The organism is Tolumonas osonensis, assembly GCF_014202415.1.
GTDB classification, from domain to species: Bacteria; Pseudomonadota; Gammaproteobacteria; order Enterobacterales; family Aeromonadaceae; genus Tolumonas; species Tolumonas osonensis.
Window position 1 is genome coordinate 1 of the sequence record NZ_JACHGR010000005.1, and the last position, 57,671, is coordinate 57,671.

General features: G+C 49.0%; 53 protein-coding genes and 1 pseudogene (1 of these 54 running past the window's edge). 35 read left to right on the forward strand and 19 right to left on the reverse strand.

Annotated elements, in window-relative coordinates; genetic code table 11:
* The first annotated feature begins 304 nt into the window (after positions 1–304).
* The 6 genes from HNR75_RS07695 to HNR75_RS15605 all read left to right on the forward strand — a co-directional run bounded on the left by HNR75_RS07695 (position 305) and on the right by HNR75_RS15605 (position 4,362).
* Positions 305–649, forward strand: a complete 345-nt coding sequence (locus HNR75_RS07695) for a transposase (RefSeq protein ID WP_188026402.1) — start codon at positions 305–307, stop codon at positions 647–649.
* Positions 601–1,485 carry an IS3 family transposase gene (locus HNR75_RS07700; protein WP_188026403.1) on the forward strand — a complete coding sequence of 295 codons (885 nt, stop codon included), beginning with the start codon at positions 601–603 and terminating at the stop codon, positions 1,483–1,485. Before HNR75_RS07695 ends, HNR75_RS07700 begins: the two co-directional genes overlap by 49 nt.
* A gap of 149 nt (positions 1,486–1,634) precedes the next feature.
* Positions 1,635–2,366 (forward strand): HEPN domain-containing protein, encoded by a 732-nt coding sequence (locus HNR75_RS07705; RefSeq protein ID WP_188026404.1) that lies wholly within the window; start codon positions 1,635–1,637, stop codon positions 2,364–2,366.
* A gap of 106 nt (positions 2,367–2,472) precedes the next feature.
* A complete protein-coding gene (locus HNR75_RS07710) occupies positions 2,473–3,174 on the forward strand; it encodes a hypothetical protein (RefSeq protein ID WP_188026405.1) in 702 nt (233 codons plus the stop codon).
* Between the two features lie 86 nt (positions 3,175–3,260).
* Positions 3,261–3,539: a hypothetical protein gene (locus HNR75_RS07715; RefSeq protein ID WP_188026406.1), complete on the forward strand. Its 279-nt coding sequence runs from the start codon at positions 3,261–3,263 to the stop codon at positions 3,537–3,539.
* A gap of 10 nt (positions 3,540–3,549) precedes the next feature.
* Complete coding sequence (locus HNR75_RS15605) at positions 3,550–4,362, forward strand: restriction endonuclease (RefSeq protein ID WP_188026407.1); 813 nt, start codon at positions 3,550–3,552, stop codon at positions 4,360–4,362.
* A 165-nt stretch (positions 4,363–4,527) separates the two neighbouring features.
* Here the strand turns inward: HNR75_RS15605 and HNR75_RS07725 are convergent.
* A pseudogene (locus HNR75_RS07725) lies at positions 4,528–4,791 on the reverse strand (hypothetical protein); the annotation flags it as partial.
* Between the two features lie 237 nt (positions 4,792–5,028).
* Here HNR75_RS07725 and HNR75_RS07730 point away from each other — a divergent pair.
* Positions 5,029–5,973, forward strand: a complete 945-nt coding sequence (locus HNR75_RS07730; RefSeq protein WP_188026409.1) for a Na/Pi cotransporter family protein — start codon at positions 5,029–5,031, stop codon at positions 5,971–5,973.
* Between the two features lie 105 nt (positions 5,974–6,078).
* Here HNR75_RS07730 and mukB read toward each other — a convergent pair whose 3' ends face one another.
* The 4 genes from mukB to HNR75_RS07750 are packed head-to-tail and all read right to left on the reverse strand — an operon-like array spanning position 6,079 to position 13,355.
* Positions 6,079–10,521 (reverse strand): chromosome partition protein MukB, encoded by a 4,443-nt coding sequence (gene mukB, locus HNR75_RS07735; protein WP_188026410.1) that lies wholly within the window; start codon positions 10,519–10,521, stop codon positions 6,079–6,081.
* On the reverse strand, positions 10,518–11,240 hold the full coding sequence (gene mukE, locus HNR75_RS07740) for a chromosome partition protein MukE (RefSeq protein ID WP_188026411.1): 723 nt from the start codon (positions 11,238–11,240) through the stop codon (positions 10,518–10,520). Before mukE ends, mukB begins: the two co-directional genes overlap by 4 nt.
* The gene (gene mukF / locus HNR75_RS07745) at positions 11,221–12,558 is read right to left on the reverse strand and encodes a chromosome partition protein MukF (protein WP_188026412.1); all 1,338 of its coding nucleotides are present in this window, start codon (positions 12,556–12,558) and stop codon (positions 11,221–11,223) included. Before mukF ends, mukE begins: the two co-directional genes overlap by 20 nt.
* 23 nt (positions 12,559–12,581) lie before the next feature.
* Positions 12,582–13,355 (reverse strand): methyltransferase domain-containing protein, encoded by a 774-nt coding sequence (locus tag HNR75_RS07750; protein ID WP_188026413.1) that lies wholly within the window; start codon positions 13,353–13,355, stop codon positions 12,582–12,584.
* A gap of 94 nt (positions 13,356–13,449) precedes the next feature.
* Here HNR75_RS07750 and elyC point away from each other — a divergent pair, with 94 nt between their 5' ends.
* From elyC to pfkA, 3 genes are all read left to right on the forward strand, one after another.
* On the forward strand, positions 13,450–14,205 hold the full coding sequence (gene elyC, locus HNR75_RS07755) for an envelope biogenesis factor ElyC (protein ID WP_188026414.1): 756 nt from the start codon (positions 13,450–13,452) through the stop codon (positions 14,203–14,205).
* A gap of 187 nt (positions 14,206–14,392) precedes the next feature.
* Entirely contained in the window at positions 14,393–15,148 is a 756-nt protein-coding gene (tpiA, locus tag HNR75_RS07760; RefSeq protein WP_188026415.1) for a triose-phosphate isomerase, read from the forward strand.
* A 165-nt stretch (positions 15,149–15,313) separates the two neighbouring features.
* The gene (gene pfkA, locus HNR75_RS07765) at positions 15,314–16,276 is read left to right on the forward strand and encodes a 6-phosphofructokinase (RefSeq protein WP_188026416.1); all 963 of its coding nucleotides are present in this window, start codon (positions 15,314–15,316) and stop codon (positions 16,274–16,276) included.
* Between the two features lie 47 nt (positions 16,277–16,323).
* On the opposite strand, the gene HNR75_RS07770 is transcribed toward pfkA, so the two are convergent.
* Both HNR75_RS07770 and HNR75_RS07775 read right to left on the reverse strand, forming a co-directional pair.
* A complete protein-coding gene (locus HNR75_RS07770) occupies positions 16,324–17,955 on the reverse strand; it encodes a DUF2813 domain-containing protein (protein WP_188026417.1) in 1,632 nt (543 codons plus the stop codon).
* A 259-nt stretch (positions 17,956–18,214) separates the two neighbouring features.
* Positions 18,215–18,976 (reverse strand): TSUP family transporter, encoded by a 762-nt coding sequence (locus tag HNR75_RS07775; protein ID WP_188026418.1) that lies wholly within the window; start codon positions 18,974–18,976, stop codon positions 18,215–18,217.
* Between the two features lie 137 nt (positions 18,977–19,113).
* On the opposite strand from HNR75_RS07775, the gene HNR75_RS07780 reads away from it, so the two are divergent.
* From HNR75_RS07780 to HNR75_RS07790, 3 genes are read left to right on the forward strand one after another with little or no spacing between them, the layout of a single operon-like run.
* On the forward strand, positions 19,114–19,365 hold the full coding sequence (locus HNR75_RS07780) for a VF530 family protein (protein ID WP_188026419.1): 252 nt from the start codon (positions 19,114–19,116) through the stop codon (positions 19,363–19,365).
* A 5-nt stretch (positions 19,366–19,370) separates the two neighbouring features.
* A complete protein-coding gene (locus HNR75_RS07785) occupies positions 19,371–19,886 on the forward strand; it encodes a YgjP-like metallopeptidase domain-containing protein (protein ID WP_188026420.1) in 516 nt (171 codons plus the stop codon).
* A 55-nt stretch (positions 19,887–19,941) separates the two neighbouring features.
* Entirely contained in the window at positions 19,942–20,298 is a 357-nt protein-coding gene (locus tag HNR75_RS07790) for a DUF2750 domain-containing protein (protein ID WP_188026421.1), read from the forward strand.
* Between the two features lie 47 nt (positions 20,299–20,345).
* Here the strand turns inward: HNR75_RS07790 and HNR75_RS07795 are convergent, their stop codons facing one another.
* Positions 20,346–21,230: a DMT family transporter gene (locus HNR75_RS07795; protein ID WP_343043265.1), complete on the reverse strand. Its 885-nt coding sequence runs from the start codon at positions 21,228–21,230 to the stop codon at positions 20,346–20,348.
* Between the two features lie 156 nt (positions 21,231–21,386).
* Between HNR75_RS07795 and rsxA the strand changes: the two genes are divergently transcribed.
* The 10 genes from rsxA (at position 21,387) to rnt (ending at position 30,259) form a co-directional block, all read left to right on the forward strand.
* Positions 21,387–21,968: an electron transport complex subunit RsxA gene (gene rsxA / locus HNR75_RS07800; RefSeq protein ID WP_188026423.1), complete on the forward strand. Its 582-nt coding sequence runs from the start codon at positions 21,387–21,389 to the stop codon at positions 21,966–21,968.
* A gap of 4 nt (positions 21,969–21,972) precedes the next feature.
* Positions 21,973–22,530, forward strand: coding sequence for an electron transport complex subunit RsxB (rsxB, locus tag HNR75_RS07805; RefSeq protein ID WP_188026424.1), 558 nt, complete (start codon positions 21,973–21,975; stop codon positions 22,528–22,530).
* Positions 22,527–24,653: an electron transport complex subunit RsxC gene (rsxC, locus tag HNR75_RS07810; RefSeq protein WP_188026425.1), complete on the forward strand. Its 2,127-nt coding sequence runs from the start codon at positions 22,527–22,529 to the stop codon at positions 24,651–24,653. Before rsxB ends, rsxC begins: the two co-directional genes overlap by 4 nt.
* Before the next feature lie 5 nt (positions 24,654–24,658).
* Complete coding sequence (gene rsxD / locus HNR75_RS07815; RefSeq protein ID WP_188026426.1) at positions 24,659–25,705, forward strand: electron transport complex subunit RsxD; 1,047 nt, start codon at positions 24,659–24,661, stop codon at positions 25,703–25,705.
* A gap of 2 nt (positions 25,706–25,707) precedes the next feature.
* Positions 25,708–26,334, forward strand: coding sequence for an electron transport complex subunit RsxG (gene rsxG, locus HNR75_RS07820; RefSeq protein ID WP_188026427.1), 627 nt, complete (start codon positions 25,708–25,710; stop codon positions 26,332–26,334).
* The gene (locus tag HNR75_RS07825) at positions 26,334–27,077 is read left to right on the forward strand and encodes an electron transport complex subunit E (RefSeq protein ID WP_188026428.1); all 744 of its coding nucleotides are present in this window, start codon (positions 26,334–26,336) and stop codon (positions 27,075–27,077) included. Before rsxG ends, HNR75_RS07825 begins: the two co-directional genes overlap by 1 nt.
* 4 nt (positions 27,078–27,081) lie before the next feature.
* Positions 27,082–27,723 carry an endonuclease III gene (gene nth, locus HNR75_RS07830; protein ID WP_188026429.1) on the forward strand — a complete coding sequence of 214 codons (642 nt, stop codon included), beginning with the start codon at positions 27,082–27,084 and terminating at the stop codon, positions 27,721–27,723.
* Positions 27,724–27,725: 2 nt separating this feature from the next.
* The gene (gloA, locus tag HNR75_RS07835; protein WP_188026430.1) at positions 27,726–28,133 is read left to right on the forward strand and encodes a lactoylglutathione lyase; all 408 of its coding nucleotides are present in this window, start codon (positions 27,726–27,728) and stop codon (positions 28,131–28,133) included.
* 199 nt (positions 28,134–28,332) lie between these two features.
* On the forward strand, positions 28,333–29,598 hold the full coding sequence (gene uraA / locus HNR75_RS07840) for a uracil permease (protein ID WP_188026431.1): 1,266 nt from the start codon (positions 28,333–28,335) through the stop codon (positions 29,596–29,598).
* 34 nt (positions 29,599–29,632) lie between these two features.
* Positions 29,633–30,259, forward strand: coding sequence for a ribonuclease T (rnt, locus tag HNR75_RS07845; RefSeq protein WP_188026432.1), 627 nt, complete (start codon positions 29,633–29,635; stop codon positions 30,257–30,259).
* Positions 30,260–30,270: 11 nt separating this feature from the next.
* Here the strand turns inward: rnt and dusC are convergent, their stop codons facing one another.
* Together dusC and nhaR are read right to left on the reverse strand one after the other, a co-directional pair.
* Positions 30,271–31,248: a tRNA dihydrouridine(16) synthase DusC gene (gene dusC / locus HNR75_RS07850; protein WP_188026433.1), complete on the reverse strand. Its 978-nt coding sequence runs from the start codon at positions 31,246–31,248 to the stop codon at positions 30,271–30,273.
* 79 nt (positions 31,249–31,327) lie between these two features.
* On the reverse strand, positions 31,328–32,239 hold the full coding sequence (nhaR, locus tag HNR75_RS07855; protein WP_188026434.1) for a transcriptional activator NhaR: 912 nt from the start codon (positions 32,237–32,239) through the stop codon (positions 31,328–31,330).
* A gap of 172 nt (positions 32,240–32,411) precedes the next feature.
* Here nhaR and HNR75_RS07860 point away from each other — a divergent pair, with 172 nt between their 5' ends.
* The 4 genes from HNR75_RS07860 to HNR75_RS07875 are packed head-to-tail and all read left to right on the forward strand — an operon-like array spanning position 32,412 to position 35,360.
* On the forward strand, positions 32,412–33,353 hold the full coding sequence (locus HNR75_RS07860) for a sodium-dependent bicarbonate transport family permease (RefSeq protein ID WP_188026660.1): 942 nt from the start codon (positions 32,412–32,414) through the stop codon (positions 33,351–33,353).
* Positions 33,350–33,649, forward strand: a complete 300-nt coding sequence (locus HNR75_RS07865; protein ID WP_188026435.1) for a P-II family nitrogen regulator — start codon at positions 33,350–33,352, stop codon at positions 33,647–33,649. Before HNR75_RS07860 ends, HNR75_RS07865 begins: the two co-directional genes overlap by 4 nt.
* A gap of 44 nt (positions 33,650–33,693) precedes the next feature.
* Positions 33,694–34,221 (forward strand): 5-(carboxyamino)imidazole ribonucleotide mutase, encoded by a 528-nt coding sequence (purE, locus tag HNR75_RS07870; protein ID WP_188026436.1) that lies wholly within the window; start codon positions 33,694–33,696, stop codon positions 34,219–34,221.
* Positions 34,218–35,360: a 5-(carboxyamino)imidazole ribonucleotide synthase gene (locus HNR75_RS07875; RefSeq protein ID WP_188026437.1), complete on the forward strand. Its 1,143-nt coding sequence runs from the start codon at positions 34,218–34,220 to the stop codon at positions 35,358–35,360. Before purE ends, HNR75_RS07875 begins: the two co-directional genes overlap by 4 nt.
* Positions 35,361–35,417: 57 nt before the next feature.
* Here HNR75_RS07875 and HNR75_RS07880 read toward each other — a convergent pair whose 3' ends face one another.
* Together HNR75_RS07880 and gyrA are read right to left on the reverse strand one after the other, a co-directional pair.
* Positions 35,418–36,095 (reverse strand): lysozyme inhibitor LprI family protein, encoded by a 678-nt coding sequence (locus HNR75_RS07880; RefSeq protein ID WP_188026438.1) that lies wholly within the window; start codon positions 36,093–36,095, stop codon positions 35,418–35,420.
* Between the two features lie 21 nt (positions 36,096–36,116).
* A complete protein-coding gene (gene gyrA / locus HNR75_RS07885) occupies positions 36,117–38,795 on the reverse strand; it encodes a DNA topoisomerase (ATP-hydrolyzing) subunit A (RefSeq protein ID WP_188026439.1) in 2,679 nt (892 codons plus the stop codon).
* A 162-nt stretch (positions 38,796–38,957) separates the two neighbouring features.
* Between gyrA and ubiG the strand changes: the two genes are divergently transcribed.
* The 6 genes from ubiG (at position 38,958) to HNR75_RS07915 (ending at position 44,794) form a co-directional block, all read left to right on the forward strand.
* Positions 38,958–39,656 (forward strand): bifunctional 2-polyprenyl-6-hydroxyphenol methylase/3-demethylubiquinol 3-O-methyltransferase UbiG, encoded by a 699-nt coding sequence (gene ubiG, locus HNR75_RS07890; RefSeq protein ID WP_188026440.1) that lies wholly within the window; start codon positions 38,958–38,960, stop codon positions 39,654–39,656.
* On the forward strand, positions 39,653–40,321 hold the full coding sequence (locus HNR75_RS07895) for an HAD-IA family hydrolase (protein WP_188026441.1): 669 nt from the start codon (positions 39,653–39,655) through the stop codon (positions 40,319–40,321). The genes ubiG and HNR75_RS07895 overlap by 4 nt, the downstream gene beginning before the upstream one ends.
* A gap of 189 nt (positions 40,322–40,510) precedes the next feature.
* Positions 40,511–42,790, forward strand: coding sequence for a class 1a ribonucleoside-diphosphate reductase subunit alpha (nrdA, locus tag HNR75_RS07900; RefSeq protein WP_188026442.1), 2,280 nt, complete (start codon positions 40,511–40,513; stop codon positions 42,788–42,790).
* A gap of 56 nt (positions 42,791–42,846) precedes the next feature.
* Complete coding sequence (nrdB, locus tag HNR75_RS07905; protein ID WP_188026443.1) at positions 42,847–43,980, forward strand: class Ia ribonucleoside-diphosphate reductase subunit beta; 1,134 nt, start codon at positions 42,847–42,849, stop codon at positions 43,978–43,980.
* Complete coding sequence (locus tag HNR75_RS07910) at positions 43,977–44,267, forward strand: 2Fe-2S iron-sulfur cluster-binding protein (protein WP_188026444.1); 291 nt, start codon at positions 43,977–43,979, stop codon at positions 44,265–44,267. The genes nrdB and HNR75_RS07910 overlap by 4 nt, the downstream gene beginning before the upstream one ends.
* Positions 44,268–44,323: 56 nt before the next feature.
* Positions 44,324–44,794 (forward strand): phosphate-starvation-inducible PsiE family protein, encoded by a 471-nt coding sequence (locus HNR75_RS07915; RefSeq protein WP_223157828.1) that lies wholly within the window; start codon positions 44,324–44,326, stop codon positions 44,792–44,794.
* An 82-nt stretch (positions 44,795–44,876) separates the two neighbouring features.
* Here the strand turns inward: HNR75_RS07915 and HNR75_RS07920 are convergent, their stop codons facing one another.
* The 3 genes from HNR75_RS07920 to HNR75_RS07930 form a co-directional block, all read right to left on the reverse strand.
* Positions 44,877–45,410, reverse strand: coding sequence for a hypothetical protein (locus tag HNR75_RS07920; RefSeq protein WP_188026446.1), 534 nt, complete (start codon positions 45,408–45,410; stop codon positions 44,877–44,879).
* A 165-nt stretch (positions 45,411–45,575) separates the two neighbouring features.
* Positions 45,576–48,197 carry a beta-glucosidase family protein gene (locus HNR75_RS07925; RefSeq protein ID WP_188026447.1) on the reverse strand — a complete coding sequence of 874 codons (2,622 nt, stop codon included), beginning with the start codon at positions 48,195–48,197 and terminating at the stop codon, positions 45,576–45,578.
* 173 nt (positions 48,198–48,370) lie between these two features.
* Positions 48,371–49,051, reverse strand: coding sequence for a tRNA-uridine aminocarboxypropyltransferase (locus HNR75_RS07930; protein ID WP_188026448.1), 681 nt, complete (start codon positions 49,049–49,051; stop codon positions 48,371–48,373).
* A gap of 453 nt (positions 49,052–49,504) precedes the next feature.
* Between HNR75_RS07930 and HNR75_RS07935 the strand changes: the two genes are divergently transcribed.
* A complete protein-coding gene (locus HNR75_RS07935) occupies positions 49,505–51,496 on the forward strand; it encodes an AAA family ATPase (protein WP_188026449.1) in 1,992 nt (663 codons plus the stop codon).
* A gap of 69 nt (positions 51,497–51,565) precedes the next feature.
* Complete coding sequence (gene fabA, locus HNR75_RS07940; RefSeq protein ID WP_188026661.1) at positions 51,566–52,111, forward strand: 3-hydroxyacyl-[acyl-carrier-protein] dehydratase FabA; 546 nt, start codon at positions 51,566–51,568, stop codon at positions 52,109–52,111.
* Between the two features lie 63 nt (positions 52,112–52,174).
* On the opposite strand, the gene rmf is transcribed toward fabA, so the two are convergent.
* The 4 genes from rmf to rlmKL form a co-directional block, all read right to left on the reverse strand.
* Positions 52,175–52,351 (reverse strand): ribosome modulation factor, encoded by a 177-nt coding sequence (gene rmf / locus HNR75_RS07945; protein ID WP_024870713.1) that lies wholly within the window; start codon positions 52,349–52,351, stop codon positions 52,175–52,177.
* Between the two features lie 150 nt (positions 52,352–52,501).
* Positions 52,502–54,220 (reverse strand): DUF3466 family protein, encoded by a 1,719-nt coding sequence (locus HNR75_RS07950; protein ID WP_188026450.1) that lies wholly within the window; start codon positions 54,218–54,220, stop codon positions 52,502–52,504.
* 6 nt (positions 54,221–54,226) lie between these two features.
* Positions 54,227–56,146, reverse strand: a complete 1,920-nt coding sequence (gene uup, locus HNR75_RS07955) for an ATP-binding cassette ATPase Uup (RefSeq protein WP_188026451.1) — start codon at positions 56,144–56,146, stop codon at positions 54,227–54,229.
* 3 nt (positions 56,147–56,149) lie between these two features.
* A protein-coding gene (gene rlmKL, locus HNR75_RS07960; protein ID WP_188026452.1) for a bifunctional 23S rRNA (guanine(2069)-N(7))-methyltransferase RlmK/23S rRNA (guanine(2445)-N(2))-methyltransferase RlmL crosses the window boundary here: on the reverse strand, positions 56,150–57,671 show its 3' portion. The gene runs 608 nt beyond the window's last position; only the last 1,522 of its 2,130 coding nucleotides appear in the window; its start codon lies off the right edge, out of view; its stop codon occupies positions 56,150–56,152.

Here is a 57,671-nt window from a genome sequence, read left to right on the forward strand (position 1 = left end):
TTTCTGATTGGTTTTCTGTGTTCATAGTTATAAGCTCACTCTGCCTTGCTATACGGGCTCGAGGCCCCGATGACTGTCCGAGTTATCGCTAAAGAATTATGCAGCGCTCACACTTGTTATCGGTCTCTCAATGAGGAGCCAAACTTGAATCGAGCTACTGCATAAAGGCCCTCAACGGCCATTGAGGGTGGGCCTCTAATTTACCCGTTTTACTGAACACATTAACCATACAAAAATTTAAAGCTGGACGTGGACTTCACCCACTTTTTCGGACACGCATTGATAACTAAAACAGAGGTCATCAATGCCTGCTTATACAAACCCTAAACGTATTTTTAAGTACTCCGACGAGTTCAAAATGAAAGCCGTCCAATGGAGTTTTGATCCCGAGCGCAGCGTCAAAGAAGTCGCTGCTGCGCTGGACATTCATCCTTTTATGTTGTCTCGTTGGCGTAAAGAATTTCGTGAAGGTAAGTATGGTCCCATGAAGTCCACAACCAAATCAGCGAAACCCAACGCTCAGCTCAAAGAGCAAGATGAACTGAAAAAACTCAGAAAGCGCATTGCTGAACTTGAAGAGGAAAATGACATCCTAAAAAAGTGGCAACGCTTTCTGGCCGAGGAACGGCGGAAACCTTCCGGTTCATAAAAAAACAGGCTCATCGTCTTTCTGTGGCCCGTCTCTGCCAACGGCTGGGCGTTTCTCGCAGTGGTTATTATGACTGGCTGAAGCGCCCGCCCAGTGCTCATGAGCAACAGGATGCTGTATTACTGATGCATATTCGTCGCGTGTTCAAAGCATCTTCGGAACGTTACGGCAGTCCTAAAATTTATCAGGTACTTCGCTCAGAAGGCATTGTCATTAGTCGTAAGCGCGTTGCCAGATTAATGCGAGAAAATGGCTTAAAAGCTCGTGTTGAGCGAGTTTATAAGCGATTGAACAAGCTGCGGGCTGAATTAAAAGTGCTGCCGAATCATCGGTTACAGACACCGAAACCAACAGGACCAAATCAACAATGGTCCAGCGATGTCACGTATATCCGTCATGGTCGCAGACATGTGTTTCTCGCAGTAATTGTCGATCTCTGGTCCCGAAAAATTATTGGTTGGGCACTCCATGAAAAGCTCAATGCTGAATTGTCAGTAGCGGCTTTATATAAGGCATTGAAGCAACGGAAACCGAAACCAGGTCTCCTTCTTCATACTGACCGTGGCGTTGAGTTCAGAGCGCAAGCCATGCAAGTCTGGCTGAATAAGTTTGGTATTCGGCACAGTATGAACCGACCAGGTCAATGTACTGATAATGCAGAGGTTGAATCGTTCTTTAAGACTTTAAAATCAGAACTGATTTACGAAAATTATTTTCCAACTGTAGCTGCATTGCGAGAGCAGATCAGTGGATACATTCGGAATTTTTATAATAAGGTGCGGCTGCACAGTAGTTTGAATTACGTATCTCCGATACAGTTTGAACATGCCGCTTAATAAACGCGTGTCCGTTTTATCGGGTGAACATCAATTGCTACGCAACCCCACAAGTAAAAGTTGTGCTGTCTTTATATATAGTCATATTAGTATCTAGCCAAAGGATAGTTGGCTATCGTTGTAAACATAATGCTTTTAAGGGATAAATTATGAGTGATTGGGATTTCCTTTATGATATGAATGCTCGCGGTTTCAGTTCCTCTGAAATTGCTGATGCCGCTGCTTGTGGTTATGCCCCTTGGGAATATATTGACGACGATGATGAATGTGAAGAACAAATCCAATCAACTGTAGAACCCAAAAAGAAAAAAAATAAGCAGAAACAACAAATTAGCTACTCGCAAGCTTTTAATACCTTTGAATATTCCATCAAAGACGCTACAGAACTTCTAGATCATTTTGATTCCATTAACACAAATCCACCTCCAAGTAATGCTGAAGTATTAAAAAGAGCTAGCCTAATAATGGCATTGGCGGCTCTAGAGACATATATAGAAGACAGAATTACAGAGGCAGCAAACAAAATTTCGACTAATAATGATGAAAATAAAAAATTACAGTCATTTTTTACAAGGTCGTTGCAGCATGATCTAAAAACATTCCATACACCTAGCACTGACCGAATAAAGTCCATTTTCGTGAAATACTTTGATATCGATGTAACCGAAGGCTGGGTTTGGAATAACGTAGATCAAAATAAAGCCAAATCTGAACTCAATAAAGTTGCAAAAAAACGTGGTGATATAGCACACCGGTCTCTTAGACCACAGCCAGGACAACCAATGCCTCACGCTGTCACTCGTGAAGAATTGTCAAAACATATTAGATTTATTTGTAATTTAGTTCTTGCTACAGAAAAGTTCCTATTTGAAAAAATTTGATGCTAAAGCTCATAATATCTCGGCAAACAGCACAATAAAAACTTGGTATGGGACCGCTCCGCGGCCCCACAAGTAAAAGTTAAACCGTTTCCTGGATTCAAAATTTATGAATAATCAAATCAAAACTATCTATCAAAAACTTTTTGATTCGTTGATAAGTTCAAAATACAAAGGAAAAGACAAAAAACTATGTTTATTTAACGCTCAAGTTGGTAATCAATATGATAAAAAACTAATGATCGTTGGTAGAGCCGTAAATGGATGGAGTAATGAATTTACAATCAACAATATAAATAACACAGAACTATTAAGTGCATTAGATACACCAAAAACATCTGAATGCCCACTAAAATGGATTATTAACACCTCAAATGAAGATGAAGGTTACAATTCAAATAGGTCTGCATTTTGGCGTATTGCTAAAAAAACAGCCTTTCATCTGAATCCTAAGTTATCAAATGATAGCTGGTCTTCATCGATTGTTTGGTCAAACTTATACAAAATTGCACCAAGTGCAGGTGGTAATCCATCTGATTCCTTATGTGATCTACAATTCCAATTTTGCAATAAGATATTGCAGTTAGAAATTGAGTTATATAAACCAAAATATATTTTATTTCTTACTGGCATTAACTGGTTCAATGGTTACCTTGAAGAAAATAATTCATTTAAAAACAATCTAGAATATAAATACATAGATGCAACAGGCACTTATTTGTCATCAAAAATCATTATTGCCAAACACCCACAAGGCAAACCAGAGGATATTTTTATTTCTGAACTATCAAAAGCGTTTTCAACGGTTTAACAACCAATTTAAACTCGTTCGCTTTGCTCACTGGACGGCACTTCGTGCCGCCGCTTAATTGAAAGTTATGTTTAATGGAGATATATGTGGGTATACGTGAGATATATGCGCTCGGAACTTACGGCAAAGTCAAAGGTAAAAAATTTAAAGCTAGAAAAAATAGCAAAGGTTTCTATATTTTAAACAAAAAAGCTAAAGAAGATGGTGTCAATACTACTAACAGAGCAAAAAATATTGTTTTGGTTGAAACACTCGAAGATGCTCTTATTCTGCTCAAAACAAATGATTATCTAATAAATTTGGTTTGTGACGATAATACAAGAGCATTAAGAGAGTACACCAAAGTCGTAGTGGATTTTTATTGAGGTTGTCCAAGTGACTATCGTTGAAGCAATTACATCTGTTCTAAAGTCCCAAAATAAGCCTCTTACTTACAAACAAATATACAATTTTATTATAGAAAATAATCTATATTCATTTGGTGCGAAATCTCCAGAAAGCATAGTAAATAATAAGCTAAGGAAACATTGTTTCGGCTTAGACTTCCCATCTGCAAGTCCTGAAAAATTTTTCATTATTAGTTCAATCGAAAATGAAACTAGATACTTTTTATATGACAAAAATATAAATGAGCAAATAATTCCGAAAACAAAAGCACCAATTGATGCCGAAAAATTACCAGAAGAAAAATTAGAGGATGCCTACACTCATCATAGAGAAGGCATAAAAATTAGTTTACTTGAGCAAATATTACAATCTCCCCCATCATTCTTTGAAAGATTAGTTGTCGATTTACTTCTTGCCATGGGCTATGGCGGTGATTTTAAAGATGCAGGTATTGTTCAAGGTGGTACTGGTGATGGTGGTATCGATGGTGTAATTAAAGAAGACAAACTAGATCTTGATAAAATTTATATACAAGCAAAACGATATACAGATAAAAAAGTTGGTAGACCAGAGTTACAACAATTTGTTGGGGCTATGGAAAATGTGCAAAAAGGCGTTTTCATAACAACTTCTGGCTTTAGTGCTGGTGCTATTGAATATAGTAAAAAACAACAAAAAAACATCGCATTAATTGATGGCACTGTTTTATGTGATTTGATGGTTACACATGGTGTTGGTGTGTCAAAATTAAAAACTTATACAACATTTCGTGTTGACTCTGATTATTTTAGTGATAATTAACCATACAAGTGACTGTAGATTTTAGTGGACTTCACCCACAATCCAAAGTCATAACAATGGACAAATCTCCGTGTTTGCCCATTATCAAAATATATCAGAAGCTCATGCCCATATTACAACCGTCAGGTCATTGAGCATCAACCACCAACTTCCTCCCCCATTGCCTCAACACAACATTTCAGCATGAAAAAAGGCAGCTTCGGTATTACCACCGAATCCACGCAGACCGACTACATGGACATGTTCCTGCTTGCCATGCACCTTACGGATCAGTTTATACGTTGTGCCTTTTTCCGGACTGATATTTTCCGGTGCCGCAATCAGCAATTGTATATCCTGCCGTTCACACAACTCGAACAGGGCCGCAATCGACCTTGCATCCAGACGAGCTGCTTCGTCCAAGAACAGCAGGCGGCAAGGTTCCCGATCACTGCTGCGCATGTGGTTCCATTGTCCGATCACAAATTCTGCTTACACAGATCTTATCGATATTAAAGAACAATATATACTTGAAAGTGTTGAACATATTGGTGAGAAACATGTTACTGATATTTTTGAGCACATTGAAAAGCTCCCTATACACCCCCCATATGGATCGCATTGTTTATCTTGTGAGATGCTGACTTACCCCACGAACTCAAGTTGGGAGTATCCGGAGAGGATGAAATGGATATACAGGCAACCAGTCTGCAGACTTTATTCGGCGCCCTCTCCGCGATTATCCTGTTTATCTACGGACTCCAAGGATTTAGCCGGGAGTTGCGGGCTGTCGGTGGACTTGCCCTGCAATTCTGGCTTGGGCGAGTGACGGCGAACCGTTGGCTCGGCTTCACCGTCGGTGCGCTAGCTACTGCTGTCGTGCAATCAAGCAGTGCAATCACGTCTTTGACTGCGGCCTTTGTCGATGCGTCAGCCATCTCGTTCCGTGCCAGTCTCGGGGTATTGCTGGGGTCCAATGTCGGCACGACCGCAACAGCCTGGCTAGTATCACTCAAACTTACAGATATCGGTCCATTCTTTATTGTTCTGGGTGCACTTATATCCATACTGCCCAAGCGAGTGAGCGTGATTGGAAAAGCTGTCTTTTATTTCGGACTGATCTTCTTTGCGCTTGATCTCATTTCAGCAGAACTAACGCCGCTTCGCGAACAACCTGAATTCTCCAAATGGCTCTCCCTTGCTCAGGCACCATGGCTGGGCTTGGCCACCGGCTTGGTGTTCACCGCGCTTGTTCAATCGAGTAGCGTAACAACCGGGGTCACTATCCTGTTAGTACAGCAGGGAATGTTACCCGCTGAGTCAGCGATACCCATCGTGGTAGGAGCCAACGTTGGGTCGACTTCGACAGCATTGCTAGCGAGTATCGGGATGAACGCTGTAGCCCGTGCAACTGCAATAGCCAATTTCCTGTTCAATGTCGCCGGCGCGGTTATCTTCTTCCCATTCTTGCAGCAGTTCGCTCACGCAATGGTGCAGCTTGCTGGAGATCCTGGCATGGCTGTCGCCTGGGCGCATCTGCTCTTCAATCTGACAACCGCGCTAGTGTTCCTTACTTCCATGGACTGGGTAGAGCCTCGGCTCCAAACGTTGCTGTTACGAAATCGTTCTTGAAATTGATGATAAATACAGACAAAGGATAAATATCGTATTCTGGTTGGCTCAATCGGCGAGTTAGAATCAAAAACAAAAGGCAGCCTCGGCTGCCTTTAGATTCTGTCATGCGGCTTCGGTATTGCCCCCGAAACCACGCAAACCGACTACATGGACATGCTCCTGCTTGCCATGTACCTTACGGATAAGTTTATACGTCGTGCCTTTCTCCGGACTGATGTTTTCCGGTGCCGCAATCAGCAATTGCATATCCTGTCGTTCACATAATTCGAACAGGGTCGCAATCGACTTGGCATCCAGACGGGCTGCTTCGTCCAGGAACAGCAGGCGACAAGGTTCCAGATCACTGCTGCGCAGACGACGATTTTCATCTTCCCAGCTCTGCAGCACCATCAGCAGAATAGCCTGACCCGTACCGATAGCCTCACCGGTAGACAGTGCCCCACTCTCGGCCCGTAACCAGCCATCCACACCACGTAATACCTCAATTTCAAGTTCAAGGTAGTTGCGGTAATCCAGCAAGGCCTCGCCCAGTACCTGGAAGCTGCGGTCACCCTGATCGATATGCGGATTCAGGCGTTGGAACAGCTTGGCCATCGCTTCAGAGAAGGTCAGCTCGTTGCTGGAGAACAGATCCTGATGCTGCTGCGCATGTTCACCCAATGTTTGCAGTAAACGGGCATACGCCTCACGCACATTCACATTCAGACGCACACCACGGACCTGACCGAAGGTAATATTCTGCAATCCCTGGTTCATAACGCGGATACGGTTCTGTTCCCGGCGAATAATATTCGTGATCTTCGCGGCCACTTCATGCGATGACAGGGACAGATGCGTTTCGCGCTGTTTTAGCTCATCCGCCAGACGTGCCAGCTCAATTTCCATTTCCTCGATCGCATCAATCGGATCATCCGAACGGATGATGTCATGACGGATACGATCCTTCAGATAACGGTAAACCTGAATATAGAACTGTACCTTCTGCTCCGTCTGACGATTCCCTTCTGATAACCGCAGACTGTCGCGCAATGAGTCGTCACCCGCTACCGCCAGACGTAAGGCGCCAAGCGATTTATCGGACATGGAACGCAGATCTTCCGCTTCCAGATAAGCCAGTTCACGGCGGTTGAGTTGCTTCTCGACATTGTTGGTCCGGGCCAGTGACAGAACCCGGCTCCAGGTTTTCTTATGTTCCAGCAGCAGATGCCGTGCGGCGCGATACTCTTTGTTTTCCGAGTTAAAACGCTGATTCAGGCTGTCGATATCACGCCGGCAGATCTGGTATTGCGTCTCAGCCTGCGTACGGCGACTGCGGGTACGCACCAACTGATCTTCAAGATCACGTTTTTTGCTTCTCGCCTGATCTTCCATATCCGTCGCAACCTGCAGACCCATTTGCTGCAATTCACGCTCGAATTCCTGCAGCGTCTGTGTTTTTGCCTGCAAGCTGGAATTCAGTGCTGTCTGCACCTGGATCGCGTCCTGATACCGCTGAGCGATCTGTTTTAATTGCTCGGTCAGCTGACGACGTAACTGCTCGGCATCCGCTAGTTTCTGTTTCAGACGTTCGCTGATCTCGGAAGTCTGACCCAGCAGGCTTTCCGCGTCGTGGTAGGCAAAATAGGCTCGGCGGGCAAAGAGTTCATCCAGCGCAAAGGCCTGACGACGAACCTCGGTCAACTGCTGCTCGGCAGCGAAGCCTGCCTGCTGCAATTCATCATAGGCAGCCGGATCTTCACGTAATACATCCAGCATCGTTTCCAGCTGACGGCATGCTTTATCGTGTTTATCCAGGAACTGCTGTGCCTGCTGGCAGGATTCAAGTTCTGTCTCGGCCTGCACCAGCCGTTCACTCAGTGAGGTATCAAACAGCAGACTGAACTGCGACTGCAGACGAACAACCAGTTGCTGTTGCTGCTGCAAGGCAGTCAGACGCTGGCGATATTGATGTTCATTCTGCTGCTGTTGCTGCAGATTATGTTCTGCCTGCCGAATTTCGGATTGTAAAGCCGCCAGGGCCGCTTCCGGATCATCCTCAAATGCCACATGCAGATGTTCCGTCATGAACTGGCTCAGGTGATGATACAGGCGGTTCTGTTTCTGCTGTTCAAACGCGGCTTTGGCATAAGCCTCAACGATTTCATCACGCTGCGCAGACAGCAGTTCAATACGTTGCTCCCGCGCCGCCCGACCGAATACCGGTACTTCCGGATAACGCGAATAACGGATTTCACGCTGACTGGTCCGCACCAGCACGGCTTTATCAAACTCGCTGGCGTCATGCAGATTTTCATCGAAGGCATCCGGATTACCCTGAATCAAATAGATATCGTCAGGCAAATCCGTCAAGGTGTTCAGCTGCGTGATGGCACCGTCCAGATCCATAACGACAATCGCACTGCGTGCCGGTCCGAACAAGGCGGAATAGTACGGCGCATCGTCGAGAGAGATATCGTCGTAAACATCGGTCAGCAGCACGCCGCCCAATTGCTCACAGATACGAACCAATTGCGGATCTTCGTTACCGGCAAATTGCTGCAGATTGCGGAGCTGCTGCTCTAGCGACTCTTTCTGCTGCTGCAGCCGGTGCTTTTCCTGTTCCAGACGACGTTCTGATTCCAGCGTGCGCTGCAACAACTGACTGATGGCCACAGGCGATTCCAGCGTTTCGCCGGTCATCTCCTGCAATTTATCCAGTTTTTCATGCGCCACCAGCCAGGCGGGTGCTTTCTTGCGCAGTTGCTCGATCTGCTGACGCGTCGCATCCAGCTGGTGATGTACGCGGATGCGATCCTGCTGATCATGCTCCAGCTTCTGCTGCAGCGTATCCTGCTGTTCTGTTAATGCGGCGGCTAACTCACCGAGTTGCGCATTATCCGTCAGGTCATAGTGATTACCCTGACTTTCCAGCTGGCGTAACAGTTGTTCCTGAATGGCAATCAGGGCATTTTGCTGTTCAAGATCGCGGCTGATATCCTGCAGAGCCCGTTCAGCCTGCTGACGACGAGCAATCGCAGTCCGGTAGCTCCGGGCCTGTTCAATCACGCTTTGCGCCTGTTCCCATGCCTGTTCGCGGGAAATCGGGCCGGTGATTTGCTGTAACGCAGCAAATGCTTTTTCATACTGGTCTGCAGCCGCTTTGGCCAGTCGTAACCGTTGTTGCAATGACAACACCTGATCGGTCGCCTGCTGTTCCTGATCACGCAGCGTTTGCTGGAAACCAACCACATTGTCCGGTGTCAGATCCGGTAGGTCACACAGCTTCTGCGCCTGTTCCAGTGCATTCACTGCCTGACGGTACTGAATTGCCCGCGTTTGCTGTACATCCAGCGCCTGCTGATAGTCTGCCAGCTGACTTTTCAGGCTGTCGGCTTCATCTTCACTTTGCGCCTTGCGTAATTCCAGCTCGGTTTTTTCTTCAGCCAGTTCAGCCGTAATCGCAGACTGTTCTTCGGCTTTCAGCGTCAGCTCTTCAACATCTTCCCGGTACTGGACGATCTTGTTGGTCAGGCCGGTGGCTGCCATCACCTTGGCCAGATGTTCTGCGGCTAGTTCCAGATCTTCCGTCAGATGTTTTTCGCGTGCAGTCATCTGTTCAGCTTCTTCCGCCAGATAGATTGCCCGCTGTTTTTCTTCACGGATCAAACGCTGCTTGTCCTGCAACTGCTTACGCCCCTGCAGCGCCAGCTCGGACAAACGCTGTTTCTCGCTCTGATTCCGCACATAGTCCGCAGCCACGTAATTCGTGGTTTCAGTGATCAGATGGCGGAACAAGTCGCGCTGCGTCTGCGTCTCTTTAATCGCATCCAGCGTCCGGCGGTTTTCATGAATCGCCGCTTCCATATCCTGGAAGGCCTTACGCACACCGGAGTTTTCCGGCAACAGATATTCACGCAGGGAACGGCTGATGGAAGAAGAAATACCACCGTACAGTGATGCCTCGATCAGGCGATAGAATCGGGAACGATCACGCTGATCACGCAGCTTCTTCGCGGTAACCCCGTATTCGAACATGACGTTGTGATAATCGGTCACCGAATTGAATTTCACAAAACGGATGGCACCCAGCTCGGCCGCGTATTTGCGCAATTCATTGAACGGACGAACCTTTGCTTTATCCCCGTCCAGCTTTTCCAGAAGAAAATCGGTAGGTTGCAAATTTTCCGGTACATCCAGCATACAGAATGGCGTGATATTGACTTTATTATCACGGTTAGCCACCTGCTCCAGATGCACACCAAACCACAGGCGCTGGCCTTTGGAGTTACGGACATCAATCATCGAATAGCAATGACCACGCTGCAGTTTGCCGTACAGCCCGCGGTCCCGGCTGGCAGAAGAACTGCCCGCCTCTGTGGTATTACGGAAATGCAGCAAAGTCTGGTCGGGAATCAGTGCCGTGATCAGCGCCGCCATACTGGTCGACTTACCCGCACCGTTACCGCCGGATAATGTTGTCACCATCTGATCCAGTTCAAAGGTCCGGGCAAAGAACCCGTTCCAGTTGATCATGGTGAAAGAGAGAAATTTACCACGCGTGATCATATATCCAGCCCCAGTTGCTCTTCGTCTTCTTCTGCTTCATCCAGTGAATCCCATACGGTTTCACGGGTTGGTAATTCGTCATCATGCAAAATCGCTTCGCCTTCACGGATCATGCGCAGTTGCACTGCACGCGCATCTTCATCGGTGCGGACATCCGCGGCGAACCGGAACACAGCTTCATTCACCCGGAATCTGTCCCCGGTTCCCAGCGCCGTTACCATACCGAGACGGCGCAGACGGCGCATGGAGGTACGAATACGTTCCTGCAGTTTTTTCTTGTCTAAATCGGTACCACCACTACGCTGGTTTACCATGCGCAACAACTGACGTTCATCTGCCAGGGAAACAATCTCTTCCTGCAGATCCTGCAATGAAAATATGCCTTCATTCGCCAGACGATCAGGGCTCAGATAGAGATAGCACAGAACCTTACCCACCAGCATATCCAGCTCAGACAGCACGGAGGTGCCGATTTCAGAAGTTGAACGCGGACGCAGATAGAAGAAGCCTTCCGGAGCTTTGATGAGCTCAACCTGATAACGGCTGTAAAAACTTTCCAGCTCGTCATGGTAATCCAGCAGATAGGAATGACTGTCCAGATCATCTGCGCTGATATGCTTACCACTACGTAAAGCCGTATCTAGTTTGGGAAATAATGGATTAGCAATTGCCTGCGCCAGACGCAGAGCAATAGGAAGTTCAGTATTGATCAATGACATGAGCCTGTACCTTGGCGCCTGAATTATTAATAGGTTTCCATTTAGGATGACGAATGCCGCTTAACTCGGTGGCCGAATAGCCAAGACGAACCGCCTGATCCACCAGCATGCGGGCCACATCAAAATGCTGATATTCGGGATATTGCAGCAGATACTCTTTCAGGATGTCGGCCATATCCAGCGGTTTGCCATGTAACTGGAAGTCAGACAGATAAACACCGATATGTTCCGACAGTTTTTCATCCAGCGCCTGAATTTCCTGGAATTCCAGTGTGGCTGGTAACTCGCCGGTGATTTCATCGTTATGCAGTACCAGTGTCTCATCCCGCAATTCCAGCAGACGATTTTCCTGTGCCACCAGCAGTAACCAGTTGTGATTGTCAAAATCACGGATGGATTCACGAAGGCGCTGGCTGAACACGCGGTTCTTATCCATATCAATCGCATTACGGATAAATTTGTGCACATGGCGGTCATACCGGGCCCAGAGCTCGATACATTGCTGGCCCCAGTTCAGAATCGCATCAATACGGCTTTGCAGATCAAAAGTCAGCTGTTCGACATGCGCAGAAGAAACGGCCTGCTCGCGGGCAGTTTCCTGAATATTCAGCAGACCGGATTGCAGTTTATGCCCGGCCGCGTCCAGCGTATCCTGCAATTCACGCAGCGTTTGTCCTGTTTCCCGCAGCAGCTTTTCACAGTTATGAATGGCCTGCGTCCAGTCCTGATTCAGAAGATCAGCGATATCCGCTTTTACCTGATTTTGTTGATCATCCATCGCCCTTTGAATCAGATCGATACGACTCAGGATCTCTTCAACCGAGTATTTAAGACGTGGGTAGACTTCAGCATCCCAGGCTGATTCGTCAGTAGCATGCAGTGCGGCGGAATACGCCTTATCCAGCTCGCCGGCAACCTGCTCCAGTAGCAGGGACAGTTTCACGCTGTTAACCTGCTGCTGATCGAGATAGAACTCGATAATGCCGACCGCAAGCCGGGTCAGACGGTAAACGCTTTCACCAGCGACCGGATCCGTATTAAAACGTGACAACAGTCGTTGACGAACAAGTTCATTGATGGCGTTATTAGCCCGGATTGTCAGGGTTTCATCCATGAGACCATAAAGCTGGCTGACATAACCAAACGCGTCATGCAGTGTCGCTTCGCTTAATTCCTGCGTTTGCTCATCCCGTGCCATTGAGGAAATAGCGATCAAAAACGCCAGTCGTTCATTACCAAGATGAAGTTCCAGCTGTTCCTGTTTCACCCAACCCACCAGTTCCGGCAGGCTGCGCTCAGGCCTTAGTTGTTGGTTCATTATAGTCTCTTATCAATCATAATTTACTGGCACGGTTTACTGGCCAGCAGATGCATGTAACGTCCAAGATGAACGAACGGCTCCTGCTGACAATAACGTAATTCCATTTCCAGTAAATCGGAAAATTTTTTGTGCTGATCTTCTTTATGACGCATGTAATCGTGAATCACCCGCACACCGCTGCGACATAACAGTGGCATCTTCCACTCTTCCAGCCATTGATATACATCGGCTGGCTTCTGCGGATTGGTGGGCGTCAGCTTTTGCTGACGTTTTTTTACCAGACCCGCCCGGATGTAGTCAAAATTACCGACCACCAGACTCTGGAACAGCAACGCATCGCGGTTATAAAACAGCAGCGAAAAGAGTCCGCCCGGTTTCAGGTAGTTCAGTAAACCGGCCAGCGTTTCTTTCGGATTGGCCAGCCATTCGACCACGGCATGGCATAACACCAGATCGAAACTACCATGTACATGAATAGGCAGATCCTGAATAGAACAGTGCACCAGCCGGATACGTTCTGTCAGGCCTTTTTCCGCAACCTGTTCTTTTGCCAATGCCAGCATATCAGCCGAAAGATCACATAGTGTGACATCATGACCCAATGCCGCCAGCTTCTGGGCGAAAAAGCCAAAACCGCCGCCGGCATCCAGAATCCGTAGCGGTCTGTCACCCAAATGAGCCAACCCCTGTTCCAGGTCACGCCAGACCACCGCAGTACGTATTTTCCCTTTACTGGTGGCATAAATATTCTGGGCAAATTTTTCTGACAACCCATCAAAAGAGTGATCTGACATAAGCGTTTGTTCTGCTGCAAGCGATAAAAAAGGCCGTTATTCTGTCACAAGCCGTGAAAACGGGGAATTTGGATCATCAAATCGGAATGAAGATATGGTTTTTGTGCTTAAAAAATGGCTTGGTTTACTGCTGATGCCATTACCTTTCTGCTCATTATTGCTTTTATTGGGCTTAATCCTGTTATGGGCAACCCGCTGGCAAAAAAGCGGAAAACTGTTCATATCGGTTGCCACCGTATTACTTATCACCTTCTCCCTGCGTCCGGTCAGCGTTGAATTAAACCGACCACTGGAGCAGCTTTACCCACCCTTCCCGGAAGAGCAGCCGGTTGATTTCATTATTGTTCTCGGCCATGGCCATGTTTCCGATCCCGCCGTTCCGCTCGCCAGCCAGCTGACCGAAGCCGCTTCAGCGCGGATACAGGAAGCCATCCGGATCAAACGGTTAAATCCGGCTGCACATCTGATCTTCTCCGGCAGCATTGCCGGCGATCCGCTCTCGGGAGCCGAGATGTACGCCCGTATTGCCGAAGCCAGCGGGATTCCCCGTAGTGATATGACTCTGATTGAAAATGCCCGAGACACCGAAGAGGAAATCGCGCGTGACAGCCTGCTGATCAAAGGGCACCCGACCGCGTTGGTGACGTCGGCTTCGCACATGCCCCGGGCCATGACGCTGTTCAAAAATACCGCTGCGAATATTATCCCGGCACCGGCACAGTATGTGGGCCGCAGGGCTCAGGGGGAGATTCCTCTCTACGGGTATTTACCATCCGGCCGTTATTTGATGTACTCTGAAATGGCACTGCATGAATGGATTGGCGCACTGTGGAATCGTATTCGTAACTGATTTGTTAATTTTTGACGATTAATTGAACGGTTTCGTTACTTTCGAGTGAAGTTTCTGCTAATAGCTGGTGAGCAGAATAAAAAATTACGGGCAGTAACAAAATGGCGTCTATTCGTCAGGCGTCACACCTTCTATAATGCGGTGCAAATACTTATAAACATCACAAACCATCCTGAGGATACAGCAAATGAGACAACACCTGATCATGGGTAACTGGAAACTGAACGGTACTAAAGCGTCTGTTGAAGCTCTGGTTGAAGGTCTGAAAGCACCGGTAGCTGCAGCTGCAAACGTTGAAGTTGCTGTTTGTGCGCCTGTTATTTTCCTGGGTCAAGTTGAACAACTGACTGCCGGTTCTGCACTGAAATACGGTTCACAAGACGCAGACGTTCACACTTCCGGCGCATTCACTGGCGAAAACTCTCCGGTTATGCTGAAAGAATTCGGCTGCAAATACGCTCTGGTTGGTCACAGCGAACGTCGTACTCTGCACGCAGAAACTGACGCTGTTGTAGCTGCTAAATTCGTTGCTATCCAGGCTGCTGATCTGGTTCCTGTTCTGTGCATCGGTGAAACTCTGGAACAATTCGAAGCTAACCAGACTAACGCTGTTGTTGAAGCTCAGCTGAAAGCGGTTATCGACGTAGCTGGTATCGAAGCTCTGGCTAAATCTGTTATCGCTTACGAGCCAGTATGGGCTATCGGTACCGGTAAAACTGCAACTCCTGAAATCGCTCAGGCAGTTCACGCTCACATCCGTGCTTACCTGGCTGGTTTCAATGCTGACGTTGCCGCTAAAGTACAGGTTCTGTACGGTGGTTCTATGAACGCTGCAAACGCTGCTGACCTGCTGGCTCAGGCTGACATCGACGGCGGTCTGATCGGTGGTGCATCTCTGAAAGTAGCAGACTTCACTGCTATCATCGAAGCTGCTGCCAAGTAATATGCTTTGTAAGGCATCCCGTAAAGGGGTGCCTTTTCTGTATTACACAGTCTGGGTATGACCAGGGTGAATATCGAGACAGCTGATATAATCATAAAGACAGGCTATGTGTAGTACGTGACTCGAGAATCTGTTTTTTTTGTATTTCATAAATAGAGGCACACTATGATCAAGAAGATTGGTGTTCTGACCAGTGGTGGTGATGCACCAGGTATGAACGCAGCCATCCGTGCTGTAATTCGTGCGGCACTGGCTAAAGGTATCGAAGTTTACGGTATTCACGACGGCTATCTGGGCCTGCATCGTGACCGTATCGAAAAACTGGATCGCCGCAGCGTTTCTGACATCATTAACCGTGGTGGCACCATGCTGGGTTCCGCGCGCTTCCCTGCATTCAAAGAGGAAAGCGTTCGTCGCGAAGCTATCGCCAACCTGAACAAACACGGCATTGAAGCGCTGGTTGTTATCGGTGGTGACGGTTCTTACATGGGTGCTAAAAAACTGACTGAAATGGGTTATCCATGTATCGGTCTGCCAGGCACTATCGACAACGATATCGCTGGTACTGATTTCACTATCGGTTTCGATACCGCTCTGAACGTGGTTATGGAAGCGATTGACCGTCTGCGCGACACCTCTACTTCTCACAAACGTATTTCTGTGGTTGAAGTAATGGGCCGTCACTGTGGTGACCTGGCAATGGCTGCTGCTGTTGCGGGTGGTGCAGAGTTCGTTATCGTTCCGGAAAAAGGCTTCAAAAAAGAAGAACTGCTGGCACAGATCGATGAAGGTATTGCAAGCGGCAAACGCCACGCAATCATCACCATCTGTGAGCATGTTACCGACGTGAACGCTCTGGCTAACCTGATCGAACTGCATACAGGTCTGGAAACCCGCGCAACCATCCTGGGTCACATCCAGCGTGGTGGTTCACCAACAGCGCGTGACCGTATCCTGGCCAGCCGTATGGGTGCCTATGCTGTTGATCTGCTGATCGATGGTCAGGGTGGCCGTTGTGTCGGTCTGCTGAAAAACGAACTGATCCATCATGACATCATCGATTGCATCGAGAACATGAAGCGTCCATTCAACGAAGAACTGTTCAACCTGACCAAGACTCTGTTCTGATCCGGTTGTCTCTTTGTGAAAAAAGCCTTCCCTGATGGAAGGCTTTTTTATGCCTGCCGCCTGGCCAGATCAACCACCCGGTCAAACATCTTCTGTAATAAAACCGGTACGCTATCAACCCCCCGCTGCATTGCTTCCTCAATAACAGCCAGTGCCATGCCCGGTTTGGAACGACGGGATACCGCGCGTTCAATAATTTTATTTGGCGGCAGATTACGCAGATCGCGGAGCACCGCTTCCCGACGGTAAACATCAGCAAAACCATGCATATAAAGGAAATGTTCGATATCCCTGTTGGGTAATAATGTCAGACCACCGCCACTGCTGCCGTTACGCTGATGTTCATCGGTCAGTAATCGTCTGGCACCATGAATATAACGGATACCGGCTTCGTCACCGTCAGCCAGCATATGCCAGTTAATCCCCAGGTCATTCGCCAGCTTGATCAGTGGGGAAAAACCACACTGTGCATATTCAATAATACGGACCCCTTCCCCCGGGAGATGATAACCACATAACTGAGCCAGTTCAGATAACAGCCACAGCTCCGTCTCACCTTCCACTAATAACCAGCAGCGGGCAAATAATGACATCGGCCGGTTGATGCGGACATGAAAGGTTATCTTGCGCAGATCATCGGCCGAAAAACGGTTTTCATCCATCAAATAACTGTGTGTCGTGCCATTAACCCTGACCAGCCGCCGGATTTGCCCCAAGGGTAAAGTGGCCAGCAGATCGCCGGAATTGGTTGTCAGTATTTTTTGCCCCGGCAATTGCTGGATCAGGCCCCAGGCAATCGACATCATGGTGGGATGCAAGCGGCTTTCCGGGTCTTCCAGGATATAAATCGGCCGGGCTTCGTTTTCCAGATCTCGTCCGGAATGCGCTGCCAGCAAAGCGTGACCGATACGGGATAACACCTGCTGCATGGTGTCATTATCCATATTCCGCAATAAGTCATGCCAGTCAGTCAGCCCGTGCAATGCGCCCGGTTGATTAATGATATCGCGCTGACTGCGCTTGCTTCTGCGTGGAACGTTCATGAAATAACGATCAAGCAGATATTCTGCCGCGTACACACCTTCCGTAATATGTTGCTGCCGTTCGGGTGTACAGTCCTGCAGAAGATCGGAAATATCTTCGATGTAATTATCCGATTCAACCGTCGGGCCGGAAAGACCGCTGATTGAACGGGAATCCCGCAAGCGGAGCACCGGATTCATTGAGCTCAGCAAACGGATCAGTTCATCGGTATTCTCATCCGGTATTCTGCTGCCGTGCGCGTCTTCGAAATAGTGCTCGGTAATAACGCCACCCGTTTGCAGGCGGGCTTTAGCGACATAATGGATACGATGAAACATATCCATATGATGACGGGTCCAGATGGCGGACAAACGATTCAGACGCTGGGAATGCTGACTGATCCCCGGCCGGTGTTCCCGGAATGTCAGGCGGATGGCCAGTTCCTGGTCATTGATACCATCACAGGCGGCGCGGTAAAAATCCTCTGCCACAAACTGGTATGGTATCTCATCGTGTCCCATGAGACTCCATAGCGCACGTAGCAGACTGCTTTTACCCCAGGTGTTTTCACCGATCAACGCGGTAGTCTGGCCTAAGCTGACCGATAATTTGGATAGACCACGGAATCCGGTGATATCTATTTTTTCCAGAAACATAAGGCACTACCAGCATTTATTTTTAACTATAACTGACTGATAGCAAAGCTGCCTTCTGTTCTGCAACAACAAGCTTAATTATCTTTCGCTGACCTTGACAGGCGTCATGTTCGGCTGGTCCGCTGGCGATAATTCATACTGCCACAAATTAAACCACATATGGCGTTGTCTGTTCTGTTTACGACGTGATTTCATAGGCACTCTCCTTTATTTGTCCTATTCAGAGTGCCCGGAATAAATGACAACAATATGACTAAATTCAGCTTATATAATGCTGCCACAGTAATCTGGCTGACATAATCAATGACATTGAAACCAGTAATGGCCGGATAATCTTGCTTCCTTTACTGACTACCATCCTGGAACCCAGCCGGGCACCGATAAATTGTCCGACACCCATAATCAAACCTATCTGCCAGAGGATCTTTCCGCCCAGCATGAAAAACAGGAGCGAGGCTACATTCGAGATGAAATTAAGCAGTTTGCTGTACGCCGTGGCTTTGGAAAGATTGAATCCGGCCAAGGCGACAAAGGCGATGGCGAAGAACGAACCGGTACCGGGGCCGAAAAAACCATCATAAAAGCCAACACCCAACCCCACCAGCAATGAAAACAGGAAAAAGCTGATGCGTTGCTGGCGATCTTCGTCACCGATTCGGGGAGAAAAAATGAAATACAGCGCAAAACCAATCAGCATATAAGGGATAGCCTGTTTCAATGCTGACGGGTCGATCTGTTGAACCAGTAATGTTCCGCACGCACTACCGATAAACGTAAAAATGACGCCGTTTCTGATCAGTTTCAGATCGATATAGCCCCGGCGCAGAAAATAAAATGTGGCCGAAAAACTGCCAAAACTGCTCTGTAACTTATTGGTGGCAAGTGCATGGGCCGGAGGGATCCCGACACTCAATAAGGCCGGCACTGTCAGTAGCCCGCCGCCACCGGCAATAGAGTCAATAAAACCGGCCGCAATACTGCAGCCAAAAAGTAAAACCAGTGTGGAAAGCCCGATATCCATAATTCTGATGACCGATGAGGAAAAGCGAGCATCATCACATAATTACCCCCTTATTTCTATGGATACAAATTTGCTATTTCGCGCTTCATCTCCTACTCTGTCGGCTTGTTTTTTATTCGCCGGAAATCTGTATAAATATGACCCAACCTCAATCAAAAGATCCGTTACATGGCATAACACTGGAGCGGATCGTGACAGAACTGGTTGAGCATTACGGCTGGAATGAATTAGGTCAGCGGATTGATATTCGCTGTTTCCAGCATGAGCCCAGCATCAAGTCCAGCCTGAAATTCCTGCGGCGGACCCCCTGGGCCCGCGCCAAGGTTGAATCATTGTATGTGATCACGAAAAATTCACCCTGGGCCAAGAAAACATCGTCAGAAGAGTAATAGGCATGTCTGACTTGATCTATCTCCGAGGGTATCCGGAACAAATTCTGCAACAGGTCAGCCAGCTGATTCACAAACAGCAATTAGGTGACTGGCTGGCCAAGCGCTATCCGGCGCAGCATGAAATCCAGAGCGATCTGGCCTTGTTTGATTATGTGACCGAGTTGAAAAACCGTTACATGCGTAATGTGTCCGCAATCAGTAAAGTCCGCTATGACAGTAAACTGTCTGTGGTGCACCATGCCCTGGGATTAAATGTCCGTAAGGCTCAGTTGCAGGGAAACAAGATCCGGCGCAAACATGACATCATCATTGCCAGTGTGTTCCGGGAAACCGCGCCGGAATTCCTGCGAATGATCGCGGTGCATGAACTGGCGCATCTGAAAGAACCGCAGCATGATAAAGCGTTTTATCAATTGTGCACACATATGGAGCCCGCTTATCATCAGCTGGAGTTTGATTTCCGGTTGTATATGACCCAAAGAGATCTCGTCAGGAAAAGCCAGAATACGGAAGAGTGAATTTTCCGCTACAATACACACCATCGTTATAATCCACTGAACTTGGAACCTAAAAATGACCGATCATACTGAACAGCATATTCCGGAAAAATTTATCACTGAAGTTAAAGACAGCGGTGTATTGTGGGGGCTGCAGTTTGAGGATGAATGGGTAGTTTGTGATTCTCAGGATGACGATGCCATTGACGTCATGCCTTTATGGTCAACTGAACGTGCGGCAAGACTGCTATGCTGCGACGAATGGCAGGATTACGAGCCGGCTGCAATCCCGCTGGATGAATTCTACGACGAATGGGTAAACGATCTTCACGCCGATGGCGTACTGATTGGTGTGGAATGGGATGAAACGCTGACGGGTGCAGAAATGGACGTCATGGATTTTGCCCGCGCACTGTCTCACTTCGAACAATAAGCCTGAAACAGATATGAGGGGGCTGCCCCTCATATCTCCCTCTCATTTCAGTAACTGTCTGAAACCTGTTCCCGCACTGCCGCGCGCTTCTCCGGTAACTGACTCATCACAACGCCGGCAAATACCACGCCGCAAGCCACGCACTGCCAGAAATTTAATCTTTCGTTCAATAGGAAGAAGGCCAGTAATAGTGTAAACACTGGGATCAGATTGATATAAGCGCTGACCAATGATACTTCCACCTGGCTGATCGCCCAGTTATACAACCAGTACGCGCCGATAGTCACGATCGTTCCCAGATAGACCAGAGAGCTTATCTGCAAAACAGAAATATTCGCCGGCAGCACATGCTGCAAGGCTAATGGCCCGAAAAAGAAAATGCCGACAAAAGCCTGAAAAGCGGTTAACACCAGCGCTGAATAACGGGACGACAGTTTGCGGATAGAAATGGAATAAATCGTTCCACACACCATGGCCATAAATTCCAGCGTATTCCCCAGTAGCGGATTGCTGGCCTGCACATCACTCTTCCCGGCCAGACTCAAGGCCGAACAACCCAGAATGGCGATAATGAATCCCAGAATCTGAGGCTTGCCAATACGTTCCTTCAATATCAGATAGGCGGCTACAGAAACCAAAAGCGGTAACGTCGCGGTAATCACGCCAGCCTGTCCCGCAGTCGTATATTGCAGTGCCGTAGTTTCAAAAAGGAAATAGAGGCACGGTTCTGCTATACCCATAATCAGCAACCAGCGCCAGTCTCCGGTCTGATAGCGGAAGTTCAGGAGCTGCCGGCCAAAGAACAAGAAACAGCCACTGGCAATCAGCATACGGATGAAAACAATCTGGGTCGGATGGAAAAAATCCAGCAGATATTTTAATGCGATAAAAGCACTGGACCAGAGCAGCATGGCGAGAGTAAGTGCCAGCATCGGAAGAACGCCCAAGATAACCTCCCAGGAAAAGGGCAGAAAAGAGCAAAGTCTAGCCGTTCGGTATATTAATATCCAGAAACCCTTCGGTTTAACGGTTGTTAAGCTTCGGACATCCGAAGATAATATGCCGGCTTGCAAGCTGAGGTATGTATCATGTTGGAATACCTGTTACTTTTGATTAGTACAGTCCTGGTTAACAATTTTGTTCTGGTTAAATTTTTAGGTTTATGCCCGTTCATGGGGGTATCCAAAAAAATTGAACCCGCTATAGGTATGGGGATCGCAACCACATTCGTGCTGACCCTGACCTCCGCCTTCTGTTATCTGGTCCAGCAGTATTTACTGGTTCCTCTGGCTGCAGAGTCGTTGAGTACACTGGCCTTCATTCTGGTCATTGCTGTCGTTGTGCAATTTACCGAGATGGTGATACATAAAAATGCGCCGGACCTCTACCGCGTTTTAGGTATCTACCTGCCTCTTATTACAACTAACTGCATTGTGCTGGGTCTGGCTTTGCTGAATATCAACCTGCAACATAACTTTATGCAGAGTGTGATCTATGGTTTTGGCGGTGGTCTGGGTTTTATGCTGGTACTGGTTTTATTCGCCAGCTTACGTGAACGGCTCGCCGCCGCAGATGTGCCTGCGCCCTTTCAGGGAATTGCAATCGGGATGGTGACAGCGGGACTGATGTCTCTGGCATTCCTTGGCTTCACTGGCTTAATCAAGCTCTAATATCATGAATCATATCCTATTAATCATTATTACTTTTGCTGTCCTGGCGTTGATCTTTGGATTGCTGCTCGGTTATGCCGCCATTCGCTTTAAGGTTGAATCGGATCCTATCGTTGATCAGCTGGATGCGCTGCTGCCGCAAACACAGTGTGGTCAGTGCGGATACCCCGGATGCCGGCCGTATGCCGAGGCGATCGCCAATGGCGATAGCATCAACAAATGTGTGCCGGGCGGAACACAGACTATCCAGAAAATTGCCGATCTGATGGGTGTTGAGCCGCCGGCCGATGATAATGAACTACTGCTCAACCCGCCGAAACGGGTCGCTTTTATTCATGAAAATCTGTGTATCGGTTGTACCAAATGCATTCAGGCCTGCCCGGTGGACGCCATCGTTGGCGCACCGAAACTGATGCATACGATTTTACGCAGTGAATGCACCGGGTGTGACCTGTGTGTTGATCCCTGCCCGACCAACTGTATTGAAATGATTGAATTACCCGCTACGCCTGATCGCTGGAAGTGGGATGTTGAAACAATTCCAGTGAGAATGGTGCAATGAGTATTGTTGATATCATCAGTAAAATCCGCAAAGGTAAAATCTGGGACTTTCATGGTGGATTGCATCCCGATGAACACAAGCGTGAATCCAGTGAAGCTCCATTAGTCGACGCGGGAATCCCGCCATTCATTGTGCTGCCAATCAAACAGCACAGTGGCCGTGTCGGCCGTCTACTGGTGAAAGTGGGCGATCGCGTCCTGGCCGGACAGCAACTGACCGCCAGTGACCACCCGATGGAAGTGCCGGTTCATGCCAGTACTTCCGGCGTGATCTGTTCGATTGAATTACATACGGTGGCTCACCCTTCCGGTCTCAGCGAACCTTGTATTCATATTAAACCTGACGGTCTGGATACATGGCGTGAACGTGACCCGTGGCCCGACTTCAGACAGCGGGATGCCGTACAGTTGTTTGAACGTATTCGCCAGGCCGGTATTGCCGGGCTGGGCGGTGCGGGCTTTCCGACTTACGCCAAGTTAAGTGTTGCGCGTGAAAAATCAGAAATTGTCATTATCAACGGTGCGGAGTGTGAACCTTATATCACTGCCGATGACCGTCTGATGCGGGAGCATGCCCGTGAAATTCTGGAAGGCGTGGAAATCATCAAGCATATTCTGCGCCCTACCGTCACGATCATCGCCATTGAAGACAATAAACCGGAAGCGATTTCTGCCTTCCTGTTAAATCCGCTGCCGGATGATGTGATCGTCCGTGTCATACCAACGAAATATCCATCCGGAAGCGCCCGCCAGCTGATTGAAATCCTGACGGGTAAACAGGTTCCTGCCGGCGGACGTTCGCTGTCATTAGGCATAGTAATGGTTAACGTCGGTACGACCTATGCCATTCGACAAGCGATTGTCGAAGACGAGCCACTCATTCGTCGCGTGGTGACCCTGACCGGCTCGCAGTTTAAGCACCCCGGTAATGCCTGGGTTCGTCTCGGTTCATCTGTACGCTGGCTACTGGCACAGTTCTCTTTGATCCCGGAACCACGGCAACGCGTGATCATGGGCGGTTCAATGATGGGCTTTACCCTGCCCCATGCTGACGTCCCCGTAGTCAAGATCACCAACTGCCTGCTGGCACCGAGTGTGGCAGAGTTGCCGCCGCGTGATGATGAGATGAACTGTATCCGCTGCAGTAAATGCGCGGAAGTCTGTCCGGTGAAGCTGCTGCCGCAACAACTTTATTGGTACAGCAAAGCCGGCGATCACGAGAATGCCGAAAAATATAACCTGGCGGACTGTATCGAATGCGGCGCCTGTGCCTGGGTTTGTCCGAGCAATATTCCACTGGTGCATTACTACCGTCAGGAAAAAGCCGAAATCCAGCATCTTCGTGAAGAAGCTGCGCAAGCGGACCGGGCTAAATTACGCTTTGAAGCGAAAAAACAACGACTGGAAGAAGAACGCCGTGCGCGTGAATCGGTTGTACCACCAGTAGCGCACCGTGCTGTCGGGCAATCCGCTGATAGCGATCCGGTTGCGGCAGCGATCATGCGTATCAAGGCGCAACAAGCGCAGACCGTGCCAGGTACTACCGATATCCGGGCGGAACGCGAAGCCCGCAAAGCGCAGGCTATCCGTCATCAGGCTGAAAAAGCACAGTCTGCCGAACAGGCAGCCTCTCCTGCCGGAACGACTGATGATGCCAGAAAAGCGGCTGTCGCTGCGGCCCTGGCCAGAGCCAAAGCACGTAAGGCTGAAATTGTTGCATCCGATGTGGCTTCATCTGCACCCGCAACAAGTACAACTGAAGATCCGGATGCAGCAAAAAAAGCAGCGGTTGCCGCCGCCATTGCCAGAGCCAAAGCGAAAAAAGCTCAGACTGAACAACAGCCTGCGAATGAGGCGGATAAACCTCAGCAAGCCGCTTCTGAAAATGATCCGGATGCCGTCAGAAAAGCCGCTGTTGCCGCAGCCATCGCCAGAGCCAAGGCGAAAAAGGCACAGGCTGAACAACAGCCTGCGAATGAAGCAGATAAACCTCAGCAAGCCGCTTCTGAAACTGATCCGGATGCTGCAAAAAAAGCAGCGGTTGCCGCCGCCATCGCCAGAGTGAAGGCGAAAAAAGCACAGGCTGAAGCCGAGGCCGCTCAGAATAAAGAACCACAGGAATAATATTCATGTCTTTTGCGATTGCCGTTTCACCACATGGCCACAGCCAGAAAAACACCAGCAGTGTGATGCGACTGACATTCATCGCATTAATTCCGGGGATTGCTGTACAATGCTATCTGTTTGGCTGGGGCGTATTATTCCAGCTTGGGCTGGCGATATTAACCGCGCTGGTTTCCGAGGCCTTCATTTTACGTCTCCGGAATTATTCGGTATCAACAGCATTACGGGACAGCAGTGCACTGCTTACTGCTTCCTTGATTGCGGTTGCCATTCCGCCGCTGCTTCCCTGGTGGATGGTGGTTCTGGCGACTGCGTTTGCCATCATCATTGCCAAACAGCTGTATGGCGGACTGGGCCAGAACCCTTTTAACCCGGCCATGGTGGGTTATGTTCTGTTGCTGGTTTCTTTCCCGGCCCAGATGACAAACTGGTCCACACCGTTGGCAATCGCAGCAGAGCGACTTTCGCCGATTGAAACAGCCTCTGTCATTTTCCAGGGGCAGACCAGCAAGGGGCTGACCAATTATCAATTAAACAAACAGGTTGACGGAACCACGATGGCCACGCCACTGGATTATCTGAAAACCGAATCTCAACGTGGCCATGCGGTCGATTCACTGGTGGCATCTGACAAATTTACCGCAGTGAGTCACGATGGCTGGCGATGGATTAATCTGAGTTTTCTGGCCGGTGGCATTCTGTTGTTTTTACTGCGTCTGATTCCCTGGCAGACACCGGTGGCTATGCTGGGTACCCTTGCCGGAGCCAGTGCGCTGGCGCATTACCTCGCGCCGGCACAATTTCCCATACCGGCGATAGAGTTGCTGAGTGGCGCAACCATGTTGGGTGCTTTCTTTATTATTACTGATCCGGTAACCAGCAGTACCACGCCTCGCGGACGCCTGATATTTGGTGCTCTGGTAGGCGGCATGGTGTTTATGATCCGGCATTTCGGTGGTTACCCGGATGGTGTGGCGTTTTCAGTATTGCTTTGCAATATTCTGGTACCACTGATCGACAAATATAGTCAGTCTCGCGTTTACGGACACTAATCATGCTTCAATCAATGCGGAAAAATGGTCTTCGTTTAAGTTTCTTTGCGTTAGTGTGTACAGGCGCCATCGTCTTTACTGATTATAAAACGCACAACACCATCGCGGCACAGCAACAACTTCAGCTCCGTCAACTGCTGGTAAGTATGTTGCCGGCCGAAAGTTACGATAATGATTTGAGCAAAGAGTGTCATTCATTAACCTCTGACTATCTGGGTAATCAGAAGGCACATCCGGTCTATATCGCCCTAAAAAATGGCAAGATCACTGGCTATGTTATCGAGTCAGTCGCACCTGATGGTTACAGTGGGTCTATCCGTTTGTTAACGGGTGTCAGTCCAGATGCAGTTATTCAGCGTACAGAAGTACTGGAACATCATGAAACACCAGGCCTCGGCGATAAAATCGAACGCCGTAAAAGTGACTGGATAGATAGCTTTAATCATCAGCAATTAACCGCTGAAAACAGTACGCTCTGGGCAGTAAAGAAAGATGGTGGCCAGTTTGACAGTTTTACCGGCGCAACAATCACACCGCGTGCCATCGTCAGACAGCTTAAGAATGTCTTGCTACTGGTACAGCAACATCCCGAACTGATTGAACAGGCACCGGCCTGTGAGGCGAAATAATGGAATCTTCACCAAAAGGGTGTCATGACCTCTCCCCACAGCAAAAGGTCAGCGGAAATGGTTTAGCTGAAATAACCAAACAGGGTTTATGGAAAAACAACCCGATTCTGGTTCAGATCCTGGGGTTGTGCCCTACTCTGGCAGTAACTAACACGGCAGCAAACGCCATCGGTATGGGTATCGCCACCATGCTGGTGCTGACGCTCTCGAATCTGGGCGTTTCTCTTTTCAGACGCTGGATCCCGAATGAGATCCGTATTCCTGTCTATGTGTTACTGATCGCTGCGCTGGTGACTTGTCTGCAACTGGTGATGAATGCCTATTTTTATGAGTTATATAAATCACTGGGTATTTTTATCGCATTGATCGTGACTAACTGCATCGTCGCCGGCCGCGCCGAGGCTTTTGCCAGCAAGAATAGCCCGCTTAAATCGGTTTTTGACGGTTTTATGATGGGGATGGGCTTTGCAATCACGCTCTTCATGATGGGCGCTATCAGAGAAATTCTTGGCGAAGGAACCCTGTTTGCCGGTGCAGATGTGCTGTTCGGCCCATGGGCTGCCGCATTACGCGTTGATGTTTATCATAGTGACACCACTTTCCTGCTGGCCATTCTGCCCCCTGGCGCTTTTCTGGTGCTTGGTTTCCTGATTGCCGCTAAAAATGCCATCAATACGCGTTTTGCACGGAAAAAAGCGCCGGTCAGAGCACAGGTAGAACGCGTACGGGTAACAACATTCTGATTATATGAATAAAGATAAACGTCGTCAGATCCTGGAGCGCTTACGAGATGCGAACCCGCATCCGACAACGGAGCTGGAATACACCACTCCGTTTGAACTGCTGGTTTCCGTCATTCTGTCGGCACAGGCAACCGATGTCAGTGTGAACAAGGCAACAGCGAAGCTGTATCCCGTTGCCAATACCCCGGAATCCATTCTGAATCTGGGGGTTGGAGGTCTGAAGGAATATATAAAAACGATTGGCCTTTATAACGGCAAGGCAGAAAACATCATCAAGACTTGCGCTATCCTGCTGGAAAAACACCAGGGTAAAGTACCGGAAAACCGGGCTGCACTGGAAGCGTTGCCGGGTGTCGGACGGAAAACAGCCAATGTCGTGTTGAATACTGCTTTTGGCTGGCCAACGATTGCCGTGGATACCCATATCTTTCGGGTCGCCAACCGTACGGGATTTGCCCCCGGTAAAGATGTGAACGAAGTTGAAGACAAATTACTCAGACATGTCCCGGCCGAATTTAAACAGGATGTGCATCACTGGCTGATTCTGCATGGCCGCTATACCTGTATCGCCCGCAAGCCGCGATGTGGCTCTTGTCTGATTGAAGATTTATGCGAGTATAAAGATAAAACTGAACCCGAGGAGTAATTATGCGCATTCTGCATACCATGTTACGTGTTGGCAATTTAGAACGTTCCATTGAATTTTATACCAAAGTATTGGGCATGAAATTACTGCGTCAGAGCGATAACGAAGAGTACAAATACTCTCTGGCTTTCGTTGGCTATGGTGAAGAAACCGACGAAGCCGTCATTGAACTGACATATAACTGGGGCGTTGAAAGCTATGAGCTGGGTACAGCTTATGGTCACATCGCGCTGGAAGCGGAAGACATTTACGCTACTTGCGATGCGCTCCGTGCGGCTGGCGCGAAAATCACCCGTGAGCCAGGTCCGGTCAAAGGCGGCACTACGGTGATCGCGTTTGTTGAAGATCCGGACGGTTACAAGATCGAGCTGATTAACAAGAAAGATGCAGGCAAAGGCCTCGGCGCTTAATTCAATGCTATAAAACGGCCTCTCGATGAGGCCGTTTCTTTAAACACACGGCTCAATTCCGGCGGTGGCCGGCACAGCATTAAAATCCAGAATCACCCGCTATTTATGCTGTTTCCCATATAAATGAGAACCCGTTTTTGCGATAATGCTCCGATTTTTTGGATTTTACTATTGCTTCACTCAAAGAAAGGAGGCGTCTGTGCGCAGACAGATCATTCAGGTTGATGAACGTCCACCGTTACTGCAATCCATTCCGTTAAGCCTGCAACATTTATTTGCCATGTTCGGCGCGTCTGTTCTGGTGCCGATGCTGTTCAAAATCGATCCCGGTACTGTTCTGTTGTTCAATGGTATTGGTACCTTGATCTATCTGGCGTTATGTCAGGGTAAAGTACCGGCATACCTGGGTTCCAGCTTTGCATTCCTGTCCCCCGTATTCGCCGTGATGAGCACACTCAGTTATGAAGCAGCGCTGGGCGGCTTTATTGCGTCAGGTCTGATCTTCATCACCGTTGCCCTGATCATCAAAACCTTTGGTCATCGCTGGATTGATGTGGTGTTCCCTCCGGCTGCAATGGGCGCCATCGTTGCCATCATCGGTCTGGAACTAGCACCGGTTGCCGCCGATATGGCAGGATTAACCGCTAAAACGCTGGATATGAGTACGGTTACCGTCTCCATGTTTACCTTTGCGGTCGTAGTTTTCGGTTCTGTCTTGTTCCGTGGTTTCCTGGGCGTGATCCCGATCCTGATTGCTATTGTTGCAGGTTATCTGCTGGCGCTGTCGATGGGTATGGTGAAATTTGATGCCGTGAATACTGCCGCTGTATTCTCTATGCCGACCTTCTACACACCAGTACTGAACTGGGGCGCGATCATCACTGTGCTGCCTGCCGCATTTGTTGTCATCGCCGAACACATCGGTCACTTTATCGTGACTGAAAAAATCATCGGTAAAGATCTGAAAAAGGACCCGGGCCTGCATCGCTCACTGATGGGTGACGGCGTCTCCACGACTCTGTCCGGTTTCTTTGGCTCGGTACCTACCACGACTTATGGTGAAAACATTGGTGTTATGGCTATCACCCGTGTTTATAGTGTCTGGGTTATTGGCGGCGCCGCACTGATCTCTATCGTGATGGCCTTCATGGGTAAATTTACTGCGATCATCGGTAGTATCCCGGTACCAGTCATGGGTGGTGTATCGTTGTTACTGTTCGGTGTTATCGCTGCGTCAGGTATTCGTATGCTGGTTGAATCCAAAGTGGATTACAGCAAACCAAAAAACCTGATCCTGACTTCTATTGTTCTGATTGTTGGTTTATCCGGCGCTCATGTTGAAGTTGGCACCGTGTCTCTGAAAGGTATGGCACTGGCGACTTTACTTGCGATTGTAGTCAGCCTGCTGTTTGGTCTGTTTGAAAAAATGGGTCTGATGAGCACTCAGGAAATCCGTGAGCCTTAAAAATTTATAATTAATTCTGAGTTGGTATCTGTTTATGTGCTTGAAAGAACGCTTTCGTGGTTATTACCCGGTTGTCATTGATGTTGAAACAGCAGGGTTCAACCCGAAAACGGACGCATTACTGGAAATGGCAGCGACAACGTTAAAGATGGATCAGGATGGCTGGTTATTCATCGACCAGACTATCCATTTCCATGTTGAACCTTTTGAAGGCGCCAATATTGAAAAAGCGGCCATTGAATTCAATGGAATTGATCCGTTTAACCCGCTACGTGGCGCTGTCAGCGAACATGATGCTTTGCACGAAACGTTCAAAATCATCCGTAAAGGAATGAAAAACGAGGGGTGCAACCGGGCAATCGTGGTCGCGCATAATGCGACTTTTGATCATAGCTTCATCATGGCGGCCTCTGAGCGGGCGTTGCTGAAACGTAATCCGTTTCATCCGTTTGCCACGTTCGATACGGCAACCCTGGCTGGTCTGGCTCTGGGCCAGACTGTGCTGGCTAAAGCCTGCCAATCTGCGGCGATCCCTTTTGATAATAATGAAGCGCATTCCGCGTTATACGATACCGAGCGTACCGCGGAATTATTCTGCTATATCGTCAACAAGTGGAAAGCGCTGGGAGGCTGGCCGTTACCGGACTCAGAACAGGATTAATCGAAGCGGGCTCAGGCCCGCTTTGTTTTTGCAGCAGTCAGTTGCTCAATGAATGTCTGGGTATCATGAACCGTTCGGATCGACATAAACAGATCAGCCGCTTCGGAATACTGTTGTTTCAAGAAAACCAGCCACTGTTTGAGCCGGCTGGGCAAATAATCCGCTCTTGGTTGCTGCAACGCCGCTGCCGCATATTGCAGCAATAATTCCAGTACGGCAGACCAGCTCATCTCTGGTTCTGCTTTTGCGATCACGGCACCCAGATTCGGAAGTTGCAAGGCCCCTCGCCCGACCATCAGGTCGCTGCAGCCGGTAGCCTGCCGGCAACGCGCTGCGTCATCCGCATTCCAGATCTCGCCATTCGCGATCAACGGAATATTGATTTTAGGACGTAACGTGTTGATCCATTCCCACTTAATAGCATCGGCCTTATAACCATCTTCCTTGGTGCGGGCATGTATCGCCAGTTCACCGGCACCGCCTTGCAATACGGCATCAATGATTTCATGACATTCGTCAGGCGAACTCCAGCCCAGCCGGACTTTCGCTGATAAAACCTGCTCAGCCGGTAATGCTTCCCGTACCGTTTTCAGGATCTGATAAATCGTTTCCGGTTCTTTTAATAACGCAGCGCCGCCACAAGACTGGTTAACTCTTCTGGCCGGACAACCGAAGTTGATATCAATTCCGGGCGATCCCATTTCCGTTGCCAGCACCGCATTCTCCGCCAGCCATTGCGGATGCTGACCTAATAGTTGCACCCTGACTGGTGTTCCGCTGCGGGTTTGACCATTTTGTAAAAGTTCCGGACAGAGACGCAGCAATGTTTTACGGGTGAGCAGTTGATCGACAACCCGGACAAATTCTGTAACGCACAGATCATAATGATTCACGGCGGTCAGAATTTCCCGTAATAACGGATCCAGAACCCCTTCCATGGGAGCAAGAATGATACGCCCAGGCTCAGGCAGAACAGATGAAAACGACATGGTGCAACCTCTGAAAATGAGGTCGCTATTCTACTCATCCGTCATCAATTCGCCAATTTAATCACCGTGACATGAGCAGTCAGCGATCGGTATTTTTCTCTGTGAATAATATTTTTTTCGCAGCCTGACTGACCGCCAGAACCGCAGGATGAGTAATGCGGCGCTCAACGGATATCGCGTAATACCGGATAAGGGCATCCGGTATGACACCCAGTACATCGGCACCGTATTGTCCTCTGACTTCCTCTACCATGACCGACGGTACCGGAAATATCCCAGCACCGGCTTTTCCGAACGCTTTCATCAACGCGCTGTCATCAAATTTACCAATGATGTGCGGGTGGATCTGGCATTTACTGAACCAGCGATCAAGCAATGCCTGCATTGCAGTTTTATCACCCGGCAATAACATCGGTGCATTATTCAAGGAAGATGGGAATGCCGGACTATACCGTTCGACCAATTCAGGCACCGCACAAAAGGTAACCGAACAACGACCCAGTTCATGGTTATACCCCTTTACGCCCAGCTCAGAGGGTAATGGCTGATCTGCAATCACCAGATCCAGCTTATGAATCGCCAGTTCCGCGAATAACCGATCCAATTTATCTTCATGACAAATAAGACGTACCGGCACGGGAAGCGATATCACCGGGGCCAGCAACTGGTAGGCCAGCGATCTCGGCACCGCGTCGGCAATACCAACCCGGAACGACTGTTCACTGCTATTCACACCATGACGCAGTAATTGTTCCAGCTCATTACCGATCTGAAACAGATCATCCGCATGGGATAACGCCATCTTACCAGCTGTTGTCAACTCAAACCGTTTGCCAACCCGCCGGAACAGATCAACGCCTAAATTCCTTTCAAATTCGGTTAACTGGCCGCTGATTGTTTGCGGCGTCAGGTGCAGTTTTTCCGCAGTGCGGGTAATGCTTCCGGTTTTGGCGACATTCCAGAAATAGTAGAGCTGCTTATAGTTCAGCATTGCCATAACCCTTCATCAGTTTTTCTCGAATATTTCTCAGTAATAATCTGATTTTTTCGATTAACAAACAAGTCTACCATGGCGCCGTCGATACCCTGTCGGCTGTCTTTCCAGAAGAGCAGGTGTATCTGAATAATGTCCGAATTCAGAGTTAAGGAGCATGAAGTCGTCTATGCCGGATATTGTGGTGCTTTTTTTCCTGTTCGGGTTACTGGCTGGTCTGGTGAAATCGGAACTTAAATTACCTTCTGCGCTTTATGATTCTTTGTCTGTATTTTTGCTGATAGCTATCGGGCTTAAAGGCGGCCAGGGGTTGGCGCAACAATCAGTTTTGTCCCTGGCACCACAGCTTTTGGCTGTCATTTCCCTAGGTATTCTGCAGACACTGATTGCCTTTTCCATTCTCAAGTATTTATGCCATTTCGATCGGGCTAATGCCGCTGCAACCGCGGCCCACTACGGTTCCGTTAGTGTTGCCACTTTCGCAGTAGGCTCTAACTGGCTGATAACTAATAACATCTGGTTTGAATCACAGATGGCGATCTTTTTGGCGGTGATGGAAATCCCCGCCATTATGGCAGGCATCATTCTGGTTCGTGGCGTTAAAAAAGGAACTGACTGGCGACAACTCGCGCATGAAACCTTTTTCGGCAAAGGGGTCACCTTACTGCTGGGTGGCATGATCATCGGATGGATTGCCGGGCCGGACGGACTCTCATCCATCAAAGGCTTGTTTTTCGACCTCTTTAAAGGCGCGCTTGCTCTGTTCCTGATGGAAATGGGACTGATTGTTGCAAAACAGGTTGGCGTCCTGCGCCGTAATGGCATCGTCATCATCGCATTTGGCATCACGATGCCACTGATATCCGCGGTACTCGGTACAGCCTGTGGTGTCCTTATCGGCTTATCCGCCGGAGGTATTACCTTGCTGGCTGTCCTGGCTGCGAGCGCATCCTATATCGCGGTTCCGGCAACGATGCGTTTAGCCGTACCTGAAGCGAATCCTGCCCTCTCTTTATCTGCAGTACTTGGTATCACCTTCCCCTTCAACATCATCATTGGTATTCCCTTGTATCACCATGTTGCACAAATGCTGACCGGAGTGAGTTTATGACATTACTGACAGAGAAAAGAACCTTGCTCACCATTATCACTGAAGCGGCGATAGAACAGTCCATCCTTCGGGATGCAGAACAACTGGGTATTACAGGCTATACCGTTTCTGATGCCCGGGGCCGGGGACGACATGGTCTGCGCGATGCCGCCTGGGATGAAACAGCCAACATCAGAATTGACGTGATATGCACCCGAGCGCAGGCAGAACAGGTGCTGACGCATATTAAAAAACGTTATTACCCCGATTACGCCATGATGGCCTTTCTTCAGGAAGCAGAAATTCTGCTTCCCTGAGATTTTTAATATCCCGCAAAAATGACCTTAATACCGGAGTAAACATGGATCAGGAAAACAAAACAACACCGATTATTGGTATTGTGATGGGCTCGAAGTCTGATTGGCCTGTGATGCAGGCAGCCGCCGCCATTCTGGATGAATTTGGCGTTCCTTATGAAGCCAAAGTCGTCTCAGCACACCGGACGCCGGATCTCCTTTTTAGTTATGCCGCAACGGCCCGGCAACGAGGATTATCTGCCATTATTGCCGGTGCTGGTGGTGCGGCGCATTTACCCGGCATGCTGGCAGCAAAGACAACCGTTCCGGTATTAGGGGTTCCTGTTCCGTCCAAATATATGAAAGGGATGGATTCGCTTTTATCCATCGTCCAGATGCCGAAAGGCATTCCGGTTGCGACCTTTGCGATCGGCGAAGCTGGCGCGGCCAATGCGGCACTGTTTGCGATTTCCATGCTTTCAGCCGGTCACCCGGGATATATCGCCTCGGCTGCGGAACAACTGGCAACGTATCGCCAGCAGCAGCAAGAGATGGTTATGGAAATGAGTCTTGAACCGGAGAACGTCGAATGATATTGCCACCTGCAACCATAGGCGTTTTAGGCGGCGGTCAGCTGGGTCGCTACTTTGTTCTGGCCGCACATAAACTGGGTTATCGTGTGCTGGTGCTTGATCCTGACAAGCAAAGCGTTGCCGGGCAAGTTGCCGATGAACACATCATCGCGGCTTACGATGATGTTAATGCGCTGAATTACATCGCGGCAACCTGCGCCGCCGTTACCACCGAGTTTGAAAATATTCCGGCGGATACGCTGGATTATCTGGCGGGTCACATCCCTGTGCGCCCTAATGCAGCGGCCGTACGGATCTGTCAGAACCGGCGTCTTGAAAAACGGTTTCTGCTGACCCATGACATCCCGCACGCCACCAGCCTGAACATTACTTGTGAACAGGATATTCTGTTGTCACCGACCAGCATCTACCCGGGAATCATCAAACTCGCCAGTTCAGGATACGACGGTAAAGGCCAGCAAATTGTAGAAAACAAATCTGAAGCATTAGCCGCGTTCAGCCAGTTCAACTCGCAGCCATGTGTGCTGGAAAAAAAACTGGAGCTGGATTACGAGATCTCTGTCGTTCTGGCCCGGGATGAAGCTGGCAATATTGCATTTTTCCCGGTTGCACAAAATCTGCATAAACACGGCATCCTGGATGTTTCGGTAATGCCAGCACCGGCATTACCGGACGATTTAAAAACAGAAGCAGAGCGCATTACCGGACTGATTGCCGGGAAAATGGATTATATCGGAACAATGGCAGTCGAGTTTTTCATAGCCGGTGGCCAGCTACTGGTAAATGAAATTGCACCCAGACCGCATAACTCGGGGCATGCGACCATTGATGCCTGTTATTCCTCGCAATTTGAACAACAGGTTCGGGCTTTGTGCGGTTTACCATTAGGTGATAGCCGCGCACATTCATCCGGTATCATGGTCAATCTTCTGGGTGATCACTGGTATCCGGATTCAGACGATCAGGTAAAAACACCAGACTGGCCCGCATTGCTGTCCATCCCTTCCCTGAAACTCCATTTATATGGCAAAGAGGAACCCCGTCCGGGCAGAAAAATGGGACATTTCACAATCCTTGCCGGTCAGTCTACCGACTGGGCAGAAATAGTCGCCACTGCGCGTCAAAAGTTATCCGCGTAGAAAAAGAAAAAGGACAAGCCTGAGCTTGTCCTTTCTTTCAATATCAACGAGGGGTGATTAATCAGCTAACTGCTGACACTCCAGCGTCTTGTCATCCCAGTAGATAGTCGCAGCCTGTTTACGTTCCACCAACGTCAGTTCATGAGATGTGTACTTAACCCCACGGCTAAGAGGCCCCATGAATGCTTCCCGGTATTGATCGTTATTTTTCACGATAACGGCAGGCAGTGATGTAGCGTAAAACGTCAGCCAGACATCCTGTTTTTCCGGTCCGCACTGATAATGAATTGGCCCCTCTTTCGGCACCAAATCAAACTGGGACTGCAATTCAGACAACCTTTCCATATAGGAAAGTTCCAGACACATTTTCAGGTCTTTATCTTTCATGCACTCATCATGGCGGGACAGCCAGGACTGCTGATCTTTCTGCAGATCCACATAAGGATATTGAGCTTGCTTAGACGGCAACTCCTGCATCAGCTGACGGATCTGCCCGTCGAGTTTCGTCAGGACCGGCCGTTCACAAAAAGCCAGCAACAACGGCTCTTTGACATCATTACAGTTCGGTTTTTTGTCCAGTGTCTGCTTGGTGATGGCATATTTCGCCATCATCTCCGGCGTCACCAAAGATGGTTTCGCCGAAGCACCTTTTTCACCAGAGTCTGTTGCAGCGACAGAGACAGTCTGAATTCCACTCAACAGCAATGCTGCTAATAAGAATTTGCTTATGTTCATGTACTACATCCTCTCCAGAGATTATTCAGCAGACGGCTCTGCAGAAACGTCGATATCGCCTTCAGCATCAGTGTCATCACCTTCCGGTTCAGCAACGCGCTCCAGGCTTACCAGTTTCTCATCATCGCCAGTACGGATCAGACGCACACCCGCAGTGTTACGGCCAATCAGACCCACTTCAGACACACGGGTACGCACCAGCGTACCGGCGTTGGTGATCAGCATGATTTCATCAGTTTCTTCAACCTGAATCGCACCAACCACTTTACCGTTACGCTCTGAAACCTGAATGGAGATAACACCCAGTGTTGCACGATTCTTCAGCGGGTATTCAGACAGCGCAGTACGTTTGCCATAACCGTTTTCGGTTGCAGTCAGAATTGCGCCTTCACCGCGAGGAACGATCAGTGATACCACCTTGTCGCCTTCCGCCAGTTTGATACCGCGAACACCGGCTGCAGTACGACCCATTGGGCGAATACCTTTACCTGAGCTGCTGGATTCTGCGTTCTCGTTTTCTGACTCTTCCGCTTCATCATCGGCATCGCTGTCAGTATCGCTACCACGGCTGTTGCCTTCAGCGAAACGAACCACTTTACCTGCGTCAGAGAACAGCATGATCTCGTTGGTACCATCGGTAATATCGACACCAATCAATTCATCGCCGTCTTTCAGTGTGATGGCACGAATACCAGAGCTCAGCGGACGTGAGAACGCAGACAGCGCAGTTTTCTTCACTGTACCGTTAGCGGTTGCGAAGAAGACATATTTGTCATCATCGTAAGATTTCACTGGCAGGATCGCCGTGATACGTTCATTTTCATCCAGTGGCAACAGGTTGATGATCGGACGACCACGCGCAGTGCGGCTGGCTTCAGGGATTTGATACACTTTCAGCCAATACACTTTACCCAGTGTCGAGAAGCACAATACGGTATCGTGTGTGTTCGCCACCAGCAACTGCTCTACAAAGTCTTCATCTTTTACTTTCGCCGCCGCTTTACCGCGGCCACCACGACGCTGCGCTTCGTAATCAGACAGCGGCTGATACTTCACATAACCTTCGTGTGACAGGGTCACGACTACGTCAGTTGGCGTGATCAGATCTTCCATGTTGATCTCAACACTGGCAGCCTGAATTTCGGTGCGGCGTTTATCGCCGAACTGCGATTTCACATATTCCAGCTCTTCGCGGATCACTTCCATCAGACGTTCGGTGCTTGCCAGAATCCGCAGCAGCTCTGCGATTTCGTTCAACAGTTCACGGTATTCTTCCAGAATCTTTTCGTGTTCCAGACCGGTCAGTTTGTGCAGACGCAAATCCAGAATAGCCTGAGCCTGTTGCTCGGTCAGGAAGTAATGGCCATCACGGATACCGAATTCCGGCTCCAGCCATTCAGGACGCGCGGCATCATTACCGGCACGCTCCAGCATGTCAGCAACCGCACCCAGTACCCAGCCACGGGATACCAGACCTTGCTTCGCTTCCGCCGGGCTGGCGGAGTTTTTGATCAGCTCGATAACCGGATCAATGTTGGCCAGCGCGATCGCCAGACCTTCCAGGATATGAGCACGTTCACGCGCTTTACGCAGTTCGAATACGGTACGGCGGGTCACTACTTCACGACGGTGATCGATGAAGGCTTCCAGCATCTCTTTCAGCGTCAGGGTTTTCGGCTGACCATTGACCAGCGCCACCATGTTGATGCCGAATACGTTCTGCATCTGGGTGTGCGTGTACAGGTTATTCAGGATAACCTCGGCCACTTCGCCACGACGCAGTTCGATCACAACACGCATACCGTCTTTATCAGACTCATCGCGCAGTGCCGTGATACCTTCCACTTTTTTGTCTTTTACCAGTTCGGCAATTTTTTCCACCAGACGGGCTTTGTTGACTGTGTATGGCAACTCGGTAACGATGATGGATTCTTTGCCTGATTTCTCGTCGGTTTCAATTTCAGTGCGGGCACGCACATAGATCTTGCCGCGGCCAGTACGGTAGGCATCGATGATGCCGGAACGGCCATTGATGATACCGCCGGTCGGGAAATCAGGGCCCGGGATCAGTGGTAACAGTTCATCCACGGTCAGAGTCGGATTTTCCATCAGCGCCAGACAGCCGTCTACCACTTCGGTCAGGTTATGCGGCGGAATATTGGTCGCCATACCTACCGCGATACCGGACGAACCGTTTACCAGCAGGTTAGGAATTCTGGTCGGCAGAACAGCCGGAATTTGTTCGGTACCATCGTAGTTAGGCACCCAGTCTACGGTTTCTTTTTCCAGATCAGCCAGCAGTTCATGCGCCATGCGATCCATACGGATTTCGGTATAACGCATTGCTGCTGCGGAATCGCCGTCAACAGAACCAAAGTTACCCTGGCCATCGACCAGTGTATAACGCATGGAGAAATCCTGCGCCATACGGACAATCGTGTCATAAACCGCAGAGTCACCATGCGGGTGATATTTACCGATAACGTCACCGACGACACGAGCAGATTTCTTGTACGGTTTGTTCCAGTCGTTACTCAGCTCATGCATCGCAAACAAGACACGACGATGTACAGGTTTTAAGCCGTCCCGCACGTCTGGCAGCGCACGCCCAACGATAACACTCATCGCGTAATCGAGATAAGAGTTGCGCAACTCGTCTTCGATGTTTATCGGGATGATCTCTTTGGCTAGATCGCTCATATAATTATGTATTCCTACTTCAAGCTACTTGAAAGCAATGGGCGACGATTCTACCACAAATGATGGATTTCCCCAATCGCTGACAGAGAACCTGTTTAAAGCTAACCCGTTGGATATAATGCACAGAATTCATCCTTTTACTGTCACGAAGGACAGCCCGCAATGAACGTTGATTCGCAGGAAATCGCAAAATTTGAGGCCATGGCCAGCAGCTGGTGGGATCCGCATGGTGAATTTAAACCACTGCATCTGATGAACCCGCTGCGTCTGGAGTGGATATCCGATCATTGTGAGGGATTATTCGGCAAACAGGTGCTGGATGTGGGCTGTGGCGGCGGCATTCTGAGTGAAAGCATGGCCAGACAGGGCGCCAATGTACTGGGTATTGATATGGGGAATGAACCGTTACAGGTAGCCCGCCTGCATGCGCTGGAACAGGGCATCAAGCTTGATTATCAGCGTATTCCGGTGGAAGAGCTGGCCGAACAGCGTCCGGCTTCCTTTGATGTAGTCACCTGTATGGAAATGCTGGAGCATGTGCCGGATCCGGCATCGATTGTCCGCGCCTGCGCCAAATTGGCCAAACCCGGAGGAAAACTGTTTTTCTCCACGATCAATAAAACAAAAGAATCCTGGTTGCTGATGATTCTGGCGGCAGAACAGATCCTGAAAATTGTGCCGAAAGGTACGCATGATCATAAGAAGTTTATCCGCCCAGCCACGTTGATCCGCAGCTGTGATGCCGCCAATTTATTAACCAAGAAGGTCGCGGGTGTGCGTTATAATCCGTTGACTGAGCGTTTTAAACTCTCTGATGACGTTTCGGTCAATTATCAGATTTATTGTGAAAAACCATTATGATCCATTCTCGTTTTTCTGCCGTATTGTTTGACCTTGATGGCACTTTGCTGGATACCGCACCTGATCTGGGAGCGGCAGCAAACCATGTATTGCAACGCATCGGCAAAGCCGCCCTGTCAGATAGAGTAATCAGACAAACCGCTTCTGATGGCGCATTGGCGTTGATTAAGGCTGGTTTGTCTGAAGCGGAACAGACTGAGCATGATCTGACCGAATTACGCCAGCAATTACTGGATTATTATGCTCAACATCTTTATGTCGGTACCCGCCCCTACACAGGCATGACCGAGCTGATTCACTGGTTGAATCAACGTCTGATCCCGTGGGGTGTCGTGACAAACAAACCGGCTTTTCTGACCGAGCCACTGCTGGCGCAGGTCACCGAATTGCCCGGTTGTGCCGCCATAGTGAGCGCGGATACATTACCAGTCAGAAAACCCCATCCGGAGCCATTGTGGCATGCCTGTGCCCAGATGAAGGTGACCGCAAGCGAGTGTCTGTATGTTGGCGACCATATTCGCGACATTGAAGCTGGCCGTAATGCCGGGATGAAAACAGCGATTGCCGGCTGGGGCTATATTGCCGAAACGGAGGTACTGTCAGAATGGCGTGCAGATGTCACCATGGCTGATCCGTACAGTCTGTTGCAGTGGTTATCCTGCTGAAAATCCGGTTTATTTTCTGACAAACAGCGCGTTCCTGGCGCTGTTTATTTCTCTCCTTCCTGTGATTTACTGCTAAATTTTTCATCAGGCGATTTTTGTCAAGCTATCACTTTTAATCTTTATGTTGTATTTTATATACATCATAGACACTACATATTGTGTTTTTCCTAAACAACAACGGGAGTCACCATGACAGCTAGCCTGATGGTCACGAAACGGGATAATCATACCGAAGCACTGGATCTGGATAAAATTCACCGCGTTGTCACCTGGGCCGCCGAAGGCCTGCAAGGTGTATCAGTTTCTCAGGTTGAACTGAGCGCACATATCCAGTTTTATGACGGCATTCGTACCTCTGATATTCATGAAACGCTGATCAAATCAGCAGCCGACCTGATTTCTGAACAGGCACCGGATTATCAGTATCTGGCAGCACGTCTGGCGATGTTCCATCTGCGTAAAAAAGCGTATGGCGGCTTCACACCACCGTCACTGTATGAGCAGGTAAAAACCCAAGTCGAAGCCGGCCGTTATGATCAGCAATTGCTGACCGATTACTCCAAAGAAGAGTTCGATCTGCTGGACAGTTATCTCGTGCATGATCGTGATATGCACTTCGCCTATGCGGCTGTCAAACAGCTGGAAGGCAAATACCTGCTGCAAAACCGCGTGACCGGTGAAATTTATGAGAGCCCGCAGTTCCTGTATATGCTGGTGGCGGCTTGTCTGTTTGCAAATTATCCGCGCACAACACGTCTGGATTACATCCATCGTTTCTATGATGCGGTATCTACCTTCAAGATTTCACTGCCAACGCCGATCATGTCCGGTGTGCGTACCCCTACCCGTCAGTTCAGTTCCTGTGTTCTGATCGAGTGTGGCGACAGTCTGGATTCAATCAACGCAACCGCCTCTTCCATCGTGCGTTATGTGTCTCAGCGTGCCGGCATCGGTATCAACGCCGGCCAGATCCGGGCACTGGGCAGCGAGATCCGTGGTGGCGAAGCGTTCCACACCGGTTGTATCCCGTTCTATAAATATTTCCAGACTGCCGTGAAATGTTGCTCGCAGGGCGGTGTTCGCGGCGGCGCGGCGACTGTGTTCTACCCAATGTGGCATCTGGAAGTGGAATCACTGCTGGTACTGAAAAATAACCGTGGTGTGGAAGAAAACCGTGTCCGCCACATGGATTACGGCGTACAGATCAACAAGCTGATGTATCAGCGCCTGATTCAGGGCGGTAACATCACACTGTTCTCACCTTCGGATGTTCCTGGCTTATACGATGCCTTCTTTGCCGATCAGGCCGAATTTGAGCGTCTGTATCTGCAATACGAGCAGGACCCTGCGATCCGTAAACGTCAGCTGAAAGCGGTCGAACTGTTCTCGCTGCTGATGCAGGAACGCGCCAGCACCGGCCGCATCTATATCCAGAACGTGGATCACTGCAATACGCACAGCCCGTTTGATCCAGCGGTAGCACCGGTTCGCCAGAGCAACCTGTGTCTGGAAATTGCGCTGCCGACCAAAGCACTGGATCATTATCTGGATGAAAACGGCGAGATCGCGCTGTGTACTCTCTCTGCCTTCAACCTGGGTGCGATTGAATCACTGGATGAGCTGGAGCCGCTGGCGGAACTGGCTGTCCGTGCGCTAGATGCGCTGCTGGATTATCAGGATTACCCGATCCCGGCCGCAAAAAATGGTGCAATGTGGCGTCGTCCGCTGGGTATTGGTGTCATCAACTATGCCTATTATCTGGCGAAAAACGGTGTACGTTATTCCGACGGTTCAGCGCTGGGTCTGACCCACCGCACCTTCGAGGCGATCCAGTATTACCTGCTGAAAGCCTCGGTAAAACTGGCTCAGGAATATGGTGCCTGCCCTCGTTTCAATGAAACAACCTACGCTGAAGGTATGCTGCCGATCGATACTTACAAGCGCGATCTGGACGATCTGTGTCAGGAACCACTGCACCTGGATTGGGAAAGTCTGCGCGAAGAAATCAAACGTTATGGCCTGCGTAACTCGACCCTGACTGCACTGATGCCGTCTGAAACATCCAGCCAGATCGCCAATGCGACCAACGGTATTGAGCCGCCGCGGGGCCTGATCAGCGTCAAGGCATCGAAAGACGGTATTCTGCGCCAGGTGGTGCCGGATTACACCGAGCTGAAAGACAAGTATGAATTGTTGTGGAATCAGCCTAATAACGACGGCTATCTGCAACTGGTTGGCATCATGCAGAAATTTGTCGATCAATCGATTTCTGCCAATACCAGCTACGATCCAAGCCGCTTTGAAGGGCATAAGGTGCCGATGAAGCAGTTGCTGAAAGATCTGTTAACTGCTTACAAGTATGGCCTGAAGACATTGTATTACCATAACACCCGTGATGGTGCTGACGATGCACAACTCAGCCAGGCCGCTCAGGCCGATGATTGCGCTGGTGGCGCATGTAAGATTTAAACAGGAACAGCCTCTCTGCGGAGAGGCTTTTATCCTTGCTAGCAGGAACAACCAAGATGGCGTACAGCACTTTCTCTAAACAACCAAACGATGCCCGCAAAGAACCGATGTTCTTTGGTCAGACCGTCAACGTGGCACGTTATGACCAGCAAAAATATGAAGTTTTCGAGCGTCTTATCGAGAAGCAACTCTCTTTCTTCTGGCGCCCGGAAGAGGTCGATGTCTCACAGGATCGTATCGACTATCAGGTTCTGCCACCGCACGAGCAGCATATTTTTATCTCTAACCTGAAATACCAGACACTGCTGGATTCTATTCAGGGACGCAGTCCGAACGTGGCATTGCTGCCGCTGATTTCAATTCCGGAGCTGGAAACCTGGATTGAGACCTGGGCTTTCTCGGAAACCATCCATTCCCGCTCTTACACGCATATCATCCGTAATATTGTGAACGATCCGGCGGTTGTTTTTGATGATATCGTGGTGAATGAGCAGATCATCAAACGTGCGGAAGATATTGCCGGTTATTACGACGAACTGATCGAACTGACACAATACTGGCAGTTGCTGGGTGAAGGTACGCATCAGGTGAATGGTAAAACCGTCGTTGTTTCACTGCGTGAACTGAAAAAGAAACTCTATCTGTGTCTGATGAGTGTCAATGCGCTGGAAGCCATCCGTTTCTATGTCAGTTTCGCCTGTTCTTTCGCGTTTGCCGAGCGTGAACTGATGGAAGGAAACGCCAAGATCATCAAGATGATCGCCCGCGATGAAGCGCTGCACCTGACCGGCACACAGCATATGCTGAACATACTGCGCGACGGCCATGATGATCCGGAAATGGCAGAAATTGCCCGCGAACTGCAGGATGAATGTTTTAATCTGTTCAAAAAAGCGGCCGAGCAGGAAAAAGAATGGGCGGCTTATCTCTTTAAAGACGGCTCTATGCTGGGTCTGAACAAGGATATTCTTTGCCAGTACGTGGAATTTATTACCAACGTGCGCATGCAGGCAGTCGGTTTACCGCTGGCATTTGATGCTGATCGTCAGAATCCGCTGCCGTGGATCAATACCTGGCTGAATTCCGATAACGTTCAGGTCGCACCGCAGGAGGTTGAAATCAGCTCTTATCTGGTTGGCCAGATTGATGCTGAAATCAGCACGGATGATCTCGATGGATTTGAACTGTGAGTTCAGTGAAAATTACCATTAATAATCAGACAGTTCACGGTAATACCCGTGAGCTGTTACTGGATCAGCTGGAACAGGCTGGTTTTCATCCGGAATACCAGTGTCGCAGCGGATTATGCGGTGCCTGCCGCTGCCGTCTGCAGCAAGGCGAAGTCGCTCAGCTTGATGCCCTGGCCTTGACCGGTAAAAATGAAATTCTGATCTGCCGCACCATCCCCAAATCCGATGTGGAGCTAGTTTTTCCCTATCAGCTCAGATGCAATGAAGATGCTGAGGATATGTTATAGATTTTGCTCTATAATCAAACAATCTGGGGGTAATCACAACGGTGGATATGACTGCCATGCCAACAGAAAAACGTTCCGCAAATGAGCATGAACCTGGACACGATCTTCCTTTAGAGCATGAAGATCCCACGATCAGATTTTTACATCGGATAATAAGATATGCCGTAAAAATACTCGCCGTCCTTATGGTACTTGTGATCGTATGGGGGATAGGAGATGTTATTTATGTTTTATATCAGCGGCTTACTCAACCACCATTCCTGCTGCTGCAAATAAATGACATACTTGCAACATTTGGTGCGTTTCTGGCTGTTCTGATAGCAATAGAAATATTTATTAATATCAGCATGTATCTCAGCACCAATGTCATTCCTGTACGACTTGTTATCGCAACAGCGCTTATGGCTATTGCACGAAAAGTTATCATCTTTGATTTCGAGAGAATAACCCCACCATTGGTGTATGGAACGGCCGCTGTTGTTCTGGCTCTTGGAATAACATATTGGTTAATCACAAAAAGAAACTGAAAGCATATCTGTGAAACCACCATATCAGCCCGTATTCCATTAAATCAGGGCACCACAAATAATGCTGGTGCCCCGGCACCAATTATTTTTTATCTCCGATAGGCACCATGATGTGGGCATAAGGCGTGTCTTTCCACATAACATAAGGGCCACCGTTATGGGGATCCGTTGGTAAAGAATTTAAATGATCCTTATCCGGAGTGATAATCATCAGATGCGGTCCTTCTTTTACCCACTGATTATCTGCGGTTTCACCTTTGGCATACGGGTCTATATTACTAGCCCCCTCATCACCTGCCAGCATGTATGAAATACCGATGGTTTTAGCTTCAAATGGTTTTTTGTTCATCCATGCATCAGCCCATTCCATCCAGGCTGCATCCATACACATTGGCGCAGTGCCCTGTAACTGAGCAGGCGTTGGAAAACACGTATACGTACCCGTTCCCTTCTGGAGTACGTTGTGATTCCAGTCCATGACGGTGACTTTATCGCGCAAAGAAGGAGGCGCAGCGCTGAGCGCATCTTTCAGAAGTTGTTCATTATCTGCGGCGTTGACACTAAAAACAGACATTAATATCAGCCAGGCTGACATGGAGTTTGCGATAACTTTCATAGCAATATCCTTTGATTGATTTCATCAAGAAGAAGATGCATTTAAAAGTATAGTTCTAGAAATGATTTTCATTCCTATTTGTGGGGTTTATTTTTCAGTGGTCAGGTTAGTCTGTAAATTTAGTTTCGTGAGCAGACAGGTTACCCCGTCTGCCCTCAATGATGATTACAGATTTAACTCAATTTCAGTCTGTAATTTATTGTTATCGCATGCGGATGAATCACAGATCAGCACAGTTCGTTTACCCTGTAATACTTTCCAGCCATGTGTCGTCACATCCCAGTAAGAAAATGCCCGTTTATCCAGCTGGAGACTGACTGTTTTACTCTCACCTTTAGCCAGTGTGACCTTTTCAAATCCGGCCAGTGATTTGGCAGCCATTGGAATCGGAGCATCCGCGGCAGCACCAAGATAGACCTGAGAAACATCAGTACCGTCACGATCACCGGTATTGGAGACAGTAAAGCTGACCTGATAACCATCGGTGATTGGTTTCACTTCCGGGGCACTATATTTAAACCGGGTATAAGAAAGACCGTGACCAAACGCGAATAGTGGTTTGATTGCTTTCGTGTCATACCAGCGGTAGCCAACCAGAAGACCTTCGCTGTAATTCACGCGACCTTTCACGCCCGGAAATTGTTCAGCCGTCTGCAGCGGCGTATCCTTTTCCGTCACAGGGAACGTAACCGGCAATTTACCGGACGGATTTACCTTACCAGTAAGGATATCTGCCGTAGCCATCGCGCCTTCCTGACCGGAATACCACATTTGCAGTACAGCCGCAGCCTTCTGAGCCCATGGCATGGTCACCGGATCACCGGTATTTAATACCACGACAGTATTCTGATTCGCCTTCGTAATCGCAGAAAGCAATTCATCCTGTCCATCCGGCAATGCCAGTGAAGGACGATCCTGCCCTTCTGTTCCTTCATTAAAGGCAAAGACAAGAACTTTGCCTTTATGCTGTTTTGCCGCCGCTACCGCTTTCTGCAATTCGGCCTTACGTTGTGACGGTGTAACCCACGCCATCCGGATTTCCAGCGGATCATCCGGGCTGGTAATGCCATTGGAAAGCATATTGGCTTCACCCGCCGACCCCGTAACTGTCAGAGGCAATTGTTCCCCTTTTTTCAGCAGGATCCGGAAAGACGCGATATCCATTCCTTCCCGTGACGGCAGTAAGCGATTGGTGGTGGCGAAGAATCCGTTACTGTTCAGTTGCGGCTCACCTTTGGCATCACCGTTGCCCAGTTTCAGGGTAGCGGCACCGCCCCGGATATGGAGTTTGATATCATATTCCCCGGTTTCCGGTGCTGTCAGCATCCCCTGCCATGTCACCTTGCTATACGCAGGCAGCGCATTTTTCTCACCGGCCAGATCAATGTTGGCAACAGTAATCGTGCTGTTTTTAAGCTTGCGGGTTAAACCGCTCTGACCATCTGCTGTTTTTAAAGCAGACATTGGAATTGCGGTACCATCCAGATCAATACCCAGAATTGCCGTCTGTGCTTTACCCGCCACATCATTCAACGCCTGTAAAGGAGAAATACTCTTTTTCGCTTTAACATGCGAACTGCCACCACCGCCGATGACCGGCACCTGAGCTGTCGACCCGATAATCAGCAAATCATTCAGATCTTCTGCGGATAACGGTAGAACTGACTGCCGGTTCTTAAGTAAGACAGCGCCTTCCCGGGCAGTTTTTAAGGCAATCGCCGCATGTTCGGCAGCCACATCATCCATCTTCGCCCGGGCAGGTAATTTACCATCCAGCATATGGAACCGTTCCATCTGTGTCAGAATACGGCCAACGGCCTGATCAATATCGGAAACAGGAATATCCCCTTTTGTCACAGCCTGTTTTAACGGTTCACCGAAGAAGAAGCCGGATGGCATCTCCATATCCAGACCCGCCTTGATTGGCGTCGGATCGGGCGCTTTCCCTTCAAATAAGGTGGCATACCAGTCGGTCATGACAAACCCTTTGTAGCCCCACTGACCGCGCAAAATATCCGTTAGTAACATTTCGTTCGCACAGCTGTAATCGTTACCTTTGCCATCTATAGCCAAACGGTTGTAAGAACACATGAACGAAGCGACATCTGCTTTCACTGCCTGTTCAAACGCCGGCAGATAAATTTCCTGCAGCGTGCGTTCATCAACCACGGAAACGCCTGTACCTCGGTCGGTTTCCTGATTATTAGCGGCGAAGTGCTTCACCGTTGCCATCAGGCCTTTGTCCTGAATACCTTTGATTTCAGATGCCACCAGCTTTCCGGCAAGCAAAGGATCTTCACCCAGAGTTTCAAAATTACGCCCGGCCTGAGGTGTTCTGACAATATTCACCATCGGGGATAACAGAATGTCCTGATCCAATGCCCTGGCTTCAACACCAATTACGTTGCCATATTGCTCCGCTAAAGCCGGATCAAAACTGGCCGCCAGTGCCACCGGTGACGGCATCGCGGTCGCCAGATGCATTGGGTGTCGCGCCCCCGCCGGGCCATCGGTTAAACGTAAAGCAGGAATACCTAATCGCTTCACACCCGGAATAAAGCCAACAGCCGCTTTATTTTCCGGATCATGCTGATTCGCCATATCAAAGCCTTGCACAGTACCGTGCAGGAAGCTGATTTTTTCATCCAGCGTCATCTGGGCAATCAGTGAAGTAATTTTATCGGATACAGGATTTGTCTGGGCGACAACAGACTGACTGGTCAGTGTGATTAATGCGGTGACAGCTGCGGCAATGGCACTCTGTCTGAATGTGTTCTGTTTTTTCATTTTTGTGGAAACCCCGGTTAAATAACTGCTTTAGAATATTCATTCTATAATCACAGCTATTGAAACCGGTTTCATGGTTTAGCGCAAAGATTTATAACCGCATGAATCTCCTTTTATCTCGATTTGTTAACTCGTTCACAACTTACGCCTCATCACAAACCTGACTTGAAAGATTAGGCTTCTTTTTTGTGGTGGGGTTTCATCATCAGATAACGTTCCCGGAAAAGCGTGAACCACTGCTGTAATGTCGTAGCTGCTGCAAGATCCCCTTGCTGCTGCAATAAACAACCAGCAACTTCCGCCGTACACAAGTGATGATCATGCGCAGCAACACGCAGCCGGTATGCCGACAGGGTTTCCGGCTGAACAGAAATCACCGGAAATTTATCCAGATACGGACTTTTGCGAAACATCTTGCGTGCCTCGCTCCAGGTTCCATCCAGCAGAATATAGAGTGGGCGCTTGGATAGAGTCTCTGTTGATCTCAGCGTCGCCCTCTCTTCTCCTTCTCTGACATAACTATCAGGAAAAACGACAACCGGAGAGAAATCCGGATTATTCAGCAACGCCAGCAAGGCCTCGTCCGGATTTGTCCGTGACCATAAAAAGGCAGATGTATTTTCCGGAAATACGTCAGCAATCAAACGACCGGTATTGGAAGGTTTCATGGGTTCGGTGTCATACATCAGCAGACAGAAATCAGCTTCCGGAATAGCCGATGGCTTCAGATGACAGGCGCAATGAATTTCAGGTAACCCGCAACCTTCACAGCGAATGATGGAACCACCTCTGGCCTGAAATGGCCGGGTAGACATAGCGATACGTTGCCTTCTGAGACGTTGGAATGCATTCATTTGAAAAAACCGGAAAAAATAAAAGGGGTAACCTTTCGGTTACCCCAAAAAACGAGGCACTGACAATATCAGCAAAAAGAAAGCCCTTTCAACTGGTTTTAGTGGGGGTGAATCACCGGCAACCACTTGGGGGCAACAACACACAACAACAAAGGAAACATGACGACAAAGCGGAAGCTAAGTCAATGGGTGTATTTTTGATCCTGATAGAACAAATGTCCAGCACATTTTGTAATTTTTTTACGTACAAAAAATAAATCCCGGTTAACTAATAGGCACAACCCTGTCATTTATTGCGTTAGATCATTTTTTACCAGTAATTTATATTGTTTTAATTTCATTTATGTAACCAAATTACATAAATGAGTCTATTCCATTGCTAACAGAAGAGATGGGTTTGACGCCAAGGTCAGGTATAATCATCTATGTCTATTGCAAAGGAATTAAATCTAAGTGACAGAACTAGCTGCAGAAGCCCTTCTCCCCGACTTTTCAGATTTGTCGTGCGAAAAATTATCCTCTGTTCAACCGATTAGTTTTGCAGAAACGCAGGGACGCGCGGCCTCCGCCATTCAGCGTCTCAATGCTGCCAGTCAGAGTTGCCCTGCCTTGCTGCTGAACGGTTATCCCGGCATTAACTACGAAAAGGTTATCATCGATCTGATCGATGATTGCCCGGTACCCTATAACCGTAGTTTTGACCTTTGCTATACCGAGAATCTGGAAAATCCGTTCCGCCCAATCTGGCTGAAACTGAAAGCCGGTACGGGTCCGGAATTCTGTGAAATGCTGGACGACCTGTTCAAGTTATTACGTCTGCATTTAGATGCGGAAGAGGTCGTCAATAAAATCCTGCGCAAACAGGATAATGATGAAAAACTGGCAGAATACCTCACCGAATTGTCGGCGCATGTCGCCCAGGATGGCGTATTCACGCATCCGGTACTGATGAACCTGATGATCCACCAGCTGCAGGATCAACCGCCCGTCATCTATGCCCGCGATTTAACCTGGCGTTCATTATTCGGTGCCATCAATTATGTCACCGAGCAAGGCAGTGTTTACAGTAACCATCATCTGCTGGAACCAGGCCTGTTACGTGAAGCCAACGGTGGCTATCTGATCATGCCAGTCGATGAACTGCTGATGAAACCCCATCTCTGGTTCAAACTGCATAATGCGCTGACAACCGGCTATCTGGACTGGTCCGCACAAGAAGATACGCCGCCACAGACCCCATTCTTTCAACCGGAAGCGACGCCGCTTGATATCAAGCTGATTCTGGTTGGCGATCGGATTTCTATTGCCGAATTCAATCTGCTGGATAATACCTTTGCCGAGAAAGTCTTTTTGCGGACCGATCTCATCACCGAATTCCCGTACGATGAAGAATCCCGGAATCTGTTTATCGGCTTGCTGAGCCATATCCGCCAGACATGGAACATGCTGGATTTCGATCATTCAGCCATTAAAGAATTGATGCGCTTTTCCTGCCGGTTGTGTGAGCATCAGCGTATTCTGTCATTTGCCGAAAATCAGCTGACCGCGTTGATGCAACTGGCGCACAGTATTGCCCAGGAACAAGGTGCAGAGCTGATTTCCGTGTTGCATATCAAGGCTGCATTAGCAGAACAGGAATACCGGCTGAACCATATTGTGGATATGTCCGATCAAGGCATTGTGGATGAACAAATCCTGCTGCAAACCGAAGGTGAAGTCGTTGGTCAAATCAACGGACTTTCCGTCATTCAGATCATGGGACATCCTTATGACTTCGGAGAACCCGTTCGTCTGACCGCTACGGTGCATATGGGTGACGGCGATGTCTCCGATATTGAACGTAAGGCCGAACTGGCCGGACACATCCATGCCAAGGCCATGATGATTATTCACGGCTATCTCTCCACATTATTTGGTGCCGAAAACCCCTCGCCGCTGTCTGCCAATCTGGTTTTTGAGCAATCATACAGCGAGATAGATGGTGACAGCGCGGCCCTGACCGGACTGTGTGCCCTGCTTTCTGCGCTGGCGAAACAACCGATTTATCAGCATCTGGCCGTAACAGGCGCCGTTGATCAGTTCGGCAATGTTCAGCCTGTCGGCGGACTGAACGAGAAAATTGAAGGCTTCTTCCGGGTTTGTTCTATTCAGGGTCTGAATGGCAAACAGGGCGTTGTGATCCCGGAATCGAACCGTTTGCAGTTAATTCTGTCCGACGAAGTGATCGAGGCGGTTGAAAACGGCCAATTCCATATTTATCCCGTCAGTCACGTAGAAGAAGCAGTCGAATTATTGATGGGCTGTCCGGCAGGTTCAATCGATGACGATCAGACTCTTTTCGGGCGAATCCGGCAGCGACTGGACGATTTAAACGGCTCTACAGGCAGAAATGGGCTATTCAGCACACTTTTCCGCAGATTACACTCACTGGTTGGACTTGCTTAGTCGTCGCATGTTGGGTAGATTCTCCAGTTCAAAATTGACTATAAGGATTTAATAAGCGTGTCAGCAGAAATGACCAATACTCCTAAAGTATCCCTGTGCGATCAGGGTCGTAACAGTTTCACCAAAGAAGACCTGCTGGCTTGCAGCCGTGGTGAGTTATTCGGTGAAGGCAACAGCCAGTTACCAGCACCTAACATGCTGATGATGGATCGCATTGCTAAAATTACTGACACTGACGGTGCTTTTGAGAAAGGCGAAATTATCGCTGAGCTGGATATCACTCCGGATCTGTGGTTCTTCGATTGTCACTTCCCTGGTGATCCGGTAATGCCTGGTTGTTTAGGTCTGGATGCAATGTGGCAGCTGGTTGGTTTCTTCCTTGGCTGGAAAGGTGGCCCGGGTAAAGGCCGTGCATTAGGCGTGGGTGAAGTTAAATTCACCGGTCAGATCCTGCCTGGCGCCAAGAAAGTGACTTATAAAATTCAGATGAAGCGCGTCATCATGCGTAAACTGATCATGGGTATCGCTGATGGTGTTGTTGAAGTCGATGGTCGTCCAATCTACTCTGCAACCGATCTGAAAGTGGGTCTGTTCCAGGATACATCATCCTTCTGATCTATCCGGAATCCCCCAATAAAAAGGCTCACAGTTGTGAGCCTTTTTATTCTGAATTCGTAATTAGTTAACCATATATCCCTGAGCACGCTCATCAACAGCGTCTCGCCAGCCACCCAGCCAATAGCCTCTTGCATCTATGCATTGATAAGGACAGAGCTCTTTAGAACGCCCAGCCAAACCAGCCTGGTACCCTTTAGTACGCGCTCTTTCTAAACGATCTCTTTTCTGTCTCTTCATACTTATTAATCCTCTTTTCCACAATGAAAAAAGACGACAGATTCTGTATCTCTGTCGTCTTAATTGATATCGGATTAAACCGTCGGGATCAATAGCAGATCGCTAGTTTTTTGCGCTGAAACCCAATTTCACCACGTTATCGTGACAATATCATGACCCTTTCTTTACAAAACGGCGATATTGCCCTAACAGCGCGGCACCAGCCATAGCAAATAAACCAAAGAAGCCAAAGCTGCCACCACCACTGCTGCTGTCACTGGCACCGTAGTCAAAGACCGGCAACTGGTTATCGATCACATAAGCAGATGGCACATCACCATTGGCATCAAATGCTGTTGAAGCAGACACTGCCAGTTTCACAACCACATTGGTACCATTGCTTAATGTAGACCAGTCATCATAGTTGTCAAAACGACGCGCTGATGCCAGAACAGTACCGTCATCGAGGATGTCGTTAGCATATTCGATGTAATAGTATTTGCCGCCCTGCGCACATGACGTTGTACTGCTACAAATCAGATCATTGATAGCATAACGGCTACCCGTTTTGATGTTATACAGGAACGCTTCCTGCAGACGCGGTACAGAGCCATAAACTGGCTGAGTAGTCACACTGCGTTCATCCGTCCAGCCGACAACCTGGTTGCTATTGTTCAATGCCGCAGCTTCGGAGTTAACGCCATCCGTTGATACAGGAATCGAGGTAGAGGTAATTGCCTGTGAACCTGCGTCGTATTTGGCAACAAACATCTGTGTCGGGTAATTACGGCTAACCAGTTTGCGGTAGACGCGGTTACCAACGATATAACCATCCGAGTTGATGTCTACTGCCCAGCTATTATCAATATCAATATCTTCGTCAGTACCAGGGTTATCGCTGGAACTGACGAAAATCGCTTTAGAGCCCAAAGCAGCAGGTAACGCGCCATCACTCAATGTTCCCAGATTCCAGAAAGTTGCCAGATTTTTCGGTTTGGAGTTGTCCCCTTCTGTCGCTGAATAACCCACAGCAACATACTTGCCATCCACATAGGCCACTTTCATGGCACTGGCGGTGTAAGGATAATCGGTCGTTTCCGATGTATCGTAGGATGTCGCGAGCTGTTTCGTCTTAACGCCAGCCGAGTTAACCAGCCAGAACGCAGCCTGCGTTTCATAACCAGGGCAATATTTACTGTTACTTTCAATGCTGGAGTTACTGTAGCAGTTCGTATATGCCGTACTCTTTTTGTTCCCGGCAGAGCCCAACACCAGATAATCGGTACCGACCGGAATAATGTCATAGGCAGAAGCAAAGGCATAATCCGTCCCGGTAGTGACATCCACTGAAGTATCAGCAATGGTTGCTACCGCCTTTCGCTTATGCTCAGAAAGAGAGACATAACCTACGGAGGTCACTTCACTATCATCACGACCATAGCGGGTAACGATACCTTCCGATTCAGCGACGACATTAGCAGAGATTGCATCTGAATCGACACCACTGGCAATCACGTTATACGTTTGATCAGCATTACTACTGCTTAAATCAGCGAACCATTGTGCGGCATAATTCGAGTTATCCAGATACGCATCACATGCAGCAGAACTAAGAGGTATATCGGTACAAGCTGTTTCATAACGGAACCGGTGAGCCAGATCCATACCTGACGGCGCCATCCGGAAATAGGAATACCAGTTGCTTTTTACCGCCAGCGCACTGACAGTGGAACCATCTCCGGAGATACTTAAGGCCCACGGACCAAATTTGGCATCGCCCCGGGCAGAAGAAGTGGCAACCTCGGTAATGGTATAAAAAGGATCCTGTGCAGCGGAAACTGCACCAGCCAGCAACAAAGGTAGCAAAGCTGCAATTCGGCTTATTTTCATCAGACTTTATTCCTCGTTCTTCATCGCTTCCAGCTCTTCCCAGCGGGCAAAAGCCTGTTCTAAATTCGATTCAGCTTGTTGCAGGGCATCTAATGTTGACTGGGTGCTCTCTAGCGGCAAACTGAAAAAATCAGGTTGATTAACCTGTGCCTGTAACTCGTTAATTTCAGTCTCTAATTGTTCCAGCCGGGCCGGTAATCCGTCCAGCTCTAACTGTAATTTATACGAAAGTTTACGATTTTTTTTCGCAGCCGACGGCGTTTCATTTTTAACGACGGTTTCCGCACTGGCTTTTATCGCCGGAGCGGTACTGGCGAGCTGAGCCTGCCGCTGCTGGCGCTGACTCATTAAATCAGCATAGCCACCGACATAAGGCGTGATCTGGCCATCCCCTTCGAATAACCAGCTGTGTGTCACCGTATTATCAATGAAACGACGATCATGGCTGACCAGCAGCAATGTTCCCTGATAATCCGCCAGTAACTCTTCCAGCAATTCCAGTGTTTCAATATCCAGATCGTTGGTCGGTTCGTCGAGGATCAGCAGATTACAGGGCCTCAGGAATAGTTTAGCCAGCAACAGACGATTTTTCTCGCCACCGGAAAGTGCTTTGACCGGCGTCATGGCGCGTTTCGGTTCAAACAGGAAATCCTGCAGATAGCCCAGCACATGACGACGGCGACCGGCAAAGTCGATTTCCTGACGACCATCCGCAACGTTATCGATCACCGTCTTTTCCAGATCCAGCTGTTGACGATACTGGTCAAAATAGGCCACTTCCAGCTTGGTACCGCAATGCAGATGACCGCTATCCGGCTGTAAATCACCCAGCAATAACTTGATCAGCGTCGTTTTACCGCAGCCATTCGGACCGATCAGGGCAATTTTATCACCACGCATCACACGGAAATCAAAATTACGAATCAATGGCTTGCCATCAATGCTGTAACTGACACCCTCGCCTTCAAAAATGATCTTGCCGGAGCGTACTGCCTCGTCCAGCTGGATTTTTGATGTGCCAACCTTCTCGCGACGATCGGCACGTTCCATACGCAACGCTTTCAGCGCGCGAACACGCCCTTCGTTACGGGTACGGCGCGCCTTGATACCCTGACGGATCCAGACTTCTTCCTGCGCGAGCTTTTTATCAAACTCGGCATTCTTCAGGGCTTCGACCCGCAACCACTCTTCTTTACCGTCCAGATAAGCATCGTAGTTGCCAGACCAGGAGGTCAGAATACCGCGATCCAGATCGATAATGCGGGTAGCCATTCGCTGAATAAATTCACGGTCATGGCTGATGAATACAATCGCGCCTCTGAACTGGCGCAGGAAATCTTCCAGCCAGGCAATCGAGTCGATATCCAGGTGGTTGGTAGGCTCGTCGAGCAGCAGCAAATCGGGATCGTTCACCAGCGCACGGGCTAACGCGACTTTACGCAGCCAGCCACCGGAGAGATTCGACAGCGCGGTATCCGGCGACAGCGACAGCATGCTGAGGATCTGGTTGATCTTGGTTTCATACTGCCAGCCTTGCTGCAGATCGAGCTGTTCCTGTAACTCGCTCATCCGCTTCATGACGCGCTCATCATGCGCTTCAGCCAGCAGAGCAGACTGGTGATGATAATCAGACAGCAATTTACCGAGTGATGCCACACCATCGGCGACGTAATCAAATACGGTGGCGGATTCGGTTTGTGGCGGATCCTGCTCCAGACGGGCAATTTTCAGATCTTGCAGATGAGTAACAGAGCCATCATCCAGCTGGATTTCTTTATTAATCACTTTCATCAGCGTTGATTTGCCGGCACCGTTGCGGCCGACGAGACAGAGGCGTTCGCCTTCCTCGATATGTAAATCGACGTGATCCAGCAAAGGGGCTGCACTGTATGACAGATACCCCTGTTGAATAGAAAAAATAGCCATTTCTTATGCTTGTCCGTGTTCTGTAGCTGCGTGACGGATCAGCCAGCAGTTGTGGATCTGCGGGTTACGCGCGAAATCTTTCGGTAAGGTTTTGGCACTGATATTCTCGGCCACCAGCCCTAACGCCTCCAGTCCGGCAAAGTCCATCTTGAAATGTCGTTTGTTGTTCGAGAACACGATCAGGCCATCCGGATTCAGAATATTTTTCAGCATCATCATCACATCAATATGATCACGCTGTACGTCAAATGTATCGTCCATCCGCTTGGAGTTGGAGAACGTTGGCGGATCAATAAAGATCAGATCAAAAGTCTGCTCACAATGGCGTAGCCAGTCGAGACAATCCGCCTGTTCAAATTTGTGCTGCCAGCCAGTCAGACCGTTATGCCGCATGTTGTCGCGTGCCCAGTTCAGATAGGTACGTGACATATCCACGGTCGTGGTAGTACGCGCCCCGCCGAGCCCGGCGTGAACTGAAGCAGTACCGGTATAAGAGAACAGGTTGAGGAAGTCCTTACCTTTCGCCATTTGACCTAACATGCGACGGGTATAACGGTGATCCAGGAACAGGCCGGTATCGAGATAATCCCGCAGGTTGACCAGAAACTTCGCGTTGTACTCTTTGACTTCGAGCAACTGCCCTTCAGCATTCAGTTTCTGATATTGCGATTCACCTTTCTGACGCTCACGCACTTTCAGAATGACGTTTTTACCCGGTACGCCGGTGACTTCGATGGTGGCTTGCATCAGATCCAGCAAACGCTGACGAGCCACATGTTCCGGAATGGTTTTCGGCGGCGCATATTCCTGAATGACCAGATACTCGCTATAACGATCGATCGCGACGTTGTAATCCGGCAGATCGGCATCATACAAACGGTAGGCGTCGATACCTTCCTGTTTGGCCCATTTATCCAGCGCCTTGATGTTTTTCTTCAGACGGTTGGCAAAATCTTCCGCCACCATTTTCTGTGAAGCAACAGAGTTTTCCGCAATCTGGTAGTTGCGCAACTGACATTCCAGCGCGCCGTTAAACAGGCGGTATTGCTTTTCTGCGCGCAGACGCAGACAGCTCAGCAGTTCAGGAGATGCTGACAATATCGTGACTTTCCAGCCCTGGAATTGGGTACGCAGTGCATTACCCAGGCTCTGATAAAGTTTCAGCAATTCAGGGAATTCGCCCAGACGCTCACCGTATGGCGGGTTACTGATCAGGAAGCCTTTGCTGCCCGGCCACGGGTTATTCAGCTTCATCGCGTCGGCTTGTTCAAAACGGATCAGATCACCAACACCGGCCCGGTTGGCGTTCGTTTTCGCGCGTTGCAACACGCGGTTATCAATATCGAAGCCGACAAAACGATCCGGTTGTTGTAATGCTTCTTTATGGCCGCGCTTCGCCCGCACGGAGGCTTCAGCAAACAACGGCTGCCAGATTTCCGGCTGATGTTGCAACCATTTTTCAAAACCAAAGCGGCTGCGCAATAACCCTGGGGCCATGTCGCACGCCTGCATGGCAGCTTCGATC

Bases quoted from the DNA above. Each gene is read 5' to 3' on its own strand.
- nrdB (WP_188026443.1), top strand. From the start codon at position 42,847: ATGGCGTACAGCACTTTCTCTAAACAACCAAACGATGCCCGCAAAGAA.
- pfkA (WP_188026416.1), top strand. From the start codon at position 15,314: ATGATCAAGAAGATTGGTGTTCTGACCAGTGGTGGTGATGCACCAGGT.
- gloA (WP_188026430.1), top strand. From the start codon at position 27,726: ATGCGCATTCTGCATACCATGTTACGTGTTGGCAATTTAGAACGTTCC.
- HNR75_RS07895 (WP_188026441.1), top strand. From the start codon at position 39,653: ATGATCCATTCTCGTTTTTCTGCCGTATTGTTTGACCTTGATGGCACT.
- HNR75_RS07710 (WP_188026405.1), top strand. From the start codon at position 2,473: ATGAATAATCAAATCAAAACTATCTATCAAAAACTTTTTGATTCGTTG.
- nth (WP_188026429.1), top strand. From the start codon at position 27,082: ATGAATAAAGATAAACGTCGTCAGATCCTGGAGCGCTTACGAGATGCG.
- HNR75_RS07695 (WP_188026402.1), top strand. From the start codon at position 305: ATGCCTGCTTATACAAACCCTAAACGTATTTTTAAGTACTCCGACGAG.
- rsxB (WP_188026424.1), top strand. From the start codon at position 21,973: ATGAATCATATCCTATTAATCATTATTACTTTTGCTGTCCTGGCGTTG.
- HNR75_RS07795 (WP_343043265.1), bottom strand. From the start codon at position 21,230: ATGCTGGCACTTACTCTCGCCATGCTGCTCTGGTCCAGTGCTTTTATC.
- nhaR (WP_188026434.1), bottom strand. From the start codon at position 32,239: ATGCTGAACTATAAGCAGCTCTACTATTTCTGGAATGTCGCCAAAACC.
- HNR75_RS07920 (WP_188026446.1), bottom strand. From the start codon at position 45,410: ATGAAAGTTATCGCAAACTCCATGTCAGCCTGGCTGATATTAATGTCT.
- HNR75_RS07930 (WP_188026448.1), bottom strand. From the start codon at position 49,051: ATGAATGCATTCCAACGTCTCAGAAGGCAACGTATCGCTATGTCTACC.
- fabA (WP_188026661.1), top strand. From the start codon at position 51,566: ATGACCAATACTCCTAAAGTATCCCTGTGCGATCAGGGTCGTAACAGT.
- HNR75_RS07875 (WP_188026437.1), top strand. From the start codon at position 34,218: ATGATATTGCCACCTGCAACCATAGGCGTTTTAGGCGGCGGTCAGCTG.
- HNR75_RS07950 (WP_188026450.1), bottom strand. From the start codon at position 54,220: ATGAAAATAAGCCGAATTGCAGCTTTGCTACCTTTGTTGCTGGCTGGT.
- rnt (WP_188026432.1), top strand. From the start codon at position 29,633: ATGTGCTTGAAAGAACGCTTTCGTGGTTATTACCCGGTTGTCATTGAT.
- mukF (WP_188026412.1), bottom strand. From the start codon at position 12,558: ATGAACCAACAACTAAGGCCTGAGCGCAGCCTGCCGGAACTGGTGGGT.
- rsxG (WP_188026427.1), top strand. From the start codon at position 25,708: ATGCTTCAATCAATGCGGAAAAATGGTCTTCGTTTAAGTTTCTTTGCG.
- rsxA (WP_188026423.1), top strand. From the start codon at position 21,387: ATGTTGGAATACCTGTTACTTTTGATTAGTACAGTCCTGGTTAACAAT.
- nrdA (WP_188026442.1), top strand. From the start codon at position 40,511: ATGACAGCTAGCCTGATGGTCACGAAACGGGATAATCATACCGAAGCA.
- HNR75_RS07705 (WP_188026404.1), top strand. From the start codon at position 1,635: ATGAGTGATTGGGATTTCCTTTATGATATGAATGCTCGCGGTTTCAGT.
- rmf (WP_024870713.1), bottom strand. From the start codon at position 52,351: ATGAAGAGACAGAAAAGAGATCGTTTAGAAAGAGCGCGTACTAAAGGG.
- HNR75_RS07780 (WP_188026419.1), top strand. From the start codon at position 19,114: ATGACCCAACCTCAATCAAAAGATCCGTTACATGGCATAACACTGGAG.
- tpiA (WP_188026415.1), top strand. From the start codon at position 14,393: ATGAGACAACACCTGATCATGGGTAACTGGAAACTGAACGGTACTAAA.
- mukE (WP_188026411.1), bottom strand. From the start codon at position 11,240: ATGTCATTGATCAATACTGAACTTCCTATTGCTCTGCGTCTGGCGCAG.
- purE (WP_188026436.1), top strand. From the start codon at position 33,694: ATGGATCAGGAAAACAAAACAACACCGATTATTGGTATTGTGATGGGC.
- HNR75_RS07880 (WP_188026438.1), bottom strand. From the start codon at position 36,095: ATGAACATAAGCAAATTCTTATTAGCAGCATTGCTGTTGAGTGGAATT.
- uup (WP_188026451.1), bottom strand. From the start codon at position 56,146: ATGGCTATTTTTTCTATTCAACAGGGGTATCTGTCATACAGTGCAGCC.
- elyC (WP_188026414.1), top strand. From the start codon at position 13,450: ATGGTTTTTGTGCTTAAAAAATGGCTTGGTTTACTGCTGATGCCATTA.
- HNR75_RS07825 (WP_188026428.1), top strand. From the start codon at position 26,334: ATGGAATCTTCACCAAAAGGGTGTCATGACCTCTCCCCACAGCAAAAG.
- ubiG (WP_188026440.1), top strand. From the start codon at position 38,958: ATGAACGTTGATTCGCAGGAAATCGCAAAATTTGAGGCCATGGCCAGC.
- rsxC (WP_188026425.1), top strand. From the start codon at position 22,527: ATGAGTATTGTTGATATCATCAGTAAAATCCGCAAAGGTAAAATCTGG.
- HNR75_RS07730 (WP_188026409.1), top strand. From the start codon at position 5,029: ATGGATATACAGGCAACCAGTCTGCAGACTTTATTCGGCGCCCTCTCC.
- mukB (WP_188026410.1), bottom strand. From the start codon at position 10,521: ATGATCACGCGTGGTAAATTTCTCTCTTTCACCATGATCAACTGGAAC.
- HNR75_RS07865 (WP_188026435.1), top strand. From the start codon at position 33,350: ATGACATTACTGACAGAGAAAAGAACCTTGCTCACCATTATCACTGAA.
- HNR75_RS07750 (WP_188026413.1), bottom strand. From the start codon at position 13,355: ATGTCAGATCACTCTTTTGATGGGTTGTCAGAAAAATTTGCCCAGAAT.
- HNR75_RS07770 (WP_188026417.1), bottom strand. From the start codon at position 17,955: ATGTTTCTGGAAAAAATAGATATCACCGGATTCCGTGGTCTATCCAAA.
- HNR75_RS07775 (WP_188026418.1), bottom strand. From the start codon at position 18,976: ATGGATATCGGGCTTTCCACACTGGTTTTACTTTTTGGCTGCAGTATT.
- HNR75_RS07785 (WP_188026420.1), top strand. From the start codon at position 19,371: ATGTCTGACTTGATCTATCTCCGAGGGTATCCGGAACAAATTCTGCAA.
- gyrA (WP_188026439.1), bottom strand. From the start codon at position 38,795: ATGAGCGATCTAGCCAAAGAGATCATCCCGATAAACATCGAAGACGAG.
- HNR75_RS07915 (WP_223157828.1), top strand. From the start codon at position 44,324: ATGCCAACAGAAAAACGTTCCGCAAATGAGCATGAACCTGGACACGAT.
- HNR75_RS07860 (WP_188026660.1), top strand. From the start codon at position 32,412: ATGCCGGATATTGTGGTGCTTTTTTTCCTGTTCGGGTTACTGGCTGGT.
- HNR75_RS07925 (WP_188026447.1), bottom strand. From the start codon at position 48,197: ATGAAAAAACAGAACACATTCAGACAGAGTGCCATTGCCGCAGCTGTC.
- HNR75_RS07790 (WP_188026421.1), top strand. From the start codon at position 19,942: ATGACCGATCATACTGAACAGCATATTCCGGAAAAATTTATCACTGAA.
- rsxD (WP_188026426.1), top strand. From the start codon at position 24,659: ATGTCTTTTGCGATTGCCGTTTCACCACATGGCCACAGCCAGAAAAAC.
- dusC (WP_188026433.1), bottom strand. From the start codon at position 31,248: ATGTCGTTTTCATCTGTTCTGCCTGAGCCTGGGCGTATCATTCTTGCT.